At 37.3% G+C, this 57,671-nt stretch carries 50 protein-coding genes, 1 tRNA gene and 1 pseudogene (2 of these 52 cut by a window edge); 23 read left to right on the top strand and 29 right to left on the bottom strand.

The features are described from left to right. Window positions 1–48 carry the 5' end (the start) of a class I SAM-dependent methyltransferase gene (locus tag ACP3T3_RS05890; protein ID WP_426478983.1) on the bottom strand. 582 nt of this gene lie to the left of the window's left edge, so the window shows 48 of its 630 coding nt (coding positions 1–48); its start codon is at window positions 46–48; its stop codon lies beyond the left edge, outside the window. Between the two features lie 197 nt (window positions 49–245). Here ACP3T3_RS05890 and ACP3T3_RS05885 point away from each other — a divergent pair, with 197 nt between their 5' ends. Further along, the gene (locus tag ACP3T3_RS05885; protein WP_426479947.1) at window positions 246–1,601 is read left to right on the top strand and encodes a deoxyguanosinetriphosphate triphosphohydrolase; all 1,356 of its coding nucleotides are present in this window, start codon (window positions 246–248) and stop codon (window positions 1,599–1,601) included. A 7-nt stretch (window positions 1,602–1,608) separates the two neighbouring features. Here the strand turns inward: ACP3T3_RS05885 and ACP3T3_RS05880 are convergent, their stop codons facing one another. After that, a complete protein-coding gene (locus ACP3T3_RS05880) occupies window positions 1,609–1,944 on the bottom strand; it encodes a nitronate monooxygenase (RefSeq protein WP_426479946.1) in 336 nt (111 codons plus the stop codon). Between the two features lie 195 nt (window positions 1,945–2,139). Between ACP3T3_RS05880 and ACP3T3_RS05875 the strand changes: the two genes are divergently transcribed. Beyond that, the gene (locus ACP3T3_RS05875) at window positions 2,140–3,078 is read left to right on the top strand and encodes an SPFH domain-containing protein (RefSeq protein WP_426478982.1); all 939 of its coding nucleotides are present in this window, start codon (window positions 2,140–2,142) and stop codon (window positions 3,076–3,078) included. Between the two features lie 144 nt (window positions 3,079–3,222). Here ACP3T3_RS05875 and ACP3T3_RS05870 read toward each other — a convergent pair whose 3' ends face one another. Beyond that, window positions 3,223–3,570: a DUF4377 domain-containing protein gene (locus ACP3T3_RS05870; protein ID WP_426478981.1), complete on the bottom strand. Its 348-nt coding sequence runs from the start codon at window positions 3,568–3,570 to the stop codon at window positions 3,223–3,225. 146 nt (window positions 3,571–3,716) lie between these two features. On the opposite strand from ACP3T3_RS05870, the gene ACP3T3_RS05865 reads away from it, so the two are divergent. The 4 genes from ACP3T3_RS05865 to ACP3T3_RS05850 all read left to right on the top strand — a co-directional run bounded on the left by ACP3T3_RS05865 (window position 3,717) and on the right by ACP3T3_RS05850 (window position 8,051). After that, complete coding sequence (locus tag ACP3T3_RS05865) at window positions 3,717–5,738, top strand: hypothetical protein (RefSeq protein ID WP_426478980.1); 2,022 nt, start codon at window positions 3,717–3,719, stop codon at window positions 5,736–5,738. 109 nt (window positions 5,739–5,847) lie between these two features. Beyond that, the gene (locus ACP3T3_RS05860) at window positions 5,848–6,306 is read left to right on the top strand and encodes a lipocalin family protein (protein ID WP_426478979.1); all 459 of its coding nucleotides are present in this window, start codon (window positions 5,848–5,850) and stop codon (window positions 6,304–6,306) included. A 24-nt stretch (window positions 6,307–6,330) separates the two neighbouring features. Then, a complete protein-coding gene (locus ACP3T3_RS05855; protein ID WP_426478978.1) occupies window positions 6,331–6,795 on the top strand; it encodes a hypothetical protein in 465 nt (154 codons plus the stop codon). A 224-nt stretch (window positions 6,796–7,019) separates the two neighbouring features. After that, window positions 7,020–8,051, top strand: coding sequence for a M20/M25/M40 family metallo-hydrolase (locus tag ACP3T3_RS05850; protein WP_426478977.1), 1,032 nt, complete (start codon window positions 7,020–7,022; stop codon window positions 8,049–8,051). Between the two features lie 406 nt (window positions 8,052–8,457). Here ACP3T3_RS05850 and ACP3T3_RS05845 read toward each other — a convergent pair whose 3' ends face one another. From ACP3T3_RS05845 to ACP3T3_RS05835, 3 genes are all read right to left on the bottom strand, one after another. Then, window positions 8,458–8,802, bottom strand: a complete 345-nt coding sequence (locus tag ACP3T3_RS05845) for an Mpo1-like protein (RefSeq protein WP_426478976.1) — start codon at window positions 8,800–8,802, stop codon at window positions 8,458–8,460. Between the two features lie 151 nt (window positions 8,803–8,953). Beyond that, on the bottom strand, window positions 8,954–10,642 hold the full coding sequence (locus ACP3T3_RS05840) for an APC family permease (protein ID WP_426478975.1): 1,689 nt from the start codon (window positions 10,640–10,642) through the stop codon (window positions 8,954–8,956). 104 nt (window positions 10,643–10,746) lie between these two features. Continuing rightward, a complete protein-coding gene (locus ACP3T3_RS05835; protein WP_426478974.1) occupies window positions 10,747–12,984 on the bottom strand; it encodes a CocE/NonD family hydrolase in 2,238 nt (745 codons plus the stop codon). Window positions 12,985–13,237: 253 nt separating this feature from the next. Between ACP3T3_RS05835 and ACP3T3_RS05830 the strand changes: the two genes are divergently transcribed. The 4 genes from ACP3T3_RS05830 to ACP3T3_RS05815 all read left to right on the top strand — a co-directional run bounded on the left by ACP3T3_RS05830 (window position 13,238) and on the right by ACP3T3_RS05815 (window position 18,636). Continuing rightward, complete coding sequence (locus tag ACP3T3_RS05830) at window positions 13,238–16,201, top strand: tetratricopeptide repeat protein (RefSeq protein ID WP_426478973.1); 2,964 nt, start codon at window positions 13,238–13,240, stop codon at window positions 16,199–16,201. Between the two features lie 3 nt (window positions 16,202–16,204). After that, window positions 16,205–16,696, top strand: a complete 492-nt coding sequence (locus ACP3T3_RS05825; protein ID WP_426478972.1) for a hypothetical protein — start codon at window positions 16,205–16,207, stop codon at window positions 16,694–16,696. 35 nt (window positions 16,697–16,731) lie between these two features. After that, on the top strand, window positions 16,732–18,495 hold the full coding sequence (locus ACP3T3_RS05820) for a TonB-dependent receptor (protein WP_426478971.1): 1,764 nt from the start codon (window positions 16,732–16,734) through the stop codon (window positions 18,493–18,495). A 67-nt stretch (window positions 18,496–18,562) separates the two neighbouring features. After that, window positions 18,563–18,636, top strand: a tRNA-Arg gene (locus tag ACP3T3_RS05815). Window positions 18,637–19,086: 450 nt separating this feature from the next. Here the strand turns inward: ACP3T3_RS05815 and ACP3T3_RS05810 are convergent. The 9 genes from ACP3T3_RS05810 to ACP3T3_RS05770 all read right to left on the bottom strand — a co-directional run bounded on the left by ACP3T3_RS05810 (window position 19,087) and on the right by ACP3T3_RS05770 (window position 26,963). Continuing rightward, on the bottom strand, window positions 19,087–19,854 hold the full coding sequence (locus tag ACP3T3_RS05810; RefSeq protein ID WP_426478970.1) for a leucine-rich repeat domain-containing protein: 768 nt from the start codon (window positions 19,852–19,854) through the stop codon (window positions 19,087–19,089). A 280-nt stretch (window positions 19,855–20,134) separates the two neighbouring features. Beyond that, window positions 20,135–20,905 (bottom strand): leucine-rich repeat domain-containing protein, encoded by a 771-nt coding sequence (locus tag ACP3T3_RS05805; RefSeq protein ID WP_426478969.1) that lies wholly within the window; start codon window positions 20,903–20,905, stop codon window positions 20,135–20,137. Further along, the gene (locus tag ACP3T3_RS05800) at window positions 20,902–21,345 is read right to left on the bottom strand and encodes a hypothetical protein (RefSeq protein ID WP_426478968.1); all 444 of its coding nucleotides are present in this window, start codon (window positions 21,343–21,345) and stop codon (window positions 20,902–20,904) included. The genes ACP3T3_RS05805 and ACP3T3_RS05800 overlap by 4 nt, the downstream gene beginning before the upstream one ends. A gap of 90 nt (window positions 21,346–21,435) precedes the next feature. After that, a complete protein-coding gene (locus ACP3T3_RS05795; RefSeq protein ID WP_426478967.1) occupies window positions 21,436–22,200 on the bottom strand; it encodes a leucine-rich repeat domain-containing protein in 765 nt (254 codons plus the stop codon). Beyond that, entirely contained in the window at window positions 22,197–22,673 is a 477-nt protein-coding gene (locus ACP3T3_RS05790) for a hypothetical protein (protein ID WP_426478966.1), read from the bottom strand. Before ACP3T3_RS05790 ends, ACP3T3_RS05795 begins: the two co-directional genes overlap by 4 nt. 69 nt (window positions 22,674–22,742) lie before the next feature. Next, window positions 22,743–23,516, bottom strand: coding sequence for a leucine-rich repeat domain-containing protein (locus tag ACP3T3_RS05785; RefSeq protein ID WP_426478965.1), 774 nt, complete (start codon window positions 23,514–23,516; stop codon window positions 22,743–22,745). Further along, entirely contained in the window at window positions 23,513–25,060 is a 1,548-nt protein-coding gene (locus ACP3T3_RS05780) for a hypothetical protein (protein ID WP_426478964.1), read from the bottom strand. The genes ACP3T3_RS05785 and ACP3T3_RS05780 overlap by 4 nt, the downstream gene beginning before the upstream one ends. Before the next feature lie 2 nt (window positions 25,061–25,062). Then, on the bottom strand, window positions 25,063–25,644 hold the full coding sequence (locus tag ACP3T3_RS05775; RefSeq protein WP_426478963.1) for a hypothetical protein: 582 nt from the start codon (window positions 25,642–25,644) through the stop codon (window positions 25,063–25,065). After that, the gene (locus ACP3T3_RS05770) at window positions 25,614–26,963 is read right to left on the bottom strand and encodes a hypothetical protein (protein ID WP_426478962.1); all 1,350 of its coding nucleotides are present in this window, start codon (window positions 26,961–26,963) and stop codon (window positions 25,614–25,616) included. The genes ACP3T3_RS05775 and ACP3T3_RS05770 overlap by 31 nt, the downstream gene beginning before the upstream one ends. A gap of 259 nt (window positions 26,964–27,222) precedes the next feature. On the opposite strand from ACP3T3_RS05770, the gene ACP3T3_RS05765 reads away from it, so the two are divergent. From ACP3T3_RS05765 to pelA, 8 genes and pseudogenes are all read left to right on the top strand, one after another. Further along, entirely contained in the window at window positions 27,223–27,543 is a 321-nt protein-coding gene (locus ACP3T3_RS05765) for a hypothetical protein (RefSeq protein WP_426478961.1), read from the top strand. A 42-nt stretch (window positions 27,544–27,585) separates the two neighbouring features. Next, window positions 27,586–27,756 carry a lmo0937 family membrane protein gene (locus ACP3T3_RS05760; RefSeq protein WP_426478960.1) on the top strand — a complete coding sequence of 57 codons (171 nt, stop codon included), beginning with the start codon at window positions 27,586–27,588 and terminating at the stop codon, window positions 27,754–27,756. Between the two features lie 302 nt (window positions 27,757–28,058). Continuing rightward, on the top strand, window positions 28,059–28,511 hold the full coding sequence (locus ACP3T3_RS05755; protein ID WP_426478959.1) for a PA2169 family four-helix-bundle protein: 453 nt from the start codon (window positions 28,059–28,061) through the stop codon (window positions 28,509–28,511). A gap of 76 nt (window positions 28,512–28,587) precedes the next feature. Continuing rightward, window positions 28,588–29,111, top strand: a pseudogene (locus ACP3T3_RS05750) (type 1 glutamine amidotransferase domain-containing protein). Between the two features lie 628 nt (window positions 29,112–29,739). Next, a complete protein-coding gene (locus ACP3T3_RS05745) occupies window positions 29,740–30,336 on the top strand; it encodes a Crp/Fnr family transcriptional regulator (protein ID WP_426478958.1) in 597 nt (198 codons plus the stop codon). 213 nt (window positions 30,337–30,549) lie between these two features. Continuing rightward, on the top strand, window positions 30,550–31,374 hold the full coding sequence (locus tag ACP3T3_RS05740; RefSeq protein WP_426478957.1) for a KGG domain-containing protein: 825 nt from the start codon (window positions 30,550–30,552) through the stop codon (window positions 31,372–31,374). Window positions 31,375–31,445: 71 nt separating this feature from the next. Then, entirely contained in the window at window positions 31,446–32,066 is a 621-nt protein-coding gene (locus ACP3T3_RS05735; protein ID WP_426478956.1) for a ferritin-like domain-containing protein, read from the top strand. A gap of 379 nt (window positions 32,067–32,445) precedes the next feature. Then, window positions 32,446–33,465 carry a pectate lyase gene (gene pelA / locus ACP3T3_RS05730; protein WP_426478955.1) on the top strand — a complete coding sequence of 340 codons (1,020 nt, stop codon included), beginning with the start codon at window positions 32,446–32,448 and terminating at the stop codon, window positions 33,463–33,465. Between the two features lie 136 nt (window positions 33,466–33,601). On the opposite strand, the gene ACP3T3_RS05725 is transcribed toward pelA, so the two are convergent. From ACP3T3_RS05725 to ACP3T3_RS05660, 14 genes are all read right to left on the bottom strand, one after another. Beyond that, on the bottom strand, window positions 33,602–34,708 hold the full coding sequence (locus tag ACP3T3_RS05725; protein ID WP_426478954.1) for a pectate lyase family protein: 1,107 nt from the start codon (window positions 34,706–34,708) through the stop codon (window positions 33,602–33,604). Between the two features lie 196 nt (window positions 34,709–34,904). After that, the gene (locus tag ACP3T3_RS05720; RefSeq protein WP_426478953.1) at window positions 34,905–35,243 is read right to left on the bottom strand and encodes a cupin domain-containing protein; all 339 of its coding nucleotides are present in this window, start codon (window positions 35,241–35,243) and stop codon (window positions 34,905–34,907) included. Between the two features lie 56 nt (window positions 35,244–35,299). Continuing rightward, the gene (locus tag ACP3T3_RS05715; protein ID WP_426478952.1) at window positions 35,300–36,034 is read right to left on the bottom strand and encodes a rhamnogalacturonan acetylesterase; all 735 of its coding nucleotides are present in this window, start codon (window positions 36,032–36,034) and stop codon (window positions 35,300–35,302) included. Window positions 36,035–36,069: 35 nt separating this feature from the next. Next, window positions 36,070–37,047, bottom strand: a complete 978-nt coding sequence (locus tag ACP3T3_RS05710) for a pectinesterase family protein (RefSeq protein ID WP_426478951.1) — start codon at window positions 37,045–37,047, stop codon at window positions 36,070–36,072. Between the two features lie 15 nt (window positions 37,048–37,062). Then, window positions 37,063–37,971 carry an alpha/beta hydrolase gene (locus ACP3T3_RS05705; RefSeq protein WP_426478950.1) on the bottom strand — a complete coding sequence of 303 codons (909 nt, stop codon included), beginning with the start codon at window positions 37,969–37,971 and terminating at the stop codon, window positions 37,063–37,065. 77 nt (window positions 37,972–38,048) lie between these two features. Then, on the bottom strand, window positions 38,049–39,716 hold the full coding sequence (locus ACP3T3_RS05700; RefSeq protein ID WP_426478949.1) for a glycoside hydrolase family 28 protein: 1,668 nt from the start codon (window positions 39,714–39,716) through the stop codon (window positions 38,049–38,051). Window position 39,717: 1 nt separating this feature from the next. Further along, window positions 39,718–40,563, bottom strand: coding sequence for a rhamnogalacturonan acetylesterase (locus ACP3T3_RS05695; protein WP_426478948.1), 846 nt, complete (start codon window positions 40,561–40,563; stop codon window positions 39,718–39,720). 157 nt (window positions 40,564–40,720) lie between these two features. Continuing rightward, window positions 40,721–42,364: a glycoside hydrolase family 43 protein gene (locus ACP3T3_RS05690; RefSeq protein ID WP_426478947.1), complete on the bottom strand. Its 1,644-nt coding sequence runs from the start codon at window positions 42,362–42,364 to the stop codon at window positions 40,721–40,723. 90 nt (window positions 42,365–42,454) lie between these two features. Next, on the bottom strand, window positions 42,455–43,708 hold the full coding sequence (locus ACP3T3_RS05685; protein WP_426478946.1) for a glycoside hydrolase family 88/105 protein: 1,254 nt from the start codon (window positions 43,706–43,708) through the stop codon (window positions 42,455–42,457). An 11-nt stretch (window positions 43,709–43,719) separates the two neighbouring features. After that, entirely contained in the window at window positions 43,720–44,715 is a 996-nt protein-coding gene (locus tag ACP3T3_RS05680; protein WP_426478945.1) for a DUF4861 family protein, read from the bottom strand. A 43-nt stretch (window positions 44,716–44,758) separates the two neighbouring features. Further along, entirely contained in the window at window positions 44,759–46,174 is a 1,416-nt protein-coding gene (locus ACP3T3_RS05675; protein ID WP_426478944.1) for a pectate lyase family protein, read from the bottom strand. Window positions 46,175–46,205: 31 nt separating this feature from the next. Continuing rightward, entirely contained in the window at window positions 46,206–47,228 is a 1,023-nt protein-coding gene (locus ACP3T3_RS05670; RefSeq protein ID WP_426478943.1) for a pectinesterase family protein, read from the bottom strand. 73 nt (window positions 47,229–47,301) lie between these two features. Beyond that, a complete protein-coding gene (locus ACP3T3_RS05665; RefSeq protein WP_426478942.1) occupies window positions 47,302–49,137 on the bottom strand; it encodes a RagB/SusD family nutrient uptake outer membrane protein in 1,836 nt (611 codons plus the stop codon). 10 nt (window positions 49,138–49,147) lie between these two features. Next, window positions 49,148–52,165: a SusC/RagA family TonB-linked outer membrane protein gene (locus tag ACP3T3_RS05660; protein WP_426478941.1), complete on the bottom strand. Its 3,018-nt coding sequence runs from the start codon at window positions 52,163–52,165 to the stop codon at window positions 49,148–49,150. Window positions 52,166–53,037: 872 nt separating this feature from the next. Between ACP3T3_RS05660 and kduI the strand changes: the two genes are divergently transcribed. The 5 genes in view from kduI to ACP3T3_RS05635 are tightly spaced (at most 18 nt apart) and all read left to right on the top strand, a layout consistent with a single transcriptional unit that may run on beyond the window. Further along, the gene (kduI, locus tag ACP3T3_RS05655) at window positions 53,038–53,874 is read left to right on the top strand and encodes a 5-dehydro-4-deoxy-D-glucuronate isomerase (RefSeq protein WP_426478940.1); all 837 of its coding nucleotides are present in this window, start codon (window positions 53,038–53,040) and stop codon (window positions 53,872–53,874) included. 8 nt (window positions 53,875–53,882) lie between these two features. Continuing rightward, the gene (locus tag ACP3T3_RS05650; RefSeq protein WP_426478939.1) at window positions 53,883–54,665 is read left to right on the top strand and encodes a gluconate 5-dehydrogenase; all 783 of its coding nucleotides are present in this window, start codon (window positions 53,883–53,885) and stop codon (window positions 54,663–54,665) included. A gap of 18 nt (window positions 54,666–54,683) precedes the next feature. Beyond that, complete coding sequence (uxaC, locus tag ACP3T3_RS05645; protein WP_426478938.1) at window positions 54,684–56,081, top strand: glucuronate isomerase; 1,398 nt, start codon at window positions 54,684–54,686, stop codon at window positions 56,079–56,081. Between the two features lie 10 nt (window positions 56,082–56,091). After that, window positions 56,092–57,096, top strand: a complete 1,005-nt coding sequence (locus tag ACP3T3_RS05640) for a sugar kinase (RefSeq protein WP_426478937.1) — start codon at window positions 56,092–56,094, stop codon at window positions 57,094–57,096. Window positions 57,097–57,098: 2 nt separating this feature from the next. After that, window positions 57,099–57,671, top strand: the 5' portion of a protein-coding gene (locus ACP3T3_RS05635) for a bifunctional 4-hydroxy-2-oxoglutarate aldolase/2-dehydro-3-deoxy-phosphogluconate aldolase (protein ID WP_426478936.1). 96 nt of this gene lie beyond the right edge of the window; the window shows 573 of its 669 coding nt (coding positions 1–573); it begins with the start codon at window positions 57,099–57,101; its stop codon lies beyond the right edge, outside the window.

The following is a 57,671-nucleotide window of genomic DNA, read 5'->3' as shown; positions in this document are numbered from 1 at the left end:
GGTGCCGTACCTTTCATCCCATCTGTTGAGCCATGTGTGGTCTGTCATGATAAAAGAATTTAAAATTTAAAAGAAGAATGTGAGCATTCTTCCGCTTATTAGTTGTGTCAAATGTAGAATATTTCCCCAAGCTTTCCGATCTCTGAAAAACGTTTACTGTAATAGATTTTTTGAATGAAGGATCTGTTAATAAAAATTTAAATACTATTCCATACAATTAAAATTTGGAGTAATTTTGAAAAATGATGAATTTAAACCAGATTTTCACCAATCAACGTACAGGAAACAATCCACAGACCAAAGCTTCAAGAACTGATTTTCAAAGGGATTTCGACAGAATTATCTTTTCTTCTGCCTTCAGAAGACTGCAGAATAAAACACAGGTTTTTCCTCTTCCCGGAAGTGTTTTTGTACATAACAGGCTTACGCATTCTTTGGAAGTTTCATCTGTAGGAAGAAGTTTAGGAAGTATCATCGGTGAATTTATTGCTGAAGATTTTAAAAATGAACTGACAGAAGATGCAAAGAATTTTTATCTCTATAATTTAGGAAATGTAATTGCGGCAGCATGTTTGTGTCATGATGTGGGGAATCCCGCCTTCGGACATTCCGGGGAAGATGCCATTGCAAGCTATTTTGAAAGGAACGAAAAAGATCTGAAGTCTAAATTCAATAAAAAAGAGTGGGCAGATCTGGTTAATTTTGAAGGAAATGCCAATGCAATCAGAGTGCTTGCACAACAGCAGCAGGGAAAAGATGCCGGAGGTATTCAGCTTACGTTTTCCACGCTGGCAAGTATTGCCAAATATCCCTGTGAAGCTGTAGCCAAGAAAAAAGGAATTATTCACAGGAAGAAATTCGGATTTTTCCAGAATGAGAAAGATATATTCCTTGAAATAGCCAAAGGAACTCAGCTTATTTCTGAAAGTGAAGAACCGCATATTTTCAAGAGGCATCCTTTTGTATGGCTGGTAGAAGCGGCTGATGATATCTGCTACAATATTATTGATATGGAAGATGCCCACAGGCTGGGAATTGTTTCAACAGCAGATTGTAAAAACTTATTTTTCGAGCTGGTAAAATCGGAGACAGATGATGTGCAGAGAATTGAGACCAAGCTAAGTTCTATTTCCAATGAAAACGAACAGATTTCTTACCTGAGAGCAAAGGTTATCAATGCTTTAATCAATAAGTCGATTGAGATGTACAAATCCAATTTTGAGACAATTCTTAAAGGAGATCTGAGCAACGGCTTACTTGATATTTATAAAAAGGAAAATAAAGCACTGCAGGATATCGAGAGTTTCTCGGTAGAAAAAATTTACAATCATAAAGCGGTTGTTGAGATTGAAAATGCAGGCTACAACGTAATGTATGAGCTATTGGATCATTTTATTCCGTCCATTCTGAAGCCTGACGGCCAAAGAAAATCCTATGATGAAAAAGCTTTGAAATTAATTCCAAAGCAATTCATTTACAATGACGGAACCGATTACCAGAAAGTCCTGGGTGTCATTGATTTCGTTTCGGGAATGACTGATAACTATGCTACCGATTTGTACAGAAAAATTAAAGGAATAGACATCGGAATGACCGTATAAATTCTCTTTATTGTAATAATTCAGAAGCCTCTTCGATTAATGACTGCATTAAGGTGGAGGCTTTTTTATGCTTTAAAAGCGGAGCAATCTGGCCAGACCAGAAGAATACCAGATCATTCTTTTGCTGCTCCAAAGCTGCTTTTCTCAATGCTCCCATAAAATGCGTCTGCAAAGGAAACGGAAGTGTTTTGTCTGTTGCTGCCAGTAGATCTCTTGCAATTTTCGTAGTGATTCCCCGTCCTAATCTACCTGTATACGCTCTGGTTAAAGTAGTGGATTTTGCCGCATCGGAAAATAAGAACTCCTTGTGTACCGGCAGTGCTCCGGATTCCTCAGTTGCCAGAAAAGCCGTTCCTATCTGTACGGCATCTTTGCCCCAATGTAGTTTAATTTAAAAAATAATCAATAATTCCCGGGCTTGGTTTCCAAAGTGTTATATGCTGAATCTTACATTTATTTTTCATATATTTAAACAAATACCAATAAAATGTTTTTAACAAAACAGGATTTATAACGACACATTAAAAAAATTAAAACTATGGGTATATATTTAGCACCCGTCATTTTATTCGGGCTTATCATTTTATTCGCTTCGTTTTTTGTGGTTAAGCAGGAAACAGCTGTTATTATTGAACGCTTCGGAAAATTTCAGGGCGTAAAACATTCGGGGTTGCATCTTAAGCTTCCGATTATAGATCAGATCGCTAAAAGACTGAATCTGAGAATTCAGCAGCTGGATGTGATGATTGATACCAAAACGCTGGATAACGTTTTTATCAAAATGAAAATTTCCGTTCAGTATCAGGTGATCAGAAACCAGGTAGGAGATGCTTACTACCGCCTGGAGAATCCTGAAAATCAAATTACATCTTTTGTATTTGATGTAGTACGTGCTGAGGTTCCGAAAATGAAACTGGATGATGTTTTTGTAAGAAAAGACGACATTGCAGTAGCTGTAAAAAGCGAGCTTCAGGAAGCTATGAACAGTTATGGTTATGATATTATCAAAGCTTTGGTAACCGATATTGATCCGGATGAGCAGGTAAAACATGCAATGAACAGAATTAATGCCGCAGAAAGAGAAAAAACTGCTGCAGAATACGAATCCGAAGCCCAGAGAATCCGTATTGTAGCTGTTGCAAAAGCAGAAGCAGAGTCTAAAAAGCTACAGGGACAGGGAATTGCCGATCAAAGAAGAGAAATTGCAAAAGGACTTGAAGAGTCTGTAAGAATGCTTAATAATGTAGATATCAATTCCCATGAAGCATCAGCACTTATTGTGGTAACACAGCATTATGATACTTTACATTCAGTGGGAGCAAGCAGCAGAAGTAATCTTGTGCTTCTTCCCAATTCACCTACTGCAGCAAGCGGAATGCTGAATGATCTTGTAGTAGCCATGACAACTGCAAACACGGTAGGAGAGGTTACAAAAGGTAAATATCCGGATCCGCCTCAAAAAGAAACAGGATTTTAAGATAAAAAAGAAGAGAAGAAGGAGCAAAAAAAGATGAATCATTGGAGAGTTTTCCCTGATTGTCAAAAATAACTTCAGATTTCATTCTTCCAGCTTCCTGCAAAAAAAAAATGCTTCTGAATTTTCAGAAGCATTTTTTATTTATTATTTTTTCGTTTTAGAAACCTGTTCTACCAATGTATATTTGATTGAAGAGGCATCCGCCGGCGGGTTGTCAACTTTTTCTGTTTTAACTTTTAAAACATATTCGTATCCCGGTTCATACGTGAAGCCTTCAATATTGCTGTAGAAATTCGTCCAGCTTTCAGAAGCATTTTCTTTTACCTGCAGACATTTCATAGGAGCTACTCCTGTACAGTCTGCTGTTTGTGGTCCTACGATGAATGTTTTTTCATCACCTGCGGATGCATTGGCTGTTGTTGTACATTGCGTCATCACGAATAATGCTAATGCGGGTGCTGCCCCTTTTAGAATTGTTGCTATCCTTTTCATAAACTTATTTTTCTCCATACCTCGCAATTACCATGCCGAAACAGTTTTCCTTAATTTGTAGTACTTCTGCTATTGTTTTTTACTTTTTTAATCATTTAATTTGAATTTTTTAATACACTCACCAAAATATAATTCTTATAATAAATATGGATAATCAAATGCAAGTTGAAAATTACAGGATTCAAAAACCTGAAATGTGGGCAGGAAATATCAGTGATGAGGATATAATAAACCGAATCAATGACTCTGAATTTGCCAAAAAACAAATCGATGAAGGTAGAGATTACTGCTACTTTTTAGATAAAAGATATTATACGAGCAACACAGAAAACAGTGAATATGTCTGCATGGCATATACGCTGAACGAACCCGGCAACCTGGAAAGAGCCTCTGTTTCCGATGTTATTGTGGAAGAAAATGAAGTATACCAGATTCACAGAATCAGTGTTTTGAGAGACGGTGTATTAATAGATAAGATTCCGGATACGAAAATAAAGGTGCTCGATAGTGAAAACCAGAGCAGCGGAGGTGTTTTAAGCAGTAATAAGAAGATCAATATCACGATTAAAGATCTCAGGCTGTATGATGTACTGATTTTAGAGGATTCAAGAATTAAAGAATTTACAGACCGTGATTTTCTCAGAAAAGAGTTTTCAAAATATGTATGGGTAAGCCCTGATAATTACTGGGCTTATGGCAGTTTCAAATTCACATTCATCAATGAACGTGAGCAGACGATTGCTTATAAAAAGACATTTTTCAGAGATGAGCAGGGTAATGTTCTTGAGCCGCAGGTAAATCATCTGAAAAAAGGAGAGCGGTTCGTTATTGAAGAGGAGAATTATATTAATCCTGTAGATTCCGGGCGCGAAATTTTCCCTTTTGTAGATTTTGCTACAGAAAGCAGCTGGAAAGATTTGTCCAATTATATTGTGCCTATCTATGAAGAGATTTTCAATAAGGCCTCCTTACAGGATTTTGCGCCGAACCTGATTGAAAAACTGGATGCCATTGCGGATCAGGATGACAAGCTTCAGTTTGCCATAGAATATGTTCAGAACCATATCTATTATATCTTCAATGCGGATGAAATGAATGGTCATAAACCGCAGGAGCCCTCAGTAACTTATGAAAACAAGCAGGGAGATTGTAAGGCAAAATCGGTTTTATTAAAAGTGATCCTTGATTATATTGGAGTAGATGCTTCTGTTGTACTGGTAAACTTCAATACAGATTATTACATCAAATATTACCTGCCATCCCTGTTAAGCTTCAACCATGTTGTCGTAAAAGTGAATTACAAAGGCCACGAATATTTCATAGATGCTACCATCCGGGATGAATTCGGATTGATAGAGAACAGGGGATTCATCTATTTTATGCATTACCTGGAAGTGAAAAAAGAGCAGGAACTGCAGGTAAGAAAACCTTATAAATTTCCTTATTTCTGTATAGATGAAAAAGTAGATTTCAATGCGCAGGGCAACATCGGAAAGCTTACTTTGTCAACCACTTACAAAGGGAACAGGGCGAATGCGATGAGAAGGTATTTTAAAAGCACCAATAAAAGAGAAATCATAGACAGCTGGAACAGTTTCCTTTTCTATGCGCTTAATTATTCCGGTGACAGAAACGGTACAGATGTAAGGAATGTATTTAAAGATGCGGCTATTGATGTGGTAAGCGATGACAAAAGACTGAATGAAGTCAGGATTCAGTATTCTGCTGCCGTTGAAAATCCTTATTTTGTGGATCCGCAGAAAAACCGTTTTCTGATGTACTTTGACCGGAATGTAATAAAGGCAAGTGCACGCGATTTTATGCATAAAGATTTACCGTTCTGGCATAATTTTGACAGTGAGAAATATGAAATCAACCTGCATACGGATCATACAATTGATACTGAAGAAAAGTATACCGTTCAGGAAAGCACCATTGCCAATCCGTATTTTGACTATAAAAGCCGTAAAAAAGTAAGCAGGAATGGCGCAAGTGTATTCATTGAATACAATCCCCTGATCAATATTGAAATTCCACAAAGTGAATTTGAACAGTTCAGAACAGATCATCATACCGTTGCTGACAGCAATTTCGGACTGGGAATTGATATTATAGAACCAGGTTTGATAAACAGGCTTAAATTCAGCTTTAAGAAAAAATTTAAATAGAGAATTTTAAAGTTTAAGAATTAGATTTCAGCGGGCGGCGCAGCCGCCCGCTGAAAATCTTTATTATAGTGTATTCGTTTTAAAATTATATAAAATCATAGATTTATTTATGTATAAGATATTTTGCCTTACCTCTTTTCTGGCAGTTTCATCCCTGATGAGCGCTCAGAAATTAACCAAAGAAAATGTTACAGGATTCTGGAAGCTGAAAGAAGCCGGATTTTATGAAAATAAAAAGAAAGTGGTTAAAGAATTTGATAACTGCCGCCTGATGAGAAATTATGCGATCAGGGAAGATGGCTTTGCCATTTATAATTATGTAGAAGGAAGCTCGGGAGACTGCAGCCCATCCGAACCCAGGCTTTCTTTTTGGAGAATCGTGGAAAACAGAATCCAGTTTTATGCAGATGATAAAAATATCCTTGAAGAAGTGGAAGTGACGATGAATAAAGACCATACGATAACCTTTTCAAGCTATATTCCTGAACGGACAAAAGTAGATGGAGATGCTCTCGCTGAAAAAATAGCAAATACCGTACACTACGATATTCTTGAGAAAATATACTGATTGTAACCATAAATTTTTTGATGTATGAATTATGTAACGGTTATTTATCTCGTGAATCTGGTATTGTATGCCATGTATTTCTTTGGAAGAATGGGTAGTGAAGTTGATGTTTCAGAACTGGATTATGCCGTTTCCGGAATCCTATCTCTATTTCTGATTTTTGCAGGATATCTGAATGCAAAAAAAGGAATGATTTACAGGACTGTTCTTTGGATGTTTTTTGTCAATATGTTTTTATTTATTTGCTCCGGTTTATTTGATCAGTTTGGAAGTAATTTTAATATTCTTTCTACCGGTAACAGTGACAGTTTTCTCTTTTCACTGGCCCTGCTTGTTTATAATGGATATCTTTTTCCGCTAACCGTTATTCTCGATGGTTCCGGCCTGGCATTGATAATTCCGGTGGCGATGTCTTTTATTCTGCCTTCATTGGGATATCTGATAGGGAAGAGGCTTCATACGGACAAACAAAATTCCACTGATGGATAGTCATTGCGAACCGAAGGTGAAGCAATCTCAATAGAGAAATATAAAGCTGGGAAACGCAAAGGGACAAAGAATTCAGCGGGCGGCGCAACCGCCCGCTGAATTCTTTATTATAGTTTATGAAAATAAAAAGAAAGTGGTTAAGGAATTTGGCAACTATATAGATTAATACCAAAAGGTTTCAATTGAAATATGTAACTTTGGAGAAGTTAAAAATAAAAAACACAATGAAAAACTATTCTTTAATCTTATCTTTTGCTGTTGCAAGTTTTATTATTTCCTGTAAAAACACAGAACAAAAAACAATCCAAAATTTTTCTGTTGAACAATTGGTAGATAAAAATACAACATGGAAGCATTTGGAAGAAATCCAAAAAATTGCTGATAACAATCAAAATCATCGAAGCGTAGGGAGCCCTGGTGGAATTGAAACTGCAAATTATATTGAAAGTCAATTAAATACTTTTGGTCTAAAACCTCTGAGATTACCTTTTGAGACGGAAGACAGAGAGCATAAAAAAATTAAGGGGCAGAATATAGTTGTAGAAATCCCTGGAAAAAGTAAAGATATTATTATGTTTGGAGCACATTATGATTCTGTGGAAATGGGCCCGGGAATTAATGATAATGCTACGGGAGTAGCTATTTTACTGGAAATGGCCTCTGTCATCAAAAAACAAAATATTATTCCCGAAAAAACAATTCGTATAGCTTTCTGGGATGCTGAAGAAGAAGGTGTTTTAGGTTCAGTATATTACACAAAGCATCTTTCTGAATCGGAAAAGAAAAGTATTAAGAGCTATATCAACGTAGATATGATGGGAACAAAACAACCTGAAATTCTGGTATTGGATGGAGATGGCAGCAGCTTTCAGCAGATGCGTGAAATTTTTAAGAAAAAAGGTATACCTGCCCAAAAAATAGAACAATTAGTAAGGGAAATGGAGAAAAGTATACCCAAGCTTAAAGCAGGTTCAGCAGAACTGGAAAAGATAGTAGAAACTTACCTGAAAAATAAAAACATTAAATATAAAGATGATTTGCTTACTTCTCTAAGTACTGATACAACAGCTTTCATAGAAATATGTCCAACAACAGGACTGGGAATGATCCATGATATTTTACAAGCTGATGGAAAGCTTCTTTTTGCACCATGTTATCATCAGCCTTGTGACAACATCAGTAATGTAGATAAAGATTCCTTTTATATTGGTTTAGGCCTTATTACCCATCTTGCGGATCAATTGGCTCTTAAATAAATATTCATGTTAAGTTGTAAAAATCCAAGAAACATTCGTCTTTAAACAGAAATAAAGTTTTGGGAGAAATTACAGAATTGGAGCGCTTAATTACTATCCGAACTGACATATTAAAAAGCTTGAGAGCTACTATTCAGAAATTACATGTATTTAAGTTACATGAAGCAAAAAATATTAGTTTAACCTCAAAAGCAAAAGAGGAATATGCTCTCCTCGGGGAGAAAACCTTTTAGCAGGCTTTTAGATATTTGGATCCGGACGGTAATAGTATAGTAAGATATGTAAGACAGAATTCTGAAAATTATCTTAAATTATAAGTATGCATAAACCTATTGAAAATTTATTTTCAATAGGTTTATCTTTAATATACTTAGTTAATACTTTTTGTATAAGGAGACAAAAAGCTTTAGGGATGCTCCTGATTCTGAGGCTGATTGTCAGGTCCTAAGAATTTCTGTTTACCAATTAATAATTCAAAAAACAGTTTGAAATCCGAGATAAGAGACCATAAAGGATATTTAAAAGTAGCCGGTTTATTTCTTTCAATCACCACATGACTGAACCAGGCAAATCCATAGCCTACAATGGGAATATACCATAGAAATCTCTCTTTTCCGGAGCTGATAACATATCCTATAACGAAAAATACCAGAAACGTTCCGATAAAATGAAAAATCCGGGTTCCCGTTTTACTGTGCTCGGTAAGATAAAACTGATAAAACTCTCTGTATGTTTTAATTCTTTCAGCCATGGCATTTTAGTTTATTGATTCTGTTTGACCTAAAGCAATAATTCTGCCGATTTTAAGAAAAGTTAAAAAAGAAAAGGCAAAATAGCCAATCGGTTTTTCCATCAGGTTTAACCTTTTGCTATTTTGCCTTTCTATAGCTTTGTTTTATTATTTATTTAGCTCTGTTTCTTAATTCTTTTCCAAGTTTACTGTTTTTGTAACCGTAGCAGAAATAAATAACCATACCGATCAGAAACCACATACTGAACCAGAACCAGTTCTCATGACTCATTCCTGTAAGAAGGTACAGACATGAGCTTAATCCAACCAAAGGAATCAATGATAAATTCTTGATAAAAGCTATAACACATAAAATCAGGTTGATGATAATAAAGAAGAAAATAGAAGCTCGGAATTCTCCTTCTTTAGGATCTGACCAGTTCATCAGATTATCAAAAAATTCCGGCTGCAATTTGTAAAAAACCAGCAAGCTGCCAATGAAAACAACAGGAAAAATGATTTTACCATTCACATAGGGAAGGTGAAATCTGCCCTTAATCTTCTCTTTAGCCGGAAGCATAAGCACTCCTGCACATACCAGCACAAATGCGAAAATAGTTCCGATACTGGTAAAATCAAGGATAAATGTTTTATCCGTAAACAGAATAGGAATTCCTACTACAATTCCGGTAACCACAGTTGCATAGGATGGTGTTTTATATTTAGGATGTACTTTCTGAAACCTTGCAGGCATCAGTCCGTCACGGCTCATTGCATACCAGATTCTCGGCTGTCCCATCTGGAAAACCAATAGTACAGTGGTAATGGCAACAATCGCTACGAAAGAAACCACAAGTTCCATCCAGGCTACATTGGCATTGGTTTTTTCAAATATGAATGAAAGCGGATCTCCCACACCATCAAATTTCTTGTAATCTACCATTCCTGTCAGTACAAGCGTTAATGCAATATAGATCACTGTACACAATACAAGAGAAATGATCATTCCCTTTGGTAAGGTTTTTTGCGGGTCTTTGGTCTCTTCAGAGAGTACACTTAGGGCATCAAATCCAATATAGGCGAAGAATACCCCAGAAACAGCACTCATTACTCCTGCAAAGCCATTTGGCATGAAGGAAGGTGTTCCGGTTGTAGCACTTACAGGGGTCCAGTTATCAATGCTGACATAGGATACTCCTACAAGAATTATCAATACAATTACTCCCAGTTTTAAGATAACCAGAGAGTTGTTGAAGTTTTTACTTTCTTTTACTCCTACATAACAGAGCCATGTAATCAAACCGTTAATCACCAATGCCGGAATATCTACAATAAATTTCAGGCTTCCGATTAACGGAGCGGTTTTCCAGGCATTTAAGAGTTCTTTGTTTTCAGAGCCATACTGAACGGCTTTTCTAGCTTCGGTATAGCTGCAGGTAAGATAATCGGGGATATGCATTCCGAGGCGTCCTAAGAAGCTCGTGAAATAATCTGACCAGGAAAAGGCTACATAAATATTCCCGAAAGAATATTCCATGATCAGAGCCCAGCCTATTATCCAGGCAATCAGCTCTCCAAAACTGGCATAAGCATACGTGTAGGCGGAACCTGCAGTAGGAATTCTACTGGCAAACTCAGCATAGCATAGCGCGGTAAACCCACAGGCGAAACCGCAAATCAAATATAGAAGGATAACACCTGGGCCACCTCTGAAAACGGCTTCTCCCAAACTGCTGAAACTCCCAGCTCCAATAATGGCCGCAATACCAAAAAATACAATGTCCCATACCCCTAAGACTCTTAAAAGCCCTGTTGAAGTATCTGTATCTGAATAGATTTTTCTTCTAAAAAGTTGACTCATTCAATAACTATATTTGATTTGAAAAAAAGCAAATGTAATGATTTTTTATTTTGATGTTAACAGTCGTTAACAACATTTAAGTAAAAATGCTTAAAACCAGGATTTTACTCTTTATAAACAGGAATTTCCACATAGCTGTCGTTATACCATTTTATCTCCATCGGTTCCCCGGAATCCTTTATCGTTTCATCACTTACATCTTTGCCTGTTCCATAATTGATCTGCCAGTTGGGGCTTTTATTCACTCCGATCAATAACAGAAGTTTACTTCCTTTTTCTATCTTTTTACTCATAAAAAAGGAGTTGTTAATAGGAATCTGTTCCAGTTTATTCGGCTCAAGAAGCTGGCGTACTTCATTGTTTTTTGCATAGCTGGCCCTTACCATATGAGTGGATAATAAAAAGGATTTGCCATTCTGCCGGATTTCGTACAGCGAAGTATCCGTATCAAAATCTTTTTTATTGATGGAAACATTGAAGATTCCGGAAAGATTTCCACTGATGATCATATCCTTGTCAAGCACTTCACTTTCAAAAGCAATGGAAGTGGTTGTTTTTATACTGTCTTTTTTGCTGACTTTGTAGTAAATGTCTTTCTGATCCCTGTTTTTAAAATCAACAACTTGGGTTGTAAAACTTTTAGTCTCAGGCTTATTAAATACCGAAGAAGCGTTTTTTTTGTCCTGAAGGTAAAATTTCAGGGTAGAAGTATGCATCTTGTCAAGATCAGCCACATGTTTCCAGGTATTGGTATTCATCACCTGAAAATTGATCCTGTCTTTTAAAATTTCGGGTTTTTTAGCTCCTTTAAGGATATAATCAAACCATGAAAAAGCAAGGTCATCGATACTTATTCTGGCCACCGGATCAATGGGGTTGCCATTCACGTAAGTAAATCCGAAACTTTGTGCCCCTCCATGATTGTATGGTCCCATTACAAGATAATGATCTGCATTTTTATTGTACAGATGATGTTGTTTAAAATAATACAACGCACCAATCTGATCATCATCATAATAACCCGTCGTGGTCAGGATAGGAATATTGATGTTAGAAAAGTCCTCTTTATAAGGAACCATTTTCTGCCAGTACTGGTCATAGCCCGGATGATCCAGCCATCGCTGGAATATTTTGCTTGGTTTCCCGCTTATGGTATCCAACGATCTGAATGCTTTCCCGCTCTTATACCATTCTGTATTAATGAAATTCCATTTTGGGAAATCATTAAAGTCTACTTCATCCGTAAGTTTATTGTTGGTAACATACTGTATCCACTGTAGCATGTAGCTCATAAATATATTGTTCTGAGCAGGATAATCAATACCGATTCCTACGGCAACCTGTGGAACAATCGTTTTTAAGGCCGGGTGAACTTTTTTTACGGCTGCCCACTGGCTGAAACCTAAATAACTTCCACCAATCATTCCCACTTTTCCGTTGCACCAGGGCTGTTTGCTTACCCAGTCTATCACTTCATAAATATCTTGTGATTCATGCTCAAAAGGATTGTTTACATCATTGCTGTTTCTCTTGCCACGGGTATTTACTACCGCCCCTACATAATTATAGGTTGCCGCTCTTTTTCCAAAGAACTCATCAATAGGGCCTGCGTAGATATTATTGGTTAAAATAACCGGAAGCGGGGAAGTGTTGTCCTTTTTGCGGACAATAGTGATCGTAAGGGTATTTCCGTTTATCTTAAGATTTTTGGTTTCAGTAATGAATCTTTCCCTGTCTTTTGAAGCCAGCAGCTGCATCACCTGGGGTTTGATGCCGGAATAGGTTTTATAGGTCAGATAGTTTTTACATAGTGCAAGAGCCGTTCTGTAATCAATACTATCTTTGGCTTTTTGTTTGTCCAGCACATTTTTCAGCTGTTTTCTGGCTTCCTTCACATTTCCGTCAAGAGCAAGCCCTAGTCTGGGAATCAATTTTTCCGGAAGACTTTCATATTTTTGATTAAAGACTTTCTGAAGGGCACTGGAAAAAGAAGTATTGTTTTCTTTTTGTATTATTTTCGCCAGGCTGTACAGTTCAAATCCGATAAATCTGTATCCGCCCATATTGTTATCGGCAAACAGATTACGGTTTTCAGAAAGAGAAATCAGTGAATTTTTATAATCCTGAGCCACCATCTGCAAGCGGAAAAGATTATCCATAAGATCCACGGTGTTTTCCGGTTTATACTTTGGGGACTGAAGGTGAGGAATTACTTGCAGGGCAAGTTCCGGTATCTGTTTTTCCAATATAACAGAGTCTGTGACAGCGGTCTTTGGAAAATAAAATTTTTGTGCCTGCAGGAGGTTTACAAAAATTAATGCTAAAAGAATCTTAAATTTCATGGGATGGTGTGTTTATGGTATGTTTTTAGCTGATGTTGAGAAGTATCAAATAAAAATATGGTTTTGATAACTGTTTATTAAAATTTTACATTTTATCAGACGAAAGTAATAAATTTTATCATTATATAGTGAGAAATTTTCAGGGTTATGAAATAAGTATTAACAATCATTAACTCTGTTAAAACTTGCTTAAACAATAAGTTTTTAATATTTTCGTTAACTTATTTAGACTAATTTTCTTATATCAAGAAGAATGAAATCAAAAAAAATACTTTTAGCGGCGGCTGTCATTTATTTCGGAATTTCCGATGCTCAGCAGTCCCAATATTTTACCCAGAAAGAAAATTACAGGTTCAATCTAGCCGAAAATCTTTATCAGACCAAAATATACAACGCTTCCCAATACGAATATGCAAGACAGTATTTCTACAATCAGAATTTGTCCCGTTCGAAAAAGGAAGCTGCGCAGTTTTTTGATAACGTGATTGGTGTGATTCTTCAGAAAAATCATGCTGAAGAAGGGTTAACGGCTTTCATGAAAGAATATCCGAATTCTGCTTATTTTGCACAGGCTAATCTTCCGCTGGCAGATTACTACCTGGCAAAAAAAGATTTTGACAAAGCATTGGAAACTTTGAAAAAAGTGAACCAATATCAGCTTTCGAAAGAGGAGAATACCCAGTATATTCTGAAGCTTGGATATGCCAAATTCATGACCGGAGATTCCAAAGGAGCAATTGATGCACTGGAAGAAGCTTACAAAACAGCAGATCAGTCCCAAAAAGGAGACATTGCTTATATGCTGGGACATTTATATTACAGCAACAGGCAAAATGACAAAGCTTTCCAGTATTTTGATTCGATAAAAGATCAGGATAAATTCTCCAAGCTGGTGCGTCCTTATTATGTACAGATGTATTATAATGATAAGAACTACGATCAGGCCATCACGGAAGGAAATGCGCTGTTAAAAGAAAATATTTCAGATTCTTATAAAGCAGAAGTTCATAAGATCATTGGGGAAAGTTATTTCATGAAGAATGATTACAATTCTGCCTATCCACATTTAAAAGATTATCTGAGCGTACAGCAGAATCCATCTGAAAACGATTTGTATGAAATGGGATTTGTAGCTGCCCAGCTGAAAAAATATGATGAAGCCGTTTCTTATTATAACCAACTTCTGAACAGCAATTCCGCTCTAGCACAGAATGCATACTACCAGCTGGGAAATGCTTATCTGGCAGTGGATAAAAAACAGGAAGCGCTTTCTGCATTCCGTTCTTCTTACCAGATGGATTATGATGCGAAAGTGAAAAAGCTGGCTCATGAGCAGTATGCTAAGTTAAGCTACGATATCGGTAACCCGTTTGAAAGTCCTTCGGCGGTGATTCAAAGCTATATCAACGACAATCAGAATGACGCCAATGCTACAGAAATGAGATCATTATTGGTGAAATCCTATCTGTATTCCGGAAACTATAAAGAAACCCTGAATGCGATTGACAGATTGCAGAGTTCCACTCCTGAGATCAATAAAGTAGACCAGGAAGTTTCTTATTTATTAGGGACTGAAGAGTTCAACAAAGGGAATTATGATGAAGCTGAGAAATATTTCTTAAGAAGTCTGGGTTTCAATATCAATAAAGAATTCAACAGCAGAGCTTTGTACTGGCTGGCACAGGTGTATTACCAAAAAGGAAATTATCCTTCTGCCATTGCCCGCTACGAAAAGCTTCTTAACGAAAATTTCCCTGAAAAGCAGCAGCTTCCATATGATTTAGGATATGCTTATTTTAAATCCAAGAAATTTGATCAGGCTGCAACCTACTTCAAACAATATCTTACCAATCCGAAACCTGAATTTAAAAATGATGCAGAACTTCGTCTTGCAGATATCCATTATGCCAATAATGATCTGAACGAAGCGATTGCCATTTATGATAAAAATGAAGATGCTACGGATTATACTTTATATCAAAAAGCAATGGCTTTAGGATTCAAAGGAGATACACAGGCGAAGATTACCAACCTTAAAAACCTTTTATCAAAATATCCGGATTCCGAATATTACGATGATGCTCAATACGAAATTGGTACAGCTTACGCGGCCCAGGATGATTTTGCCAACTCCAATGATTATTTCGGAAAAGTAATTAAAGATTCTTCAGACAAGGATCTGATTGCCAATGCTTCTATTTACAGAGCGCAGAATTATATCGACCAGAATCAGAGTGATAAAGCGCTTTCTGAACTGAAATCTCTGGGTGAGCAGTATAAAAATACAGCCTATGCTCAGAAGGTGGTGCAGGCAGCAAAACCGATCTTCACGAAAAACGGAGATGTTTCGGGATATGAAACTTTCGCAAGAAATATTGGGGTGGATGTGGATGCTTCTGAAATAGATGAAATCAACTTATCAACAGGTAAGCAGTTATTCGCGAAGAAAGATTACAAAAATGCTATTTCTTACTACGAAAAGTATCTGACACAGAATCCGACAGGTGAAGGATTGTACCAGGCGAAGTATGAATTGGGAGAAAGCTATTATCAGACTAATAATTCAACTAAAGCTTTACTTGTTCTTCAGGAAGTTGCTGGAATTCAGAACGATTACCAGGATGATGCACAAACTCGTTTAGCTCAGATCTTTATTGCACAAGGGAATACAGCAGAAGCTAAAAAATACCTTGAAGGCATTAAAAATTCTTCCAATATCAGCATTAAAAACTATGCTAATGTGGAGCTGATGAAGCTGTACGCAGAAGAAAATAATTTCTCTGAAGCTGAAAAACTGGCCAATGCAGTGATTGCTAATTCTAAAAACTCTGCTGCCGTTATTGAAACAGCGAAAGTGATCAAGGCAAGAAGCCTGATGAATTCAGGAAAAGATAAGGATGCCCAGGCAGCTTATGTCTCTCTTGAAAAATCATCCAATACTTCGGTCGCTGCGGAAGCTTTATATGCTAAAGCCTATTATCAGAACAAAGGAAAAGCATTTAAATCCTCTAATGAAACAATCTTCAAGCTTGCCAACAACTATGCTTCGGAAGAATTCTGGGGAGCAAAAGCGTTAGTATTGATGGCGAAAAACTATATCGGGCTGAAAGACAACTATCAGGCAAGTTATACCTGTGATCAGATCATTGCGAACTATAAGGATTTCCCTGAAATTGTTGCAGAAGCTAAAGAAGTTAAGAAACAGATTAAGAAATAGGTGATGAAGGTTTTTAAAATTGCAATCTATTCTTTCTTAGTTTCGGCTTCTCTCTGGAGCTGCATTCCTTCGTACAGTGCATATCCAAAGGAATATAACCATGCAAAAGCCGACTTTCCAAAGCAAAAAGCTTTTGTAGTGAATAAGGATCTTAAGAGAGAATTTGAAATTTTAAAACATTCTGATATTTATGAAATTGTAGAAGACAGTACCCATGCAGCGAAGATCACCCTGCATCCGATGCTGACGCGTACGCCTCCTTGCGGAAATCCTATGATTGGGAGTATGCTCACAGTCGGATTACTGCCTTCGGGATTTCCGTATGATATTTCTTACAGCTATGATGTATCAGAGAACAGGACAACGAAAAATTATCAATACAAATTACAAGTTTATCAAAGCCTTTGGCTGTTTAATATATTCAGACTGGGGAGAACTTTTTCAAAACAGTCGGGCAAAGCTTTATTAGGCAGTTATATTGCTTCCAATAAATAAAAGCCCGGTATATATTTTTTTCAAATAAAGAAAATATGAACAAGAAAATTCAAATATTATCCATATTATTTTTAGGGGTTTCGTCAGTGGCGTTTTCCCAGATCAAGGAGGAAAAGCTGGTTCTTAACAAAAAGAGAGAGCCGGAAGTGAAGAAGATCGAGAAGAAGAAAACTTCTGTGGAAACCATTAAAAATTATCCGCCGGAAGAGAAATCACAGACGCCCGTGAAGTATACCATTACGGATGTTCCGGCAGTTTCAGATTTCAAAACTTCAACGATCCAGGGAGAAGATGTGGCTCCGAAATTTGACGGAACGGCCCAGAATAATTATTTCCAGTTTGGAATGGGTAATTACGGGAAAGTTCTGGTAGATGGAAACGTTTCAAAAACCCTTGAAAATAAGTTTGAAGTAGGAGCGGATGTTCATGTACTTTCGACTAATGGTCTTAAAAAAGACTATGACTGGAAATCCGGACAGACTTCTGCTAATATCGGAGCTTTCTTAAACTCTTACGGAGAAAAAGGAAAATTCAATATCAATGCGGAATATGGCTTGGACAGTTACAATTACTACGGAATTTACGCCATGCAGCCTACCGGAGAGCTTGATCTTAAACAAAAGGTTAACCAGTTTAAAGTAAATGGGTACTACGATTTTTATTCCAATGAAATCTTAAATGATGTAAGGGTAAAATCATCATTCCTGAAAGATCATTTTGATGCGCAGGAAAACCAGGTTTCCATTCTTGCGAATTTCTCCAAGCATGCTGTTGAACTTGGAAAATCAGGTATCAACCTGAATGCTGATTTGGGAGTAGGATTAGATGCTGTAAAGACAGATTTTGCCATCAGAGATAAAAATTCCTCCAATTTCTTCAATACCAGCCTGACTCCAAAAGTGACATTCAGAAAGGGTGACTCTTATTTGATGTTAGGATCTTCATTCTCTTTCCTGAATGCTAAAAATTCCAATGATCAGCTGGAACAGCAAAAAAATAACAAAACGTACTGGTTTCCACAGGCAGAATTCCAGTTTGCTGCAGCTAAAGAATTTAAATTCTACGGAGGGGTAGACGGAGGTTTGAAGCTAAATACCTACGGAGATATGTTACAAACGAATCCATTTATCCTTTCTGACCAGTTTTTAAAGCCTACAGAAACGAAATATCATTTTTATGTAGGATTGAGAGGGGATATTGATGAAACGTTGAAATACGACTTCTCTGCGGGCTACGGAAAGATGAGGGATATTATGTTCTTTAAGGCTAACGGTCTTTTTGATAACACATCTGTTAACCGTTCTGCATACAATTTTGCCAATACCTTCTCTGCAGTATATGATGACGGAAATGTAAGCGATATCAAAGGAAGTGTGCAGTATTTCCCGTTGGCAAACCTGATTTTAGACGGGGAATTAAGATTTACCAAGTACGATCTTAAGAATTACGACAATATTTACAACGTTCCATTGTTCAATGCGAGCATTGGGGCAAAATATACAATGCTTGACAAAAAATTATTGTTAGGCTTCAAAGGGATCTTTGCAAGTGACAGAACAACAAACTCTTATGCGATTGAAGGCATAGGCGATCCGAATGTAATTTTCCAGTCTACGGAGAACACCAACGATAAAGTTGGCGGCTATGCTGATTTAAATCTTTCCGCAGAGTATAAAATTCACAAAAATTTCAGTATTTTTGCACTCGGAAATAATCTTCTGAGCTCAAAGTATCAGACGTACAAAGGCTATAAAGTCCTGGGTGCACAGATTCTGGGAGGTGTGAAAATTACTTTCTAAAGTATGAATGATAAGTAATTAATAATAAACTATATTTGTATACTTATTAATAATTACTCATCAAAATGGCTTCGTAGTTCAACTGGATAGAATATCGGATTTCGGCTCCGAGGGTTGGGGGTTCGAATCCCTCCGAGGTCACAATGGTAAATGAATAACCTGCTGTTTAACAGTGGGTTATTTTGTTTTTAGTGTTTGCTTATGTAAATGGCCAAGATTTTGTGCCAAGGTAAATGTGATAAAATAATGTGTTTGTCTTAACTTATCACTATCATAGCTTCCCTACAAATTTTATTTTTCCTGCAAGACCTTTTCCAGATTCATATTCTATTGGATTAAACTCCTTTGGGGACATTGGCTGATGTCTCGGTTCCTACATTTACGGCTCTTTTTATCTCTTTTTCAAACCTGTTGTCAATATCCGATACATCATAATAGTAGTATTCAGAAGTTGCTCCTTTTCTTACAGTACTGAAGAAATTCTTCTTTTCCAGATTTCTTATCGCAATATTATATGCTTTTTTTTCAAAAGCGGTAAATTCTTTTTACCATCAGTTCCGTAAGGGTTGGATATTGTCAGAATATTTGACGCTACTCATTATAATAAAAAGTGATATTTCTTTTTTCACAGATAGCTTTCACTTCTTCATAATTTTTAAGCTTTAAGCCTTTTGCATTGATTTCATTCAATTTTGGAGTATTTAGGACTTCTATTGGTAAATAAGATATATTCGTACTAGATATATTAATACTTTCGAGATTTTTCATGTTTTTCAAACATTTAGGTAGATTTGAAATACCCGTATTATTAATGGATAAACTAACTAAATCTGAAAGGTTACAGATTTCATTAGGAATATTAAGTAAGTTCTGATTATATGAAAGTAAAATAATTTTTATTTCTTTTAAATTTTCTATTTGAGTGCCAATCTTTTCTATATTGTTATCACTTAAATTTAGTCTCTCCAATTTTTTTAGGTTATATAAAGATTGCGGTATGTTAATGATATTATTATGTGGTAGCTCAATATGAGTTAAGTTACCATTTTTTCCAATATCTTCAGGAATATTATTTATCTTTATTTTTTCAGAAAAAGATTCTATACTTTTTAAATGTTTAAAATTTGAAATCCAAATTGGAATAGAATCAGTATCTGAAAGATATATGTTACGAACATTTTCAAGTCTTAAATATGTAAGCGAATCTCTCCTTGCCCACAAGCTATCAAAAATAATTTCAGTTGTTGAAGTAGGAAACATCCTTAAAGTTTTTTCATACTTATCATACGGCTGTTTATTATACTGCTGACATGAAACAAGTAACGGGAAAATAAAGGTTATATACTGTAGAAATTTCATTGTTAAATTTTTAAATCATTTACAAATATGGCATGAATATAATGAAAAGTAGTCTCTCTACTATATTTATCTAAACCTTCCATTGATTGAATTAACAATCCTGATTCTCGACTACCTTCTCCAATATCAGATAGTGATTCTAGCATTCTGGGAGAATTATTATTTGTCGGGTCTTTAATTGCATCAATTTATCGGATAACACCCCAAAGATCCCCATAACTTCACCTACAATTTTTTTTTCCTGCAAGATCTTTTCCGGATTCATATTCTATTGAATACTTTATTCATGATCATAATAAAAAGTGATATTTCTTTTTTCGCATATTGCTTTCACTTCTTTATAATTTTTAAGCTTTAAGCCTCTTGCATGAATTGTTTCTAGCTTTGGCGCATTTAAAATTTCAATTGGAAATTCTGTGATTTGCGTTCCTGAAATATTTATCCACTCTAAATGTTGTAAATTACCCAGACATTTTGGTAGCTCATAAATTTTAGTATTTTCTAAAACTAATGATTCTAATTTGCTTAATTTACAAATTTCACTAGGCAAATTACTAATAAGAGTATTTCTTAGTGTTAAGCCTCTAAGGTTAAGCAAATTTTCAATATCAGGTGAAAGTTCTTTTATAGGGTTTTTTGAAAGATCTGTTGTTTCTAAATTGTTAAGTTTATAGAAGGACTTTGGTATATTATTTATTGCATTATTAGGAATATCAAACTGCATTAATCCTTTAGCATTGTCAATATTACTGGGTATTCTTTTTATTTTTTTCAATTCATTATTTGTAAATATAATTTTAAGATTTTTAAAATTAAAAAGCCAATTGGGAATTGAATCTGTTTCGGAAAGTAAAACCAACTCAACATTTTTCATGTTTAAATAAGTTAATGAATCTCTTTTAGACCACAAGCTATCTAAGTAAATCTTATCAGGATTTAAAGATGTCATTTTTCTATAATCTTCTTCAAATTTATCATAGGGATCTTTATTATATTTTTGGCATGATAATAATAATGGAGCCAATAGTAAAATCATTATAATATTTCTCATATTTTCAAATCTTTTATATAAATAGCATGAATATAATGATTAATTGTAAAACGGTTATATTTGTCATTTTCTTCAATACTTTGTATGAGTATGGATGTGTCTTTTTTGCCATGACTTTCATCAACCAAATAAGTTTTGAAATCTGATGACCTTTTATCATATTCAAACACTTCTTTTTTCAATATTTTTGTAAGTAATTCTTCAGAAATATCTATAAGATTAAAGCCTAAATTATAATTTTTATTAATTGGATCTTTAATAACTGTTTTTACTTCATCTCTTCCTATTAAAATTGCGTTTTTTAAAATCATATTCCATTGTTCAATAATAAACTCATTATTTTCTGCCATCATTCGGTTTACAGTATCCATTACAAATGGCGGAATAATAGACGGTGGCGGTATCTTGTGGTCAGCAGCTCCTCGTAATAAAGCAGCCATATCGATAACACCCCAAAGATCCCCGTAACTTCCCCTACAAATTTTATTTTTCCTGCAAGACCTTTTCCGGATTCATTCTATTTGAATACTTTATTCATGATCATAATAAAAAGTGATATTTCTTTTTTCGCATATCGCTTTCACTTCTTTATAATTTTTAAGCTTTAAGCCTCTTGCATGAATTGTTTCTAGCTTTGGCGCATTTAAAATTTCAATTGGAAATTCTGTGATTTGCGTTCCTGAAATATTTATCCAATTTAAATATTGTAAAGTGCCTAAACATTTTGATAATTCTTTTATTTTCGTATTTTCTAAAACTAATGACTCTAACTTACTTAGTTCGCAAACTTCTTTAGGGATAGTAGTTAATGGATTATCTGAAACAAATAATGACTTTAAATCTTTTAATTGATTAATGTTTTTATTAATACTTTTAATATTATTATCTTCAATATTGAAATATTCTAAGGAAGTAACTTTATATAAGCTTTCTGGAATTATATCAATATCGCTTTGGGATAAGTTTAGTGTTTTAAGTACCTTTAATGAAGACAGATCTTCAAAAGATTTGATATGACTCTTATCAACAGTATTACTAATAATTGAAAGGCTATCAAATTTTATAATCCATTTGGGAAGATATTTTACTGATTTTAAATAGATAAATTTGACGTTTTTTAATCTTAAATAGCTCAGTGAATCTCTTTCTTTCCATAATTCATCTATAACGATGCCTTTGGTATCCTCAATAGAAGACTCGCGCAATTTTTTTTCATAGAAATCTAATGGTGGAGAACTATATTTCTGACATGAATAAAATAACGGAAGCAATAATATAATTTTCAGGTTTTTCATATTTTTAAGTCTTTTATATAAAGAGCGTGAATATAGTGTTTAATTGTTAAGCGGTTATACTTGTCACTGTCTTCTATACTTTGTACAAGGATTGATGCTTCTTTTGCTCCTTGACTTTTATTGATTAAATACACTTTAAAGTTTACTGAACTTTTATCATATTCTATTACTTCATTCTGTAGAATACTGTTAAGTAGTTTTTCCGATAGGTCGATGAGGTCAAAACCTAAATTATATTCTTTATTTATTCCATTATTTCTGTTTAAAAATTCTATTAAATTCTTCCTGCCATTTAAGACCTCTTTTTGCAGTTCTTTATTCCATTGTTCAATAATAAACTCATCATTTTCTGCCTTCATTCGGTTTACAGTATCCATTACAAATGGCGGAATAATAGACGGTGGCGGTATCTTGTGGTCAACAGCTCCTCGTAATAAAGCAGCCATATCGGATAACACCCCAAAGATCCCCATAACTTCCCCTACAAATTTTATTTTTCCTGCAAGACCTTTTCCGGATTCATATTCTATTGTGTTAATGCTCTATTCATGATCATAATAAAACGTGATATTTCTTTTTTCGCATATTGCTTTCACTTCTTTATAATTTTTAAGCTTTAAGCCATTTGCACGAATTGTTTTTAATTTTGGAGCATTTAAAATCTCAATAGGAAATTCTGTAAGTTGTGTTCCTGAAATAACCAGCCACTCTAAGTTTGACAAATCTCCTAAACATTTTGGCAGTTTTGAAATTTTTGTATTTTTTATATATATATCTTTTATTTTTTGTAATTTACATATTGTTTCGGGTAAACTTTTAATAAGAGTATTATCTAAATAAAGATATTCTAACTTATTAAGATTATTAATTTTATCCGCAATAGATATAATAGGATTACCCGATAAATTAAAGTAATTTAGATTCTTGAGATTATAAATAGAATTTGGCAGAATAGAGACCTGATTATTTGGTATATCAAACTGAACAAGGTTTGATAACTTACCAATACTTTCAGGAATAGATATAATTTTCTTCTTCTCATTGATTACTTTAAATATTCTCATTTTTTCATACTCACCAATCCAGCTAGGAATTGTTGAAGTCTCATTCATTAAGATTAAATCAAGATTTTTAAGTCTAAGATAAGTAAGCGAATCCCTTTTATTCCATAGAGAATCCATGACCATCCTTGTACTATTTTCTATAGGAAAATCTCTTAATACTTTTTCTTTTTCATCATAGGCTGGACTATTGTATTGTTGGCAAGAACATAACAATGGAATAAATAGTAAGATATTTAAGATATTACTTCTCATATTTTCAAATCTTTTATATAAATAGCATGAATATAATGATTAATTGTAAAACGGTTGTATTTGTCATTTTCTTCAATACTTTGTATGAGTATGGATGCATTTATTCTACCGTGACTTTCATCAACTAAATAAGTTTTGAAATCTGATGACCTTTTATCATATTCAAACACTTCTTTTTTCAATATTTTTGTAAGTAATTCTTCAGAAATATCTATAAGATTAAAGCCTAAATTATAATTTTTATTAATATCTGAGTTAACAGCTATTCTAACTGAATCTATATCCCTATTAATGGCAATTTGCAATTCTTTATTCCAACTTTCAATAATAAACTCATCATTTTCTGCCTTCATTCGGTTTACAGTATCCATTACAAAAGGTGGAATAATAGACGGTGGCGGTATCTTGTGGTCAGCAGCTCCTCGTAATAAAGCAGCCATATCGGATAACACCCCAAAGATCCCCGTAACTTCCCCTACAAATTTTATTTTTCCTGCAAGACCTTTTCCGGATTCATATTCTATTGGATTAACTCCTTTAGGGACATTGGCTGATGTCTCGGTTCCTACATTTACGGCTCTTTTTATCTCTTTTTCAAACCTGTTGTCAATATCCGATACATCATAATAGTAGTACTCAGAAGTTGCTCCTTTTCTTACAGTACTGAAGAAATTCTTCTTTTCCAGATTTCTTATCGCAATATTATATGCTTTTTTTTCAAAAGCGGTAAATTCTTTTTTACCAGCGGTTCCGTAAGGTTTTGATAAGGCATTCACTTTATTGGCATACAATCCGTTTTTAATGGCTGAAACATACCAGGGACTTCCATTTTCAGCAGAATAAATTGCAGGCAAAAGATGTTTCTCTGAAGCATGCACGAAAATAATAGGCTCTACCACCGGTCTGGGTTTCACTTTGAGGTAATTCCAGCTTTCCCAGGGTAATTCTGCCACTTCAATAAAGTTATTTTCATCAATATATTTACACCTGAAGTAAAGTTCCAAATCTCTGCCTTCGTCATTGGCCATCATTTTTATCAGTGCATCTTCATCCAACAATAAAGATATTACAATTTCAGAACTTTCATTTAATTTCCAATCCGTTAGCACCTCTTTGTTTTCAGAATCAGTGCTTACTACATTTATTTTTTCATAGCCTTTCGTGTTTTTGTAATCTGCTAATTCTTTATGGGCAAAGCTTAAGATGTAAAGCAGGAAATCAAATTCATCCCATTCCCGTAATTCAAGGTTTACTTTTTTCCCTTCGGGAGACTTAATGTTCTTCATTTTCAGATGAAACTGAACCTTATCACCTAACCGGGCTTCTTTGATTTCCCTGCCTTCTTCATCGGTCCACCAGCCTTTTTCAAAATAGGTATATGAGGATGGTGCTTCCTTTGGCTCTCCGAAATTGGTTCCTCCATCTGCAGTGAAGTAGCTTCCTTGTCCGGCGTATGCTGAAAACTCATCTGTGTAAATAGTCCAGGTTTTACAGTCTATACTATTGGTACTGCCTACTATTCTTGTAATTTTTCCACCTGCCATGTTTAGTGTATTTTAGATTTTTCTCCACTGTTATTTTCAAAGTTTCCCTTTGTATGAAGCTCATTTTTTTCATCAGATACCACCTGTTTTTTCCTGGATTGGTCTGTAACACTCTTTGCCTTGGATTTTCTTTCTCCCTGAGCTGTTTCCATAATATTGGCTGCCATTAGAGAATAATCGGCAACAGCATTCTGCATCATCATTCCTCCTGCGAAACTGCTGTGATTGATTCCCGCTGTTTCAGAAATATTCATCCCGGCATTAGATGTAATATTCATTCCTGCAATCATATTAATGTTTTCCCCTGCATTAAAAGTCATATTCTTAGGCGCAGTTACTGAAATATTTCCCTGCCCATCCATAGAATAAGTATTACCGCTTGGGTCAATAATACGTACACTTCCTTCAGCATCATTCATCAAAATACGGATTCCGCTTCTGGTTTGAATAGATTTCAGGTGATTATTGACTCCGCCTCCCAGTGCAACATTGCCATGAAACATTCCGCCCATTGCAAAAGGGAAATCTGGATGATGATATTCAAAACCAACCATTACCTGGTCTCCGATTTCAGGGATTGCCACACAAATCCTCTGTTCCGGCTTACAGCATCTGTTCCCCCTGCGTCAGGACTCATCATTCTGATAAAGCCTGTGGTATCATTCAACTGCCAATCAAATTGCACCTGTATTCTTCCTTGGTTTAAAGGGTCGACATTCGAGATAACGGTTGCCACCTGTGGCTCTGCTTTAGGCTGTACAAAATCAGGTTTAGGCATGAAACCTGTTCCTTCCGCAATCGCTTCAAAACTTCCTGTATAATATCCTCTTGCATCAACTTCGTGATTTATTTCAGTAATCATTAAAGTAGTAAAATGTGAGGTTTGATTGCTGTCAGGTTTCCTCATGGCTAAATCAGCTACACAGCCAATATATAGAAACGGAACTGTTGTTTCTCCTGAAACTGTAAAAACATCTACGGCCTTACTTCCTCTTGCACTTTTTTGAGAAAGATCCACATCACGAAACATATTGGCATTAATGGGAGTAGGGGTTAATGAGCGGGTTGTAAAGATCGTATCATTGAGTTCATAAGCTTTGGCAGATAACTCACCTACATGCTTGATCCGATTGTCAACACCCAGCATTTTTGTGTGGCTGCTGCTGTTATACCCAAAATATTCAGGCTTTGTGTGAACAGCTTTCAGTTCAATGGTAACATCATTTACATTACTGCCATCAATAAGTTTAATGGGCTTTTCATTAGGTGGCAGTTTTCCAAAGTGCAGTACTTCACCATCATAATAAAACTGCTCTCCGTAGGCTTCTGCAATTCTGGCAAGGTAGTTATAATGAGTCTCACCATACTGTGCACTGTAGTTGATATAACTGTTATTTTGAGCATCTACCCTAAAATCAAAATCATTCGTCCCCAATGTTTCCTTGATAATCCTGTCTGCAATAATGGAAGTATTTACAGATTGACCACCTCCGAAACTTTGAGTATGAGGTGCAGAATCCATCAGAATGGTTGGGCCGTAGCCTTTGAGTACAATGTTTCCCAGACTCATTTTTTCCTTACTGAATGAAACATTCGTAATGATTCCTACAAATGTTCTCTCTGGGTTTTCATGCTCCGGATCTTTGTATTTGAATGTTGCGGTCAATCGTTTTCCCATGAATTGTCTTGCCTGTTCAAGATTGTAGTTTTGGGTTTCATTCAACGAATCATGAGCCAGAATGAGTTCAAAGCTGTGATGGGTTTTAGCACTCTGCTGTAAACGGAAATATTTAAAATGGATAATGGATTTTCCGCCAGCTATAATATCAAGTTTAATGACCCGATTGATGCCCGGAATATGGTTCTCCGAAATCTTCTCTGAATTTGAGATATTTTTTTTCATAAATTGTGTGTTTTAATTATATCACCAAATGTAGATAAAAATAATGCCAAAGTAGATTTTTGTGAGCCAATTTTAAAAAATGTAATAGAACCACGATTTTTATAATAAGGTAAAATCTTATATAGTGAAGCTTCTATGATCCATCAGCAGGCTCTGCTGCAGGCAATTTACTATTTCTCAATAACCAAATCTGTCTAAAAAGTACCACATTTCTTACCTATGGCAAAAAATTTGCAATTATTTGAACAAAATATATCGTATGAACAATACAGTAAAAATAGCATTAGCCCTGGCAGCGGGAAGCTCTTTGCTTTATCTGGGCCTGCGAAAAAAGAGCAAAGCGGGAAAAGTATATCTGGCCCCGGACGGAAATACTTATAAAGAAAATCAGATTTACCGTACTTATGATAACCAACTTTATAAGAATGGTAAAAAATTTCATTATAATGTCCCGGAGACATCTGATGACTTTTATTCTGCCAGTACGAATGACCGCAATGTGAATAAACACATGTATTTATTCAACAAAGCAATACCTAAAGATATTCAATATCATCACAAAGGATTAAGGCATCAATAAAGTCTTATCTTAAACATCACACTAACCACAAAAAATAGTATTATGAGAAATTTATTATGGCTTGTTGCAGTTATCTGCATCGTTGTATGGCTTTTAGGCATGCTGGGAATTATTCCGGGAATGGATACGGGCAGCTTAATTCACACACTTTTGGTCATTGCCATTATTGTTGTTCTGATCAATCTTTTTACAGGAAGAAAACCGCTTAATTAAGTTTAATTACAAATGATAAAAGGCCGTTTCACAACTCGTGAGCGGCCTTTTTTATGCCAGATGACTTTGTTACACGATATCAAGTCATAATATCGAGTTATGAATATTTTTCTTATTATAAATACTGGTTACAATAACTTAAATCAGAAGTTTAAAAAATTGCCGGTTTTTCTTCTATCTCTCGTGAGACTTTAATATTTTCCAGGAATTTTAAGATTTTTTTAAATACCACATCTCTCCAAATAGCCTGTTTAAGGCACGAAGCTTGCAAAGTTTATATTACCATTTTAAAAATATACAATATGAACAACGAAAAAACAGTGTCAGTATTAAACGATTTACTGAACATTACAAATGACAGAATTCAGGGATTTGCTAAAGTTGAGGATAAGGTATGGGATCAGTATCCAATGTTAAGGTCTGATTATGATAACATGGTATCACAATCTCACACCATGAAAAATCAGCTTACCGATCTCATCATGGAAAGAGGAGGCACACCAGATCAGTCAGGATCTGCTGCGGGAGCTATTCACAGAGCATGGATTGATGTGAAAAATTCGTTTGCTGAGGATACAGCGGGTGCAACACTCGGAAATGTAGTATATGGCGAAAGTGCTGCCATTGACGCCTATCAGGACGCATTAGACAGCGGTGATCTGTGTCCGGAAAGTTCCCGGGTTGTGCTTGATCAGCTGCACCAGCTGAAAGCTTCCCATGATAAATTTCAACATCTTGAGGATCTGAAGAACTAGGGTATCTGCTTCCTGATGAAGGAAGCTTTTATAGTTATCATCGGACCATACTTTATTAACTTTAAAAATTAAAATTATGTCAAAAAGAATTGCCATACTGGCTACACACGGCTTTGAAGAAAGCGAGCTGAGCTCTCCTAAAGAATATCTGGAACAGCAGGGATGGACTGCACTTATTGTAAGTCCTGAATCAGAGCCTGGGCAGAAAAGGACTGGGGTAAGGAATATCCCGTAGATCAAAACCTGGAAAATGCAGACGCTTCAGAATATGATGCTCTGGTATTACCGGGAGGGGTAATTAATCCTGATCAGCTGAGAACAAATGAAAAGGCGATTTCCTTTGTAAAAGATTTCTTTGCCCAGCATAAGCCTGTGGGCGCAATCTGCCATGGGCCGCAGGTTCTTATAAATGCCGAGGTTGTAGAAGGCAGAAACTTAACTTCAGTTCACTCCATCAGCAAGGATCTAAAAAATGCCGGAGCTCATTGGGAAGACCGCGAAGTTATTGCAGATTCCGGGCTTGTTACCAGCCGCACTCCCAAAGACCTTCCCGCTTTCAACTCAAAACTGGTAGAAGAGATCAATAAAGGAGCACAGTAGAACTATAAGACGGTATCATGAAAGGGGCATACACCAATATTTATTGCACCTGTTGTTTCGGGGTATGCATAAAAAAGGGCATATAGTTAAAAAAAACATAGTGTCCGTTAATTTTATGCTAAAAAAGGTTTGTATGATCTGCATCATAAATTTTATAGTATTTCTTCCTTAAATTTATATCAGATATTTATCATAATTCTTTATGATAGAAATATATCAACCATATTACAAATAACACCAAAAAATATTGTTATGAAACCTATTATATTATTGCCCTATTATTGGGTAGATGTTTTCGTCGTCACCTATAAATATCTTTCTCGTTGTTGGCGTACAAAAGCTAACCAATTTAAAGAATCTACAAACGTTGCAAATTTACCCTATAAACCGAGTCCTCCGGAGCATCACATGGTGCTATTGTAACTGACACTATTTATACAAAGTTTAACAGCAGATTATCTTTTGAAAAGTAATGATTCCATCATCATGAATTTAAATATGCTGTTAATGTCTTAACAAACAATCCTATTTATAATGCTGATAGAATGACTTCTAAAGTAAGCATTGAATGTACCTAATAAATTTTTCTAAGATGATCATTAAAATTTATTAACAGTAAAAAAAAATTATGGTTATTAACGAAGAAATCTTAAACTCAGCCGGCGCTGGGTTAAAAAAATACAGACCTGAAGAAGCTATTTTTCAAGAAGGTGATACAGCATTATATTATTACCAGATAGTAAATGGAGGCGTAAAACTTAATAATTGCAATGCAGAAGGCAAAGAATTTATTCAGAATATTTTATTTGATGGTCAAAGTTTTGGTGAGTCACTGTTGTTTGGTGACAAACCGTATCCAATGAATGCAGTTGCGATCTCTCAATGCACTATTTTGAAATTAAGTAAAGATGATTTTTTAGAAATATTAAAAATGCATCCTCCTCTGTTTTTCGATTTTTGTAAAGTGTTGTCAGACAGGCTTTATTATAAATACATCATGCTGCAAAAGAATTCTCTGGAAAGTCCGGAAGAAAGACTTATCAGCGTTATGAATTATCTGAAGAGTTTTCAGAAGAATCAGTATATGTTTTCTTTTCAGATACCTCTGACCAGGCAGCAACTTGCCAGTCTCACAGGAATCCGGGTGGAAACTGCAATTAAAACAATTAAGCGTATGGAGAAAGAAAAGGTTTTGAAAATTATTAACAGAAAAATTTTATATTAATTCGTGTGAATATGATGTCAATCATAAAAGACAGTATTAAACCATTGTAAATTTGTGTAACAATCTGATTAAATCTACAGTCTTCCTTTAATGGAAGCTTCAAAAGCTTTTCGGCTTAATAAATTATCACCATTAAAACCAAACCATTGCTTTTCTGATACTAGTTAAGAAAGGCATTACATCACTTATATATTAATTTAAAACATTTTAGTTATGAACACTAGAAATTCAAACAATCGTAGATCAAGAAGTAACTCTTCAAACAATGAAAGATCTACTTTAGAGGAAGTTTATCAATTAGGTTATGACCATGGTTATAACGATGCGTCCGAAGACGAAGAGTATGATGATGATTTCTCAGAGTATGAGGATTATTATGATGACTATGAAAATAGTTATGATGACGACGAAGATGAGGATTATGATGACGACTACGATGATGACGATGAGGATTATGACGATGATTATGATGATGATGACGACGACGATGATGATGATGACAACAGAGGAAGAAATTCTGGAGGCAGAGGAGGTTCCCGCGGTGGCAGCCAGCAGAGAGACAGCCAGGGAAGATTCACTTCAGGTGGAAGAGGAGGATCTAGATCGGGTTCCGGTTCTGGTTCCAGATCGGGCTCATCAGGAAGAGGAAGGTCTTCTTCGGGTTCCGGAAACGGCACTTCAAGAAGAGGCTTTGCTTCCATGAGTAAAGCAGAGCGTACGAGAATAGCCCGTATGGGTGGGGAAGCTTCTCACGGTGGAGGAAGATCTTCCAATTCAAATACCGGAAGATCAGGTTCCAATAGCAGTTCAAGAGGATCAGGTTCGAGAGGATCCGGTTCAAGATCAGGAAACAGCAGTAATTCAGGATCAGGACGTGGTTCCGGTTCAGGAAGCGGAACATCAAGAAGAGGTTTTGCTTCTATGAGTAAGGCAGAACGTACGAGAATAGCCCGTATGGGAGGACAAGCCTCTCATGGTGGTGGAAGGTCTTCAGGATCTGGCAGGTCAGGATTCGGCGGAAGACGTAATAATTCATAATTTTTTTAGATTACCTCTTTATACTGTTAAAGAGGTAATCTTTTAACTCATTTCAAACACCACATCATATCATGGCAACAAAAACAACAGAAAATAACAATACAGCTGCATCTGCAGCCTCCACAACAGGAGGAGCTGCAACAGCAGAAAAAAAGTTGAAAACGGACAATGCTTCGGCAGAAAAAGAGGAAATGAAAAATTCTTCCCTCCATCAATTTTTTGTAAGCTCTCTTAAAGATATTTATTTCGCAGAAAATGCCATTATAGAGGCTTTGGAGAAAATGCAGGAAGCCGCAACAACAGAAGAGTTGAAAGATGCTTTTGAAGACCATCAGCTTCAGACCAAAAAACATGTAAGCCGGTTAGAAAAAGTATTTAAGCTCATTGATGAGGATCCTGAAAAAAAGGAATGTGAGGCTATAAAAGGAATTATAAAAGAAGGGGAAGAAATTATAAAATCTACAAAGGAAGGATCTATGACCCGTGATGCAGCCCTTATCATTGCCGCACAAAAAGTTGAGCATTATGAAATTGCCACTTATGGAGGTCTTGCGCAGCTTGCCATTACCATGGGGCATGATAAAGCCGCAGATCTGCTTGAAAAAACACTTCAGGAAGAAGAGGATACTGATGAGAATCTTACAGAAATTGCGGAGACATTCATCAATTTTGATGCAGAACAAGAAGATTAGATTCTTTAATGATAGTGCCATATAGGTGTTGAGCTTATATGGCACCTTTTATTTTAATGCAATATAAGGCATAAAATACATATTTTTTACTGTTTATCTTTTAATAACCCGAATCATAGAAAAAATAATCTTAATTGGAGAATTCATAGATTTAGGAGTATTTGAAAGATAAAATATCATATCTTTCACTTATTGTGCCTTTTAATTGCTAAATTATTTATATTTTTGGCTTATTAACATTTGAATAAATTATGAATATCCGGATTCTTAGATTGATTTATGCAATCGATTGCATTTTGCTTTAAGATAAAAAAGAATTATAGGAGATGGAGAGTGGTAGTATTTCATAAAACTATTTTGTCTAATTTCTAATTATAAAATGAAACTGAAAATATTTACATTGGCATTAGGGTTATTGGCTGTTCATTATTCTGCGCAGGCAAAAGATACCCTGGCCGAGAAAATGATGATCTATCAGCTTCCCAATGGAGGGTGGGGAAAACAGCTTGTAGATAAATCGGTGGTTAACTATACACTGCCGGTTGACAAAGCGCTTTTAAAAAAAATAAAATCTACAGGTGATGATCATGCCACTATTGATAACAATGCTACTTCAAGGGAAATCAATGCATTGATTAAAGCGTACTCAGCAACAAAAAATCCCGAGTATGTACAGGCTGCGGAAAGGGGAATCCGCTATCTCATTCTTATGCAGTACGATAACGGAGGTTTTCCTCAGTATTATCCCAATACAGGGCTGTACAGAAAACAGATAACTTATAATGATAACGCGATGATCAATGCGCTGACAGTTCTTTACAATGTTGCGGAAGCTAAGGGTGATTTCAGCGCAGTCTCTTCATCATTAAAGGAAAAATCAAAGACTGCCGTACAAAAAGGAATTGAATGCATTTTAAAAACCCAGGTTCTTCAGAAGGGTATTCCTTCCATCTGGGCAGATCAGTATAACGAGATTACTCTGCAGCCGGATAAGGCAAGAGCTTTTGAGCCTGTTTCATTAGCGACCGGAGAATCGGTAGGAATTGTAAGGTTTTTAATGCTTCAGCCAGTAACTCCTGAGATTGAAAAATCAATAAAAGCTGCGATACAGTGGTTCAGAAAGAATAAAATAGAAGGGTACAGTTACAATGTGACGAAACAAAATGGAAAAACAGTAAGGGTATTAGCTGAAGATAAAAACGCTGTGATCTGGGCGAGATTTTATGATATTCATAGCAATAAACCCCTGTTTGGAGACCGTGACGGAAGTATAAAATACAATTACAATGACGTTTCAGAAGAAAGAAGAAACGGATACAGCTGGTTTGGTGATTTTGCGGAAAAGCTTTTGGCAAAAGAATACCCGAAATGGCTGGAAAAAAATAAAGTAAGTGAATAGCTGATATTCAGTAGGAGCGGGCATCCAATCCGTTATTTTTTCAGATAGCTGGATTTTAAACTCCTGTAAATAAAAAGAGTATCTCATTTCTGAGATACCCTTCTTCTTTTATGACTGCTATTATTAAAGTCTTCTGCTAAAATGCATCACAAACATTCCCACCTAAAGTAGCTCCTGCATTGGCGGTAACATCTGCTTTTACATCTGCTGTGTTAAGTTTAGTAATGCTGTAGGGCGGGGTGAATGCTGTTCCGCTTCCTGCCGTATTTCCGGTAACGTTGATAAAGCTGCTTCCGGATTGGGTTACCGCTGTAAATCCGGTCATTAAACTGATGGGTTCTTTTACATTTTCAAAAACGTTTCTTTCTACCAGGATATTAGCCTGCACTCCGGCAGCAATGCATTTGTTGCTTACAGAGCTGTTAAAATAACTGTTCAGGATATGAATCTTACCGAATCGTACTCTCGGCATGCGCTCTCTGCATCCCGGTGCCCACCAGCAGCGAACAAAAGTCACATTCAGTTTTCCGGCGTCAGCAGTGGCGCCGTCGCTGGATCCGATAAGATTGGAGAATCTGTGGTCATCTGTTCCTCCCGAACCGCCTGGTTTTGGTGCTTTCAGATAATGGAATTTCGTATAGGAAACTGTAATATAATCAGACTTATTCTTGATGTCAAAATTTCCGTCAACACCATCTCTGAATTCACAGTGATCTATCCACACATTCCGGCAGTCGTCCAGGATGGCATTATCCCATCCGTCGGTATCATAGGCTCCCGGACCTTCGAAAATAAGGTTTCGGATAATGATATTATTGCATCTTTTAATATTGATAATTCCTGAGCCATCTTTGGTCTGGTCTGTAGAAACCAGCCTGGCTCCGGCTGTTCCGTATATTGTTTTTCCTGTCTGATCCTGAAGTGATAAGCGGGCAGTGACCGTAATGGTTCCTGTAACTTTGATCACTTTTACAGCTGTATTTTCAATAGCGGCTTTTAATTGGGCATACGTAGAAACAGTTGTTTCTGCTGCTGTTCCGCCACCGGTAGTTCCGCCGTTTTGTGAAGCCCATCCCGGAGCAATACAATTGGCTAAAGGAACGATCTTTTGAGTCAGAGAACTTTTAAGGCTGGCTTCTTTCTCTGCCATATCGTTATTGATTTCTTCCTGACCACATCCGGTCAGGGCAAAAGCTGAGCTTAGAACGGCTGTCAATAAAGCCGATTTGAACATTGTTTTCATAGTTTATATTTTGTGATTTGTTTTGATGTGAAATTATAAATTCAATATTAAACTAATTTATATATTATTATATTGGCGTTTATATAATTATAATATTAATTATTTGTATTGGTTAATCGATTGCATTTTATCATTAATTTATTTATAAAAATGAAACGGAATTTTTATCATTCTGTGCTGTAGAACTTTTTCAATCCTAAATGAGGAAATCTTCCCGCAAAGGGGTAAAAGCATCAATTAATTTTCCTTCTTCGAGGCATCTCACCCCATGGAAAATAGCAGGCTGTGCAAAAAATCCATCTCCTTGCTGTAAAATTTTTGTTTTCCCATCAACAGTAACTTCAAATTTTCCGGAAGCAACATACGTAATCTGAGAGTGAAAATGCTGATGCAAAGCTCCTACAGCATCCTTCTCAAATTTTACAATCACCATCATCACCTGGGAATTATACCCCACAAATTGCCTGGAAATACCGTTTCCCAGATCTTCCCATGCAGAGTTTCCATCGAAGAAAGCTTCTTTTTTGAAATCCATTTTTTATCTTTTTAATTAAATCTTACCCTAAAAATCAGAGAGACTGGAAGATTTTGTTACTTAATATACTTTTCCAGTCCGGTTTTCATATTTTTCAAAGAACCGGCTGCCAGTTTTGCAATAGATTCTGCTCCCGATTTTGATAAATGGGTATCATCATCTTTTCCCTCCGGATAATAAGGTTCATCCCCTTTTTTATAATGCAGATGCAACTTCTTTGATTTTTCAGGGCCATATGAAATTTCAAGCTGTTCCGATAATAGCTGTAAGTCAACAAAAGGTACTTTAAGATCATCAGCTACCATTCTTACGACAAGAGGATATTCTTTGTGGGTATCCACCAGAACACCGTTTTCGTTAAAATTCCTTCTTACAATTGACGTCATAAGGATTGGAACTGCGCCTTTAGATCGGGTTTCGCTTACATACCTTTCGAGGTTGGCCCTGTACTGGGTGTATGTATTGGTAAAACGGGCAGAATCATTTACTTTCTGATCATTATGTCCGAACTGAATGATTACAAAATCTCCTTTTTTAAGTTGATTCAGCACCTTGTTCCATCTTCCTTCTGTCCTGAAGCTTTTGGAGCTTCTTCCGTTCGTTGCATGATTCTGAATCATTATTTCTGATGTTAAAAGATATGGAAGCATCTGCCCCCAGCCGTGTTCAGGGTTTTTGTCAGGATTTTCTTTATTGGCCATGGTAGAATCACCAATGAGAAACAGGGTAGGCTGCTGTCCAAATGTTAGGATTGAAAGGAAGAAAATGAGAAGGGTAAGTTTTTTTTTCATATTCTATTTATTAAAATGCCTTTGTATAGATGACATTACTTATTATTCATATTAGGGTTCCAGCCGTCAAAGATTTTCTCTAACGTGTAATTTTTAAGATCTTTTTTTGTCAGCTGATGTGACCAGCTGATGCGTTTGGAGGGATTCCCGCCGTCACCTTTACTTCCGTATTCAGCGTAACAGGCGGTTTTTTCTTTATCGGGAAACATGGGGTCTCCTTTCCAGGAATTCCAGCCTTCAGGAAGGATGTGTTTTCCCATTTCCGTATTGATAAACACGGTTTTGGCATAAGGTCTCCAGGGTCTTCCGAGATAAACTTCTGTAATCCCATCTTTAGCAGTAAGCTTACAGTCCAGGAATACAAAGCCATATTTTCTGTCGGTTTCCGTTGCAGCAGCAGTGATGTAGGAGTTTGCAAGGCTATGAATGATACAGTTTTTAAAAACAGCCGTTGCCTGTCCGAAAATAAAATCGGTAGTGCCTTCTATATAGCAGTTTTCAAAATACTGCCTGCTGTGGTTGGTGGCAGAATAAAGCGTATCCTGACAACCCAGGATATCTGAATTTTTAATAACAAAACGATCGCCTTCCACATGAAGTGAAACAGCCTGTCCCTCGTTACATGAGCTGTTTTGAATGGTAAGGTTGCTGATTTTGATATCATCACCCATTACCAGAAGGGTATACGAGTTGAAAGTCGTCATCTTTTCATTGAAAGAATCTTTTTTTCCGGAGAAATCATTGTTGGTGATAATAGTATTGTTTTTACTTTCGCCTTCCAGGGTAATCTTATGTTTTGAAGAGGGGATAATTACTTTCTCATGATAAGTTCCCGGTTTAATCCTGATCAATGCTTCTGCAGGACCAAGATCTCGCACAGAATTGATTGCTTTTTGAATCGTGGTAAAATTGCCGCTTCCATCCTGGGCAACTGTAATGGTGATATAAGGTTTGCTCTGTGCCCATAGAAACTGAACTATTGGCAGAAACAGGATTAAGAATAATTTTTTCATAAGATCCGGTTAAAATTATTTCAACACTTTATTCAAAAAATCAACAGCATAGTTCAGGGTTTCGGTGAACCAGGGTTCTGCGGACCAGAATGAATGAGGTGTATCTTTGATTTCATGAAATTCAGTGGGAATATAGTAAGCTTTTAATTTTTTCATCATATCATCTCTTCCGGCATGAAATCTGGGCTGGGAGCTGTTGATGAAAATGGTTGGTGGTGTATTTTTATCTACATATTCCAAAGGCGAGGCTTCTGTCCAGGTTTTTAGGTGGGTGTTCCGGTCTCCACCCAGCCAGTAAGCGGCGTAGGTACTTTCTTCAGCTTCGGGATGAATGAAAGAAACAATTCCATCGATATTGATGATCGCTTTTATATTATTTTTCTTTTTCACTCCCACCAGTGTTGCCATCTGCGCTCCGGCAGATTCGCCCCAAACGGCTATTTTATTTTTATCTAAAGAATATTTTTTGTGGTGAGACCTTATCCATTGAATGGCTGTTTCTATATCTTCAATTCCGGCAGGATATTGTGCGGCATCTGCAAGACGGTAACCAACAGCTATTACGACAAATCCTTTTGAAGCTAATTCCATAGCCATGTATTTTTCATTTTCCTTGCTGCCGGAAATCCAGCCGCCGCCATGAACCATGGCGATTCCTGCCTGTTTTTTTGAGGTGTCAAGAGGATAATATACATCAGCTTTTAATGATGTTCCGTTAATGGTTGTATATTCAATATCCCTGTCGATTCTGATGTTTTTCGGAACCGGGCGGTCAATGGGTGTAATGAAAGGGTATTTTTTCTTTAATTTTTCAAATGTCCCTTCATTGGTGTAAGGAGAGGCATTCGGTCTGCTTATCTGCCCGAATGCCATCGTCCCTACAAAGAAAATAGAAATATAAATAGGCCTTTTATTAAAAATCATTTTATTAGATTTTTATATTGAAACCATTAAGAATATGAAGAAAATCTTAGTTCTTAAGGGTTTGTTATCAGAAGTTTTTATTGTACTGCGTTTTTTGCTACATCTGTTCCTATGGAAACTGTACTTTTATCGGATAATATTTCCTTTGGTAAAATGACAGCTCCGGTTTTGCTTCCTAAGACTTTAACATAAGGCTTAGCTGCTGATTCAAATTTAACAGTGGAAAGGTTGATATTCTTACTGTTATAAACTGTTGCTCCTGTTCCTTCAGTATATTTCAGGGTTACATTTTTGAGTTGAATTCCATCTGCATCAACGATGGTCAGAGCTTTCCTGGTATCGAATTTTGAGTCTTCAATCACAATATTTTTAAGATTCATTTCAGAAAGGCCAAATAATGTAATGGCTTCGTGAGAATTGACTGCATTGATGTTCTTAAAGAATATATTTCTGAAGACCGGCGTTTCTTCTGTTACCGGATATACTTTTTCAGGGGTTTTGTTTCCTTCTTTTTTCTGGCCGTCTTCCAACACCGGAGAAGCGCCTTCGTAGAACATATTAAAACCGATTGTCTGTGTCGGAATATTAATCATATCTATATTTTTGATGTAAATATTCTCAACAATTCCGCCTCTTCCACGGGTGGTTTTAAAACGAAGCCCGATATCTGTTCCGATAAAAGTACAGTCGGAAACATGAATATTTCTAGCACCTCCGGACATTTCACTTCCTACAACAAAACCTCCATGACCGTGATATACAATATTGTTTTTGATGATGACATTTTCGGTGGGCATTCCTCTTTTTCTTCCGTCTTCATTTTTTCCGGATTTAATACAGATGGCATCATCACCCACATCAAATGTATTGTCATAAATCAGCACATTTTTACAGGATTCCAGGTCTACACCGTCGCCGTTTTGGGAAAACCAGGGATTTCTTACGGTAAGGTTTCTTAAAATTACATTGGAGCACATCAACGGGTGAAGATTCCACGCCGGGGAATTCTGGAAGGTAGGACCATCTAACAATACTTTGTCACAACCTGTCAGGCTTACCATTACCGGGCGCAGAAAGTCTTTTACGGTATTCAGCTCATCTTTGGAGATTTTATCGGGAACATTGAAGTTTGAGCTGCTTTCGAATCCTTTTTTATAGCTTTCGGAAGGGTACCATGTTTTGCCGTCAGAAGATAATATTCCACCGGATTTTATGATCTCTTTCCATTCTGATTCCGCGACTTTGCTTTTTTTGATGGCTCTCCACGCATCTCCGCTTCCATCAATGACCCCTTTTCCCGTAATGGCAATATTGGTGGCATTTTTTGCAGAAATAGGAGACTGGCATCGAATGGTATTTATTCCTTCAAAACTTATATCTACCAACGGATAATCATCTTTATCTTTACTGAAAATGATAAAGGCGCCTTCTTCTACATGAAGATTGATATTGCTTTTAAGCTCTATAGGCCCTGTGAGCCACATTCCCCTAGGGACTATCAGTTTTCCGCCTCCTTTTTTACCAAGCTCATCAATGGCCTTTTTGAAAGCCCCGGTATTTTTTACATTTCCGCCTGAAACTCCTCCGAACTGGGTGATAGAAACTGTGTTGGCAGGAAAAGAGGTTTCCGCCACCTGAGGCATGGTAAACTCAATGTTTTTATAAATATCAAGGCTCTGGGCATATGCCTGCCCGGAAAACATCATTGCTGCTGCTAAGCTGATAATGGTAAATGACTTCTTCATGTTATTTCTTTTGAGTTTTAATAATATTTTTAAGTTCCTGATAGACCAGTGAAGCCACTGCTTTTGCTCCTTCCGGCTGAAAATGAGTATTGTCTTTCTGTCCTTTAGGGTAAGCTTCGTAAGTATTTTCCGGAAGATTCATGAAATAATGGCTGGTGGTGAAATCCTGTCCTTTTTGAGTAAAATATTCCATGGATAATTTGTTTAAATCAATATAGGGAACGTTCATTTCTTTTGCTATATCAATGGGAGCCTGCCAATATTCTCCATGTACATTTTCAAGCTTTCCGTCTTTCCAAGGGTAATTTCTTGCTACAGGGGTTACAATAACAGGATTTCCGCCTTTTTGTCTGGTCTGGGAAACGAATAAACGCAAAAATTCTTTATACCCCTGAATATTTACATAGCGCTCAGGATGCTTTTCTGAACCATCATTATGCCCGAACTGCATGATCACGTAATCACCAGACTGTAGATGTTCATAGACATACCGCCATCTTCCCTCCTGGAAAAAAGTTCGTGTGCTTCTGCCGCCATGAGCCCTGTCAATAACGGCTACCGAATCTGTAGTGATAGCAGGCCTCAAAGCGTTAAGGCTGTCTTTTACAAAGAACGGCTGAAAAACCTGCCCCCAGCCTGTAATGGGATACCGAACTTTCATATACTCTTTTCCGGGATCGTAATCCCCAGTGTAATCAGCCATCGTAGAGTCTCCGATGAGGTAGATATGGGTGACTTTATTATGCTGTTTTGATATCGTTTTTTGTGCTCTATCCTGCGACTGGCATGCTGATAACAACATTACGCTGAATAAAAATGAAACGGACTTATATAGGCTTTTCTTCATGATTTTTTTATTGGATTATCGCAAGAACATTTCGACTTCTTTCAATATTAAATTTTCAGTAAGTTGAATTGCCTCTAACGTTATCGGAAATACAATCTTTGTGCGCTTAATTAATTGCATTTTCAAATGGCCTGCGTTTTAGTGTTTCCTGCATTATTTATTTCTTTGTAATTCTAAACCATTCAAAATCTGCATATCCTCCACGAGGAGCTTTTGTTGTACTGATGCTGTATAAACCTACTTTTGCCCCAATCCATTTGCCGGGTTTTGCCTGAAAAATCCCACCGGCTTTGATGAAGTTCCTGCCGTTTTCACTATAGCTGAACTGGCACAGGCCATTAGGTTCATTTACATTGACTTTTAAATAGACTTCGTTACTTTTTAACTGGGTTTCAAATAGTATTTTTTCTTCTCCGCCTTTGTCTGCTTTCTCCGCTTTTCTTAATTGAAGATAATAACCGTCAGGTTTGCTGGTAATGACCAGAGATGCATGATCTAGCCCCATGATTAATAATCCTGCGGTTTTCCCTTCTTTGGCGTCTTCGGGGGTTAGCTTCACCTTTGTTGATGCTGCAAAATTGGGAGCCGGAAATTTTTGGGTTAACAGATTCGGGACATTCCATAGATTTTTTTCTCCTTCAGGAACTTTGATAGAGAATAATCTTAAAAATTTTTGTCCGGGAAGTTTGGATGACCATACAATATTTTCATTAGCACTCCATTGCCATTGCAGTCCTAGCTTTTCGCCATCAAATTCATCGGTTTCCGGAGGGGTGGAAATAGGGTAGTATTGCCCAACATCAGGCTTTTTATAGGTTAAAACAGGTTCGCCAATCCCGTTTTTATTATAATCGATTCCCATTACCGGCCAGTCTTTTTCCCATTTCATAGGCTGCAGGTGAATGATTCTTCCGCCGGCATCCACATCCTGAAAATGATAAAACCAGTCTTCACCGGATGGCGTATCTACCCAGGCTCCCTGATGAGGTCCGTTAATGGCTGTGGAGCCTTGTTCCAGTACTATTTTTTCTTCATACGGGCCGTAAATATTTTTTGACCTTAATACGAGCTGCCATCCTGTTGCCACACCTCCAGCCGGGGCAAAAATGTAATAGTAGCCGTTTCTTTTATATAGTTTGGGACCTTCAATGGTTGGATGGGCATCGTGGCCATCAAAGATATGGACGCCTTTATCCAGGACTTTTGTTCCTTCAGGATTCATTCTGTTAAGCGTCAGGATACTTTTTACTCCGGCGCGGCTTCCCGCCCAGCCATGAATAAGATAGGCATTTCCGTCTTCATCCCAGAACGGACAGGAATCAATCAAACCTTTTCCTTCCATTACCAACACAGGTTTTTCCCAAGTTCCCAGCGGGTCTTTGGTTTTCACCATATAAATTCCGAAATCAGGATCCCCCCAATAAATATAGAATTCCCCTTTATGAAATCTTATGCTTGGTGCCCAGATTCCGTCACCTCTTTTCGGAGTGGCAAAATGTTCCGGAGGAAGGATATCCTGAACAGCATAATTAACCAGCTTCCAGTTGATCATATCTTTGGAATGCAGGATGGGAAGCCCCGGAGTTTCATTGAAACTTGATGCCGTCATATAATAATCGCTGCCCACACGGATAACATCCGGATCGGAGTAGTCTGCATACAGAACAGGGTTTCTGTAGTTCTTTCCCTGATCGGCAGTCCATACTTCAGAAACATAGTTTTTCTCCTGTGCCTGAAGATAGGCTGATGCCGCTGAACATGCGGTAATGGCAATGATATTTACAATACTTTTTGTCTTCATACAATCAATTAAACATTAAAGTTATCTTGACTTTTTTTGATCCCTGTCAAGGTTCTACATCTTGACAGGGATGAGGATTTTTCAATTTTTTTATTTTTCAAATTCCAAACTGGCGAGGATAAAAGGACCTGTTCCTTTCGGATCATTGGAACGTACTTCTTCATTCACGTAATATTCATAAGAACCGCTTCTGTAGGGGGTTCCGCCTAATCCTGCCACTGCGCAGCATTTATTCAAGCTTACCACACCGTTTTCATCTGTTGTGATTAAGTTTTTGATAATGCCTTCATATCCCTTTTTTGCATATGCCTTATATGATTGGGGTAAATATCCCTTGTTTACAGATTTTATCATGGTGTATACGAACATGGATGAACCTGTGGCTTCCAGATAGTTTCCTTTTTCTCCTCCTTTATCCAGTACCTGATACCAAAGTCCTGTTTTGGAGTCCTGCACTTTGATGACAGCATCACAGTAAGATTTTAAGTAAGAAAGCAGCTTTGTTCTTCCGGGATGATCCTGAGGCAAATAATCCAGTACATCTACTATAGCCATTCCGTACCAGCCCATCGCTCTCGACCAGAAATTGGGGGAAAGCCCTGTTTCTTTGTCTGCCCATTGCTGTTGGCGGCTTTCGTCCCAGGCATGATAGAGGAGACCTGTTTTCTTGTCTAAAAGGTGCTTCTGAATCAGGTCAAACTGATTGATGATATCATTGTAGGCTTTTTCAGCTTCTTCTCCTTTAGAAAAATAGTGGGTGTAGTGTGCATAAAACGGCTCACCCATGTATAAACCGTCCAGCCACATCTGGTTAGGATATATTTTCTTGTGCCAGAATCCGCCTTCTGAGGTTCTTGGCTGGCCGTCAATCTGGGAACGCAGGGTTTGCAAAGCTTTTAAATATTTGTCTTTTTTCTCCTGCTGATAGAGGTAGAGAAGAACATTGCCGCAATTCAGCATATCGATATTGTATTTGGAAAGATCATAAGAAACAATGCTTCCGTCTTCTTTTACCATCGTGTCACCGAAGGTTGTGATATAGTTATAATATTCTTTGTTCCCCGTTTTTTCATATAATCTTTCCGCACCTTCCAGTACGATTGCTGTAGGATAGCTCCATTTCGGGGATTTGTTGTAATCCAGCATCCAGGCTTGCGGGAAGCGTTTTATTTCAGAAAGAAGCATTCTCTGTGACCAGGGAAGACTGGCGGATATTTTTCCGTCTGCTTTCGCTCGTATTTCTGATGATCTGTTTTGCAACGGTTTCTGTGCGCAGGAAAAAAAGAGTCCGGAACAGGCAGCGGCCAGTGCATACGTTTTAATAGAATTGTTGATAAAGTTCATGATTTTAAACTTTAAAGTTGATTATTGCTATCAAGAATATCCAGTTTTTTATCCAGATCCTGGTAAAAAGATTCTTCGGTTGTTAAGCCGTTGGGTTCCTGAGACCAGGCTCCCAGAAAGTAATAGGATACATTTTTAGTTTTTTTGAAAACAATGGTATGGGTAGATTTTGTTTTCACATACTTGTCGAAGCTTTCAAGAGGATAGAAGACTGCCATTCCCAGATTGTCTTCTTTTTTAGCCAGAGTCTGCTTTCCGTAAGTAGCGATATAAGCCCATTTTTTATTTTTACTGATTCCCTGTTTCATAGGGATGTCTTTGAAGGTAACGATTCCGGTACAAAGACCTGAAAGGCTGCTGTTCAGATTAAGATCTACTTTTACGAAACGGTCTTTGGGGAAAATTGTCAGCCTGGACTGCAGATCTACGGCATCACCCCAGGTTTTCCAGCCTTTATAATGAATAAGGGCATAGGACTGATCTTTTTCATTGATTACTTTTGCGGTTGTACTTTTTACGATTTTAAAGGTTTCAACAAAATCATTCTGCTCATCATATCGTCCATAGGAGCCGATTCCGAGAGTACGTCCGGATTTCAGAATATCCTGCCCCCACGGAGCATCATTATGATAGGATTCAAATCCGTCCTGTCCTACTTCCGGCAGTACATGCCAGGGTACTTTTTTACCGAAAATGTCTGTAGCATTTCTCCAGTCCAGATAAAGCCTGTAGCCAATCTGATTATTTTCAAGACCGATTCCTTCATACCTGATGTAGGAGGAATGATCTGTATGCGCTTCAGGAAGCGTAAGCTCCTGAACATTCCTGAAAGTTCCCCCAATGTATTGACTGCCTTCCCATTTGCCGCCTTCTTTTACAGATAGTTCAGCATATGAAAACGGTGCTTTGGTGTTTTTTTTACTGTTTTCAGTCGCAGAAGTTTGGGCAGATACATTTGTACTGATAAAAGTTCCTGCTATAAGTATTTTAAATAAACTGAGTTTCATACTTTTTTGTTTGGTTACCGATTTGTGAGCGTTTTCATGGTTATTAATTCTGTTCGTCGGTTATTTTACGGACAATATCATTCATATACATTTCTATATTATCGTAGTTTCTATCCAGATCCCGGCCATTGGCATCGGCTGTTTTAGGGTTTAAATGATACTTGATTTCCCATTCATCCGGCATTCCGTCATGATCTGAATCGGGGGAAGGTTCGCCCTGTTTTAACAGTGGAAATCCGCCTGTATTATTTTGAGAATCAATGATTCCATTTTTACTTCCTTTTGAACCTGTATAAGTAAAGTTTCCGTTTTCAATATCTTTTATCACATGAAGATCAACAGCATCCCGTACCAGACTTGCTCCGCCGGATTTTACAACCTTGCTGTAAGCTTCCTGTGCAGAATGGGTTTTGATGTTATTTCCAATATCATGAGGCCGGCTGATTTTAATTGAATTTTTATCCTTTTCTGTTAAGTTATAGGAGGTTTTCATTTGATCAAAAACACCTTTTGTCCAGTTATCCTTGGTAATTTCAGGGTTTCCTTGTATGACATTTCCGTTGATGTAATATTTCCCCCAGATGTTAAAAATTTCTGCTTTCGGGTTTTCATTTTTATCGATGGCGACAATACGTTTTCCGGTTAGCGTTGCTGGTCCGGGTTTGTAATAATTATTGACGATGTTCACGTTCATGCCTTCACCGCCGTATAAGCTGTTGTGCCCCCAGTTGTAGATCAGGTTATTCCTGAAATCGGTAAGATCTGTCAGGGCAGATTTGCTTCCTGCATATTCGCCCAATCTTGGATTTCTGCTGTCGTGATGAGCATATATATTGTGATGGAATGAGGCGTATTTACCTCCTGCAATTCCACCATAGCCATGAGCCCCTTTATGATGAACGGAATTTCTAAGGCTTTCCGCAATGATGCACCATTGAAGGGTCGTTTTTTCATTGGCATAAATAGAAACCGTTTCGTCTGTAGACCAGCTCATTGAGCAATGGTCCACCATAAGGTTTTTGATAAATCTTGCTCCCAAAGCATCTCCTTCAAATTTTTTCTGATCTCCCATCCTGAATCTCAGGAAACGGATAATGACATTATCAGCAGCGACAAATGTTTCATAATTGGCAATGGTAATTCCGTCTCCGGGAGCGGTCTGCCCGGCAATGGTGACATCCCCTTCTTTTATTTGTAAAGGAGACTGTAAATAAATTGTACCGCCAGTTTTAAATACAATATATCTCGGACCCTTCTGATTTAAGGCAAATCTTAAGGTTCCTTCAGAGTGGTCATCTTTCAGACTGGTTACATAATAGACCTTTCCGCCACGTCCGCCTGTGGTGAATCTTCCGAAACCCTCAGCACCGGGAAAACTTAATACTTCCTGTGCATCAGCCAGCATGGGAATACCGCATAAAAATCCTGTTGTAAACAGCCTGATGAAGTTTTTTATCATGATTGCAGGTTCTCTTGTGAAGCAGGTTAAATTATTGTAAGCTCTTTTGTATGTTCCAGTTATCCTTTCCTTTAAGAATATTCCCCGGAGTATATTTTTTTCTTTCTTCTTTGTTTAATTGATGGGACCACGCAGCTCTTTGGTTGATATTGGCTCCTGGTCCTTTGGAGTTACTTTCTGCATAAAATGTAGTCTTTTCAGCATCCGGTTTATTCCAGTTGTGCCATCCTTCAGGCTTTATGGTTGAATTCAGCTCACAGTCAATATAAACGGTTCTGGCAAAAGGTCGCCATGGTCTTCCCAGATATACGGAATAATCTTTTGCATTTCCAGTAATTTTTGAACTGATAAAAACAAAACCAAACTCATTTTGCTGTGGAGTAGAAGCGGCTGTAACATAGCTTGCTGTTTCTTTGGAAAAAATGATACAGTTTTCAAAAACAGCAGTTCCCGCACCGAAAATATAATCCGTTGTCCCTTCAATATAACAGTTTTTAAAATAATTTCTGGATGGTTTTGCCTGGTCTTCCAGATCCTGGGCGCCTTTTATATATAAAGTATCCTGGTTTCCTAAAAACCTGCAGTTTTCAAATGTAATCCTGTCACCGGAGGTTAATACGGCAACAGCCTGTCCCACTTTTCCGGAGCTGTTTTCAAACGAAATATTTCTTGCGGTAAAATCACTGGAATAAATAAATATTGTAGATGAGCCTGTAGTTCCGGTCTCTTTTCCTTCCAGATTCTTTTTTGAGGCATAATCATCATACGTAATGATTGTTTTTTGAGGATCTTCCCCCTCCAGAAGTATTGCTCCCTTTGTTTCGGGAATAATAATCTTTTCCTTATAAATTCCGTTTTTAACAAAAACTTTTGTTCTCTTTAATGAATTGTTTTCAATGGCATTGATGGCTTGCTGAACGGTAGTAAAATCACCATTTCCGTCTTTCGAAACCACAATGGTTTTATCCTTGATTTTGAAAGAAAGAAGGCTGAATAAAGCAGTCAGGGCAATAGAAAACAGGGCGGTTTTTTTAAAAATGGCGGAGTATTTCATAAAGCATTTGAGGTAAAATACAGACTGATCTCTAAGCGAGGCAGTCTGTATTCTGATATGAATGTTAAACTATCTAATATCCGTAATCCTGGGTAAGGTTATAATTTGAGTTGATCACATCCAGGGCAATAGGCAGAAGCTCTTTTTTATTGGGCTGGAAATAATACGCATAACTTTTCACCGGATCTCCGCTGATGTAAGGCTGTGTCATGGCAAGCCTCCAATTGACTTTCGTATATCCAGAAGGCGTGGCAACACTCTGATTAGGATTGTAGAAAACATCGGCTTTATTAATTCCGTTGACATAGATGTCCATATCCAGTACATTTTGCTGTGCTGTCTTTGTGGGTACATAATTAGCCACAGTGGAAGCCGGCTTTTTATAAAAGATATACTCAGGAACATTAGCGTACGCTCCGGTACCGTTCATAAAATCTGTGAGTTTCTGCCTGGTTTCATTGATTTTTGTTTCCAGAAGATTCCAACGGATCAGGTCATATTTTCTTAGTCCTTCACCTCCGAATTCCAGTAACCTTTCCTGAACAATATATTTAAAGAACTCATTTTTGGTAGTAGGAATGGTTCCTATCTGGCCCAAATTGCCTGCATAAGCTCTCTGTCTTACAGCCATTACAGCATCAATGGCTTCCTGGGAAGGCGCACTGTGAAGTTCATTATCGGCTTCAGCAAACATCAATAAAATATCTGCATATCTTAGTAATGGCCAGTCGATTCCCAGGTTCTGGGAAGTTCCCGTAATACTCGTCCACGACTTTCTGAATTTCCCGTCATTCCAGTTGACAGAGGTCTGGAGATCTTCCTGCTTTGAAGTATTGACCCTGAAAATAGCAATATTAACATCTCTCCTCAGGTCATATTTGCTGAATTCATAGAAATAAGTAGGGATAACACTGATGCCGCCTGAAGATTTCCAGTCAGAGTCATCATGTCTTAATCCATTATAATACCCGATTTTTGAATCTGTTCTTGAGTTTCCACCAAAAGCACCAATGGCAAAAATAATCTCATTCGTCGTATCCGGGCTGTTGGTATGCAGTGATCTGAAAAGTCCTTCATAGCTTGGGTTCAGCTTATGCTGTCCGGAGTTGATGATGTCTTTGCATTCATCATAGGCTATCTGGTAATATTTCTGAGGATTGGTTCCCTGTACCATCATCTGAGGACTTCTTCTAAGGGAATACCCGGCTCTTGCCAAAGCAATTCTTGCTCTTAACCCTTTTACAGCAGCTTTGGAAAGTCTCTGCGGGGTTGTTCCTCCTTCAGATTTCCATGGCACGAGCGCTGATGCTTTAGCCAGATCATCAAGGAGTTTTTCATAAATAACATCGCGGTCTGTTTTTGGAATATAGACAGATGGCAGATCTGCTGACGGAGCGTCCTGGAAAGGAACATCACCCCAGTTTTTAATAAGATCATAATAGAATAATGCCCTCAATGTTAATGCTTCCCCAAGATAGCGGTCCATCAGCTTTTTATCAGCTGCAGATCCGGTTTGATACACAGGGGAAATAGGAATATTTTTGATCACAAGATTAGCCCTTTCAATGCCGGTATAAGTATCCAGGAACGGGCGGAGAAGTTCCGTATTGGTAGGAACGGCTCCGAAACAGCTGATCCCTCTTCTGTCATTGGCATTATAGTCTCCGGAGGTTCTGAGGTCATCTCCGGATTGGGAAAGGATAAGATTCATTCTTTGCCCGTAAGTATTGTCACCCATGGCACTGTTGTAAACTCCTACAAGGGCTGCAAAAGTATCCGGTGCTGAGTCGAACTGTTGCTTCTCAGCTGTATTGGAAAGGTTTTCTACCTCTAAATAATCACTGCAGGAATTAATGGTAACCACGCAGGCAAGAGATAAGAAAAGGCTTGAAATTTTATTTTTGTTCATAGCGTTCATTTTAGAAAGTGATATCTACTCCTGATAAGATAAATCTGCTCCTTGGGTAAGCAGAATAATCTACACCCGGCGTTAATGGATTTCTTCTGGTATTGGCTTCCGGATCAAATCCTGAGTATCCGGTAATCGTAAATAAATTATTAACAGTAGCATACAGTCTCAGGTTTTTAACCCCAATTGCGTCCAGAGATCCCTTTGGAAGGCTGTATCCTATAGTCAGGTTATTCAGTCTTAAGAAAGAGCCGTCTTCAATGGCGTAAGAATGAAGGAAATAAGCTCCTGCAGGAGGGGTCCACATCGTGGTATTGGCATTAAGAGCCGCAAGGGCTGTAGGGTCTGTCACTTTATTTCCGGCATTGTCAAACCATCTCCAGCGGTCTGCCACTTCAGCAAGCATGTTATTGTCTTTATACAGATATTGGGTCGTATATTCTACTTTGTTGGCGTTATACACCTTATTTCCGATTGAGAAATTGAAAAGTAAGCTCATATCCCAGTTTTTATACCGGAATGTTTGGGTGAAACCGCCATAGAATTTAGGTTGTGCGCTTCCAAGATCTGTCATGTCTTTGTTATCAATCACTCCGTCGCCGTTCAGATCCTGAAGTTTAAGATCTCCCGGCTGTATAGGTTTTGCACCGTTAGCTACTGCGGCAGAGCTTGCAATTCCGTTTTTTAGAGTATAGATCTGAGTCGCTGCATCATAATTAAAATCACTTACTTCATACCTTCCTGCCGTAACATATCCCCAATAAGTACCTACCGGTTTGCCCACCTGTACAAGGAAATCAAACAGGTTGTTCTGCCATCCGGAAGGGTAGTAGTAGGAATTGGCACTTGCAGAGGCATTGCTTCCTAAGCTTTTGATGGTATTTCTGTTGGAAGAGATATTGGCATCAATTTTCCAGGAAAAGTTTTCCTTACTGATGATTGTACTTCCCATTGAAAGTTCTATCCCTTTATTTTCGCTGCTTCCTGAGTTTTGGTATTGATACTCATATCCGGAAGTCTGCGGTATTTTCGCCAGGAGTAAAAGGTCTTTTGTATGGGTTTTGTAGACATCAAGCGTTCCGTAAAGTTTCCCCTGAAAGAAACCAAAATCCAATCCTGCATTATAAGAGGTTGCCGTTTCCCATTTTACATTGGGATTAGCCATAATATTTCCGGTGGTAGCACCTGGTGTAACACTCGTTCCGAAAGCGTATCCGTAATCTGAAGAAGAAGTAAAGAAGGTATCATATAAAAAAGCCCCGATTCTGTTATTTCCTGATTTTCCGTATCCCAAACGAAGTTTCAGTTCATTGACAAGATTGCTTTGTTTTAAGAAATTTTCTTCCTTTATTTTCCACGCTAAAGAAGCTGCCGGGAAATAGCCCCACTGATTCGGTCCGGGTTTGAAAACGCTGGATCCGTCAGCTCTCATTGAAATTGTTGCTATATATTTGTTGTTGTAGATATAATTGACCCTGCCAAAGAAAGAAGCCAGGCGGTCTGTTTCTCTTGCGGTTTTAGGGGCATCCTGCACCATTCCTGATGGTGGTGATGCCAGCTGCGAATTCGCAAAAGCTTCCTGTGCTGAAGACGATTTCGGAAACCATTTGATATTGATAGAGGTAGACTCACCATCGGTTCTCACAGTTTCCTGGCCTGCCAAGAGGTCAAATTTATGATTTCCGAATACTCTTTTATAATTCAGGGTATTGGTATTGGTGATTCTTCTGGTTTGAGCATTACTCATAAATACCACCGGCTGGTCATTGTTCTGCCTTGCAAGGCTGGTAACCGGGCCGGAAAACTGATTGACGATCTGATCCCTCTGTACATACCCGATGACACTTCGGAACGTGAAATCTTTGCTGATTTTATATTCAATCGTTCCGTTCAGCAATAAATCGTTTCTTCCGCTTTCTTTTACTTCGTCGTTAGCCAGTAAAACTGGATTTACAAGGTTGGTCTGATCTGCAAATAAAGGATCAAACTCATCAACATCCACCGTAGATCCGCCTTCAAAAGGCTGATACCTGATGGCATTTCTCAACCGGTTTGTGCTTTGTGATCCGGATGCAGATGTTCCTGCTCCGTAGATCATCTGACGGCTGTAACGGGCATTCAGACCAATGCTCAGTTTTTTTGAAATATCATAATCATATCTGAAGTTGGCCATATTACGCTTAAATCCGGAACCAATCATAATCCCGTCTTCTTCCACGTTATTCAGTGTCAAAGAAAATGCAGAATTTTCAGATCCCCCGGATAAGGCTACATTATGCGTAAAGTTGAATGCTTCTCTTCCGAAAAGCTTATCCTGCCAGTTAACATTCTTTACAGATTTATACTTATCCAGCTGATCAAAAGTACCGTAACGTCCGTTAAAGGTTTCAATATCTTTGGCATCTCCGTTCTTATAATACTGTTCATACTGATAAAGCACATACTGATAAGGATCCAGGACGTTGATTTTGTTCTGAATACTTCTTACCCCTACAAAACCATTATAGTTAATTGTTGTTTTCCCCCTTTTTCTGCCGCCTTTTGTGGTAATCAGAACCACACCGTTGGCTCCTCTTGACCCAAAAATAGAAGTGGAAGAGGCATCTTTTAATACTTCAATTGATTCTATTTCTTTAGGAGACAAGATTGTCAGGGCATTATCCATTTGTATACCATCCACAATATAGAGCGGGGCATTGCTTTGGGTAATGGAGTTTCCTCCACGCACAACAATATCTACATCTGCACCGGGAGATCCCTCACTCAGAGAAACCTGCACACCGGCAAGTCTTCCCTGGATGGCTTCAGCAGCATTGGTGGAAGGCATATCTTTAAGAGCTTCGCCCTTTACGGAAGAAACAGCGTTGGTAACATCTTTTTTGGAAACTTTTGTATAGCCTACCAAAACCACATCATCCAGTTTGGTTTCTTTATCTTTTCTCGTTTCTTTTTCTTGAGCCATTGAAAGGACGGGAAGAAGAAAAACAGTTAAATATAACCACTTTATTGATTGTACTCTTTTATCCATTGTATATCCTTATAGTTTTAAATCTTGGTTGAAAGTTTTTTCAATCATTTTGTTTAGGATTGTTAAGTATTCTGCGGATTTTAGTAGTCATTACGTCTTTTTATTCATTTTTACGCTTTAGTGCAATCGATTGCGTAATTTTTCATACAACATTATTCTGCCTTCTAAACTAATATTATTTTTTAATACGCAAAGAAAAAATTATTATTTTTTCATTAATTTAACTGTTTAATATTCCGAGTTTTATTAACTTAAGTATGATTTATTGTTGTTAATTTGTTGAATAACAATATTTTATTAATTATTTTGTTTTGTTTTAAAAACACCCTGAAAAAAACTGCTTATGCGCTGTTTAAGATTGAAAAACTTAAAAATTTGCTTACAAACATACTTGTTTTTGAACTTGAAAAATCCCGGAATTGGTGTCTGGGAATAAAATTTTTACTCATTTTCTGATTTTTGTCACCTTTTTGAAATTATTTTCACTTGCATATTTTGTTATTTTTAGTAATATATATTAGGATGCATCATATATATATTAATTTGATCTTATTTTTATCAATGTGATATTATGTTTTTGTATATTATTTTGGCATGATTTTAAATTGTAACACCACTTGATTTGCTATTTTGGGTATTTTTTTTCAAATTTAGTTTTGTCATTTCTCTTTGTATATCCTTGATTTTAAACTTTATTTATTTTGTAATCAATAAGTTATAAAATAAAATTAATTTTTTGTTAACTAATTAAAGAATAATTATATATTTATCCCACAAGTATTTCTGCAATTTTAGTGTAATTTTATGCAATCGATTACAATATGTTTAACTGGTTTGAGAAAACCGCAATAAGTAAAAGTAAAAAAAGTAGTATGGCACCATCAGAATTTCGTTACGCCCATCACCCTGAAGATGTAAAGAAATATACCACAGAAGAACTCAGGAGGGAGTTTCTGATTGATGATTTATTTAATGAGGATAAAATAAAACTGGTTTATTCTATGTATGACAGGCTTATAGTAGGAGGTGTAATGCCCTTATCAAAAGCTTTGAAACTGGAACCTACTGATGATCTGAAAACAGAAAACTTTCTGGACAGAAGAGAGCTGGGAATTATTAATACAGGAGGAGCAGGAACAGTAACGGTAGACGGGCAGGTATATAACCTTGGAAACAAGGAAGCTTTATACATCGGAAAAGGAGCTAAAGAAGTGGTTTTTGAAAAAACAGGTGAAGAACAGCCTTATTTCTATATCAACTCGGCTCCGGCACATCATACGTATCCTACAAAGAAAATAACAAAAAATGAAGCCGAAATTGTAGAATTAGGGGATGAAAAATATGCCAATAAACGTACCATCAATAAACTGATTGTCAATTCTGTTTTAGAAACATGCCAGCTTCAGATGGGAATGACTGAGCTTCATCCCGGAAGCGTATGGAATACAATGCCCGCCCACACCCACACCAGAAGAATGGAAGCCTATTTCTATTTTGATCTGGAAGAAGGGCAGACGGTAAGCCATTTTATGGGGCAGCCTCATGAAACCCGCCATCTGTTTATGACAAACAGGCAGGCAGTATTGTCTCCGGAATGGTCTATCCACTCTGGGGTAGGAACTTCCAATTATACTTTTATCTGGGGCATGGCCGGAGAAAATATGGACTATGGTGATATGGACGGTATTAAAACAAACGAACTAAAGTAATTTTTCCAATGAATTTATTTGATTTATCCGGTAAAGTAGCCGTCGTTACCGGTGGCACCCACGGATTAGGAATGGCAATGGCAGAAGGACTTGCCTCGGCAGGTGCTGAACTGGCAATCACCAGTACAACACCATCAAAACTGGAAGAAGCATTGAATTATTATCATGAAAAAGGGTATAAAGCCACAGGCTATATTTTTGATGTGACGGATGAACTGGAAGCTGCCCAGAAAGTAGCTTTAATGGAAGCCACTCATGGAAAAATAGACATTCTTGTCAATAATGCAGGCATCATCAAACGTATTCCGGCCATTGATATGGAAGTGGAAGACTTTAGAAAAGTAATTGATGTAGACCTTACCGGACCTTTTATCATGTCCAAATTAGTCGGAAAATATATGATTAAAAGGAAGTCCGGAAAGATTATCAACATCTGCTCGATGATGAGTGAGCTGGGGCGTGATAATGTAGTGGCCTATGCTTCTGCCAAAGGCGGTCTTAAAATGCTTACCAAAAACCTGGCAACAGAATGGGCGAAACACAATATTCAGGTGAACGGAATCGGTCCTGGATATTTTGCAACTTCCCAGACAGAGCCCATCCGTGTGGATGGAAACCCTTTCAACGATTTTATCATCAGCAGAACACCCGACGGAAGGTGGGGAAACCCGGAAGACCTTGCCGGAACAGCTATTTTCCTTGCTTCTGATGCAAGCAGATTCATCAACGGACAGATTATTTACGTAGATGGAGGAATTCTGGCCACCATTGGAAAGCCTGCTAATGAATAACAACAGATCAGACAAAAAATGAAACCTTTTATAACAGACCAATTTTTATTACAGAATAAATACGCTGAAGAGCTTTACTTCAGATTTGCAGAAAAACAGCCTATCATTGATTATCACAATCATTTGATTCCTAAAGATATTGCAGAAGACACTGTTTTTGATAATATCTCCAAAGTCTGGATTGCTGGTGACCATTACAAATGGAGAGCCATGCGGACGATGGGGGTCAATGAAAAATTCATCACGGGAGATGCTTCTGATAAAGAAAAATTTGAAGCCTGGGCAAAAACAGTCCCATATACTTTGAGAAATCCTTTATATCACTGGACTCATCTGGAATTAAAAAGATATTTCGGAATAGATGAGCTTTTGAATGGAGATAATGCATCGGAAATCTATGAAAACATCACTGCCCAGCTTCATTCCCCTGGAAAATCTACCAGAGGACTGTTGGAAATGATGAATGTAGAAACTCTGTGCACCACAGAAGATCCTACAGATACGTTGAATTACCATCAGTATCTGGCGAAAAGTGATTTCAGTATCAAAGTAAGCACAGCATTCCGTCCCGATAAGGCCATCCTGATTGAAAACCACAACTTTGCAGATTATATCGCAAAACTGGGAGCATCAGCAGGAATTGAAATCAATTCTTATCAGACTTTAGGTGATGCTTTGATGAAAAGAATAGACTATTTCCACGAAAACGGATGCAGACTGTGTGATCACGGCCTGAACAATATTTCTTTTGAAGAAGCCACCGAAGCGGAAGTAAATGCTATTTTCAATGATAAACTAGCAGGAAAAGTGATCGCAGAAAAGCAGGTGAACCAGTATAAAACGGCTATTCTATTATTCCTTGGCGAGGCCTATCATCAATATGGATGGGTTCAGCAGTTCCATTTAGGAGCCTTGCGAAATAATAATGAAAGAATGCACAGAATTCTGGGTCCGGATACCGGCTGGGATTCTATCGGTGATTTTGTACAGGCGGAAACGTTATCCAAATTTCTGAATACTTTAGACGGGAAGGATAAACTGACCAAAACCATTTTATATAATTTAAATCCTGCGGATAATGAAATTTTCGCAACAATGATCGGGAATTTCAATGATGGGAGCATCAAAGGAAAAGTACAGTTTGGCTCCGGATGGTGGTTCCTTGACCAGAAAGACGGGATGATCAAGCAGATGAATGCCCTTTCCAATATGGGATTAATAAGCTGTTTTGTAGGAATGCTGACAGACTCCAGAAGTTTCCTTTCTTATCCTAGACATGAGTATTTCAGAAGAGTATTGTGTAATCTCTTCGGTGAAGAAATGAAAAACGGTGAATTGCCGGATGATATAGAACTGATCGGGAAAACCATTTCAGATATCTGCTACCATAATGCGAAAAATTATTTTGATTTTTAATTGAAAAGCTATGGGCAAAATAGTCACATTCGGTGAAGTGATCATGAGACTTTCCCCACCTGGAAACAGAATGATGAAGCAAAGCAGCGAAATGGAGTTTTTTTTTGGTGGGACTGAGCTGAATGTCGCTTCTTCATTAGCAGCAATGGGCTGTGAAGTAAGGCACATCAGCTGTGTTTCGGATGATTTTGTAGGGGAATCTGCAGTTTCTTTCATTCGAAGCGTTGGAATTGATACTGCATTCATTCATACAAATGAACATCCTTTGGGACTGTATTTTCTTGAAGTAGGATCATCAGTCCGTGCCAGCAGAATTGCTTACAACAGATTGAACGGTTCTTTTGCCAACATCAATCCTGAAAATATAGACTGGAAAAAAGCGCTTGAAGACGGTGAATATTTTCACTGGACAGGTATCAGTCCCGGAATTTCCGAATCTGCTTATAAAGCATTGAAAGAAGGCCTGGAAAACGCTCAGAATAGAGGAATTGAGATTTCCACAGATCCGGCCTACCGCTCCAATCTCTGGAAATACGGTAAAAAAGGACATGAAATACTGAAAGAACTGGTTTCTTATTCCACTATTTTTATTGGAGGAGTGAATGAAATCAATGAAATTCTGGGTACTCAGTTTTCTTCAGATAAGGAAGGTTTTATAGAAGTCTGTAAAGAATTAAAGCAGCAGATTCCTTCTGTTCGCAGAATCTTTGATAAAATAAGAATTGGTGTTACAGCGAGCGCGCAGCAAACCCAGGGAAGGGCCTGGGTAGATGAAACCTATTTTGAAACCGATCTCCTTGAAATTAATCCTGTTGTAGACAGAATTGGAACCGGAGATGCTTTTGCCGCAGGATTGATCTATGGCTTAAAGAATTTTGATCAGGAAAAAGCTTTGAATTTTGCCAATGCAGCCTGTGCCATCAAACATACCATTCCCGGAGATATCAACTATGCAAGTGTGGAAGATATTATGGAAGTGAAGAACGGAAATTCAGGAGGAAGAATAAAAAGATAATTATGGCAGGATTTAACAGAATAGAAGTAGCCTTAATGGCAAAGCAGACAGGAATTGTTCCTGTATTTTACCATGCAGATATTGAAGTTTGCAAGAAAATTGTCAAAGCCTGTTTTGATGGCGGTGCCCGGGTTTTTGAATTTACCAACAGAGGAGATTTTGCTCACGAGGTTTTTGCTGAACTGGTAAAATATACAGACAAAGAAATCCCTGAGATGATTCTGGGAATTGGGTCGGTCCTTGATCCGGCAACTGCCTCTTTATACATTCAGAATGGTGCAAACTTTATCGTGGCACCTATTTTAAATCCCGAAGTGGCCAAGATATGCAACCGGAGAAAAATTGCCTGGATGCCCGGTTGCGGCTCTGTTTCTGAAATTTCTTATGCTGAAGAGCTGGGAGCAGAAATTGTAAAGATTTTTCCTGCAACACAAGTGGGCGGTCCGGAATTTATCAAGGCTGTGAAAGGCCCGATGCCATGGTCAAACATTATGCCTACAGGCGGAGTAATTCCCACAAAAGAAAATATCAGTGAATGGATTTCAGCAGGAGCTTATTGCTTAGGATTGGGTTCA

The organism is Chryseobacterium sp. CBSDS_008 (assembly GCF_049959325.1).
Lineage (GTDB): Bacteria > Bacteroidota > Bacteroidia > Flavobacteriales > Weeksellaceae > Chryseobacterium.
This window is presented reverse-complemented; position numbering and strand designations above follow the sequence as displayed.

Bases quoted from the DNA above. Each gene is read 5' to 3' on its own strand.
- ACP3T3_RS05885 (WP_426479947.1), top strand. From the start codon at position 246: ATGAATTTAAACCAGATTTTCACCAATCAACGTACAGGAAACAATCCA.
- ACP3T3_RS05875 (WP_426478982.1), top strand. From the start codon at position 2,140: ATGGGTATATATTTAGCACCCGTCATTTTATTCGGGCTTATCATTTTA.
- ACP3T3_RS05870 (WP_426478981.1), bottom strand. From the start codon at position 3,570: ATGAAAAGGATAGCAACAATTCTAAAAGGGGCAGCACCCGCATTAGCA.
- ACP3T3_RS05865 (WP_426478980.1), top strand. From the start codon at position 3,717: ATGGATAATCAAATGCAAGTTGAAAATTACAGGATTCAAAAACCTGAA.
- ACP3T3_RS05860 (WP_426478979.1), top strand. From the start codon at position 5,848: ATGTATAAGATATTTTGCCTTACCTCTTTTCTGGCAGTTTCATCCCTG.
- ACP3T3_RS05855 (WP_426478978.1), top strand. From the start codon at position 6,331: ATGAATTATGTAACGGTTATTTATCTCGTGAATCTGGTATTGTATGCC.
- ACP3T3_RS05850 (WP_426478977.1), top strand. From the start codon at position 7,020: ATGAAAAACTATTCTTTAATCTTATCTTTTGCTGTTGCAAGTTTTATT.
- ACP3T3_RS05845 (WP_426478976.1), bottom strand. From the start codon at position 8,802: ATGGCTGAAAGAATTAAAACATACAGAGAGTTTTATCAGTTTTATCTT.
- ACP3T3_RS05840 (WP_426478975.1), bottom strand. From the start codon at position 10,642: ATGAGTCAACTTTTTAGAAGAAAAATCTATTCAGATACAGATACTTCA.
- ACP3T3_RS05835 (WP_426478974.1), bottom strand. From the start codon at position 12,984: ATGAAATTTAAGATTCTTTTAGCATTAATTTTTGTAAACCTCCTGCAG.
- ACP3T3_RS05830 (WP_426478973.1), top strand. From the start codon at position 13,238: ATGAAATCAAAAAAAATACTTTTAGCGGCGGCTGTCATTTATTTCGGA.
- ACP3T3_RS05825 (WP_426478972.1), top strand. From the start codon at position 16,205: ATGAAGGTTTTTAAAATTGCAATCTATTCTTTCTTAGTTTCGGCTTCT.
- ACP3T3_RS05820 (WP_426478971.1), top strand. From the start codon at position 16,732: ATGAACAAGAAAATTCAAATATTATCCATATTATTTTTAGGGGTTTCG.
- ACP3T3_RS05810 (WP_426478970.1), bottom strand. From the start codon at position 19,854: ATGAAATTTCTACAGTATATAACCTTTATTTTCCCGTTACTTGTTTCA.
- ACP3T3_RS05805 (WP_426478969.1), bottom strand. From the start codon at position 20,905: ATGAGAAATATTATAATGATTTTACTATTGGCTCCATTATTATTATCA.
- ACP3T3_RS05800 (WP_426478968.1), bottom strand. From the start codon at position 21,345: ATGGCTGCTTTATTACGAGGAGCTGCTGACCACAAGATACCGCCACCG.
- ACP3T3_RS05795 (WP_426478967.1), bottom strand. From the start codon at position 22,200: ATGAAAAACCTGAAAATTATATTATTGCTTCCGTTATTTTATTCATGT.
- ACP3T3_RS05790 (WP_426478966.1), bottom strand. From the start codon at position 22,673: ATGGGGATCTTTGGGGTGTTATCCGATATGGCTGCTTTATTACGAGGA.
- ACP3T3_RS05785 (WP_426478965.1), bottom strand. From the start codon at position 23,516: ATGAGAAGTAATATCTTAAATATCTTACTATTTATTCCATTGTTATGT.
- ACP3T3_RS05780 (WP_426478964.1), bottom strand. From the start codon at position 25,060: ATGGCAGGTGGAAAAATTACAAGAATAGTAGGCAGTACCAATAGTATA.
- ACP3T3_RS05770 (WP_426478962.1), bottom strand. From the start codon at position 26,963: ATGAAAAAAAATATCTCAAATTCAGAGAAGATTTCGGAGAACCATATT.
- ACP3T3_RS05765 (WP_426478961.1), top strand. From the start codon at position 27,223: ATGAACAATACAGTAAAAATAGCATTAGCCCTGGCAGCGGGAAGCTCT.
- ACP3T3_RS05760 (WP_426478960.1), top strand. From the start codon at position 27,586: ATGAGAAATTTATTATGGCTTGTTGCAGTTATCTGCATCGTTGTATGG.
- ACP3T3_RS05755 (WP_426478959.1), top strand. From the start codon at position 28,059: ATGAACAACGAAAAAACAGTGTCAGTATTAAACGATTTACTGAACATT.
- ACP3T3_RS05745 (WP_426478958.1), top strand. From the start codon at position 29,740: ATGGTTATTAACGAAGAAATCTTAAACTCAGCCGGCGCTGGGTTAAAA.
- ACP3T3_RS05740 (WP_426478957.1), top strand. From the start codon at position 30,550: ATGAACACTAGAAATTCAAACAATCGTAGATCAAGAAGTAACTCTTCA.
- ACP3T3_RS05735 (WP_426478956.1), top strand. From the start codon at position 31,446: ATGGCAACAAAAACAACAGAAAATAACAATACAGCTGCATCTGCAGCC.
- pelA (WP_426478955.1), top strand. From the start codon at position 32,446: ATGAAACTGAAAATATTTACATTGGCATTAGGGTTATTGGCTGTTCAT.
- ACP3T3_RS05725 (WP_426478954.1), bottom strand. From the start codon at position 34,708: ATGAAAACAATGTTCAAATCGGCTTTATTGACAGCCGTTCTAAGCTCA.
- ACP3T3_RS05720 (WP_426478953.1), bottom strand. From the start codon at position 35,243: ATGGATTTCAAAAAAGAAGCTTTCTTCGATGGAAACTCTGCATGGGAA.
- ACP3T3_RS05715 (WP_426478952.1), bottom strand. From the start codon at position 36,034: ATGAAAAAAAAACTTACCCTTCTCATTTTCTTCCTTTCAATCCTAACA.
- ACP3T3_RS05710 (WP_426478951.1), bottom strand. From the start codon at position 37,047: ATGAAAAAATTATTCTTAATCCTGTTTCTGCCAATAGTTCAGTTTCTA.
- ACP3T3_RS05705 (WP_426478950.1), bottom strand. From the start codon at position 37,971: ATGATTTTTAATAAAAGGCCTATTTATATTTCTATTTTCTTTGTAGGG.
- ACP3T3_RS05700 (WP_426478949.1), bottom strand. From the start codon at position 39,716: ATGAAGAAGTCATTTACCATTATCAGCTTAGCAGCAGCAATGATGTTT.
- ACP3T3_RS05695 (WP_426478948.1), bottom strand. From the start codon at position 40,563: ATGAAGAAAAGCCTATATAAGTCCGTTTCATTTTTATTCAGCGTAATG.
- ACP3T3_RS05690 (WP_426478947.1), bottom strand. From the start codon at position 42,364: ATGAAGACAAAAAGTATTGTAAATATCATTGCCATTACCGCATGTTCA.
- ACP3T3_RS05685 (WP_426478946.1), bottom strand. From the start codon at position 43,708: ATGAACTTTATCAACAATTCTATTAAAACGTATGCACTGGCCGCTGCC.
- ACP3T3_RS05680 (WP_426478945.1), bottom strand. From the start codon at position 44,715: ATGAAACTCAGTTTATTTAAAATACTTATAGCAGGAACTTTTATCAGT.
- ACP3T3_RS05675 (WP_426478944.1), bottom strand. From the start codon at position 46,174: ATGATAAAAAACTTCATCAGGCTGTTTACAACAGGATTTTTATGCGGT.
- ACP3T3_RS05670 (WP_426478943.1), bottom strand. From the start codon at position 47,228: ATGAAATACTCCGCCATTTTTAAAAAAACCGCCCTGTTTTCTATTGCC.
- ACP3T3_RS05665 (WP_426478942.1), bottom strand. From the start codon at position 49,137: ATGAACAAAAATAAAATTTCAAGCCTTTTCTTATCTCTTGCCTGCGTG.
- ACP3T3_RS05660 (WP_426478941.1), bottom strand. From the start codon at position 52,165: ATGGATAAAAGAGTACAATCAATAAAGTGGTTATATTTAACTGTTTTT.
- kduI (WP_426478940.1), top strand. From the start codon at position 53,038: ATGGCACCATCAGAATTTCGTTACGCCCATCACCCTGAAGATGTAAAG.
- ACP3T3_RS05650 (WP_426478939.1), top strand. From the start codon at position 53,883: ATGAATTTATTTGATTTATCCGGTAAAGTAGCCGTCGTTACCGGTGGC.
- uxaC (WP_426478938.1), top strand. From the start codon at position 54,684: ATGAAACCTTTTATAACAGACCAATTTTTATTACAGAATAAATACGCT.
- ACP3T3_RS05640 (WP_426478937.1), top strand. From the start codon at position 56,092: ATGGGCAAAATAGTCACATTCGGTGAAGTGATCATGAGACTTTCCCCA.